This window comes from Bradyrhizobium oligotrophicum, assembly GCF_051168495.1.
Lineage (GTDB): Bacteria > Pseudomonadota > Alphaproteobacteria > Rhizobiales > Xanthobacteraceae > Bradyrhizobium > Bradyrhizobium oligotrophicum_A.
On sequence record NZ_JBNPVB010000008.1, the window covers coordinates 168854 to 226524 of the forward strand.

The window sequence follows — 57671 nt, forward strand, 5'->3', positions numbered from 1 at the left end:
CGCTCCTCACCATGAGGAGCAAAAGCCGAGGTGGCACTTCATACCAGGCCATGAACACGCCGAGAGGCGTATTCATGGAGAGGGTTTGGCGCCGAGGGCCGCGCTGCACATCGACCATGAGCGGCCTGCTCATGGAGCAGGATCAAGCTTCGCGGCCGAAGTCTAAACCCTCATGGTGAGGAGCGCCGCGCACGAAGGCCGATCATGCACTCAGTGTTCGTGGCGGCGCGTCTCGAACCATGAGGCCGTGATATCAGCTCTTCTTCGGCGACTTCTTCGCCGTCTTCTTGGTAGTCTTCTTCGTACTCCTCTTGCTCGACGTCTTCGACGCCTTCTTGGCCGTCTTCTTCGCAGCAGACTTCGCGCTCTTCTTCGGCGACGCCCTCTTGCCTTCGCGGCGGGCCTCCGACAGGCCGATCGCGATCGCCTGCTTGCGACTGGTCACCTTGCGGCCGGAGCCGCCGCTGCGCAGCGTGCCGGCCTTGCGCTTCTTCATCGCGCGTCCGACCTTGGCCGACGCGCCCTTCGAGAATTTGCGTGCTGTTCTCGCCATGAAGCTGATCTCCCTGTGATACGACAGAAATCACGAGGGACAGCGAATGTTCCGCCTCGACGAAACAGCCGACATGACAAAACGCTAATCCGGCGCGCGCAGCCGATAGCCGATGCCGGTCTCGGTCAGCACGAATTGCGGCCGCTCGGGATCGGTCTCGATCTTCTGCCGGAGCTGGCGCACATAGACGCGCAGATATTGCGCGTCGGTCAGTTCGTCCCACAGCTCCTTGAGCAGGAAGCGATGCGTCAGCACCTTGCCGGCATGCTGCACCAGCACGCGCAGCAGATCATACTCCTTCGGCGACAGCTTGATCTCGCGTTCGCCGACCTTGACGATGCGGCGGACCAGATCGACAGAGAGATCGCCGGTGCGGAACACCGGGCGCTCGCCCTGCACCTGCAGCTGGTGGCGCAGCGCCGCGCGCAGGCGCGCCAGCAGTTCGTCCATGCCGAACGGTTTTGTGATGTAGTCGTCGGCGCCGAGATCGAGCGCCTTCACCTTCCCCGCCTCGTCGCCGCGGCTCGACAGCACCACGATCGGAATGCTCTCGCTGCGCGAACGGATGGTGCGCAGCAGCTCGTGGCCGTCGATGTCGGGCAGCCCGAGATCGAGGATGATCAGCGCCGGATCCTCGGCGAGCTTCTCGAGCGCGACCTTGCCGCTCGGCGCCTCCAGCATTTCATAGCCCTGGGTCGCCAGCCCCATCCGCAGCAGCTTGCGGATCGGCGGCTCGTCGTCGATCACGAGCACCTTGATCGGAGCACCGGTCATGCGGCCGTATCCAGCGGTCTGGCCTGCGCGGGCACCGGCAGGCGGATGGTGAGAACGGCGCCGCTGCGATCGGCACGATTGCCGGCGGTCATGCGGCCATGCATCGCCTCGACGAAGCCGCGCGAGATCGCAAGGCCCAGCCCGGTGCCGGGGCGCACCTGGTCGCCCTTCTGCACGCGATAGAACTTGTCGAACACGTGCTCGACCTCGTCGGGCGGAATGCCGTCGCCCTCGTCGGTGATGTCCAGCACGACCCACGATCCATCGCGCCGCGAGCGCAGCGCGATGGTGGTCTCCGCGGGCGCATATTTGGCGGCATTGTCGAGCAGGTTGAACAGCACCTGCTCGAACAGCACCGCGTCGAGTTCGAGCATCGGCAGATCGGCGGCAAGGTCCAGCGCGATGCGGTGGCCGGACAGGATCTTGCTGGCGCGCCTGAGCGCGCTGCCGACGATCTCACCGAGATCGTGCAGCGCGGTGTTCGGCTTGATCGCGCCGGATTCGAGCTTGGTCATGTCCAAGAGATTGGCGATGAAACGGTTGAGCCGCTCGGACTCGTCGATGACGGTCGCGAGCAGATCGAGCTTCTCCTTGTCCGACAGCCGCGTGGCGAGATCGCGCATCGTCGACGCCGCGCCGAGCACCGACGCCAGCGGCGTCTTGAGGTCGTGCGAGATCGAGGTCAAGAGCGCCGAGCGCAGCCGGTCCTGCTCCATGCTGCGCTTGACCTTGTCCATGTCCTCGACCAGGAGCACGCGCTCGATCGCGAGCGCGCCCTGATCGACCAGCGCGTCGAGCAGCCGGCGCTGGTCCGGCGTCAGCAACGGCCCGCTGCGGTCGTCGTCGATGCCGATGACGCCGATCAGCCCCCGGCCCGTGCGCATCGGCAGGAACAGGCGTTTCGCACCGGGCAAGGTATCGGAGCCGCGGCCGGCGGCGCGGTCGTTGCTCCAGGCCCAGCTCGCCGCGGCGAGATCGGCGTCGTCGAGCTGATCCTCCGGCGGATAGCCGGTCATCACCGTCAGCTTGCCGTCCAGCGGCAGCAGCAGCACGACGCGCACCTTCAGCATCAAGGCGGCCTGATAGGCCGTTGCCCACAGCACGTCGTCCAGGGTCGCGGTGCCGGCGAGCTTGCGGCTGAAGGCATAGAGCTGCTCGGTGGTGCGGATGCGCTGGGTCGCCGAATCCGCCTGCACGCGCACGCGCGCGGCGACATTGGACACCAGGAGCGCGATCAGCATGAAGAAGAAGAATGCCGCAACGTTGGTCGGATCGGTGATCGTGAAGGTGTAGATCGGCGGCAGGAAGAAGAAATTGTAGCACAGCGAGGCCATGAGGCTCGCGAGCAGCGACGGCCACAGGCCGTAGCGCGCGGCGACGCCGACCACGGCGGTGAGGAACACGAGATCGACATTCTCGATGCCGAAGAACGGCTGGATCAATTCGGCAAGGCCGAGGCCGACCGCCGTGATCAGCAGCGCCATCAGATAGGGTTTGGGCTGCAGCGGCTCGCTGCGCGCGCGGGTCTGAACCGATGGGCCCGTCGGCTCCGGCGTCTCATCGCCGGCGATGACGTGGATGCTGATGTTGCCGGCGCGCCTGACCAGGTCATGCACCACCGAGCCCCTGACGATCTCGAACAGCCGCGAGCGGCTGGACTTGCCAATAATGATCTGGGTGACGTTGTTGGCCTGTGCGAAGCTGATCAAATCATCGGCAATCCGGCGACCGGCACCGGGGATCGTCAGCGCCTCGCCACCGAGGGTCTCGGCCAGCCGCAGCGTATCGGCGAGCCGGTCGCGCTGCTTGTCCGAGAGCTGGAGATTGCGCCGGGTCTCGATCGTCACGGCGGTCCATGGCGCATGAACGCGATCGGCGAGCCGCTTGGTGTAGCGCACCAGGCTCGCGGCGCGCGGATCCTCGGAGACGCAGACGAGAATGCGCTCGCCGGCCGCCCAGGGGCCGGCGATGGCGTTGGCCTGCATGTGGGTGAGCAGCTGCTCGTCGACGCGCTCGGCGGTTCGGCGCAGCGCCAGCTCGCGCAGCGCGGTCAGATTGCCGGGCGAGAAATAATGCTCCAGCGCGCGCTCGGCCTGCTTGGGCACATAGACCTTGCCCTCCTTCAGCCGCTGGATCAGATCATCGGGCGTGAGGTCGATCAGCTCGATGGCGTCGGCGCGATCGAAGATCGAATCCGGCACGGTCTCGCGAACGCGAACATGGGTGATCTGCGCGACCACGTCGTTGAGGCTCTCGATGTGCTGGACGTTGACCGCCGTGTAGACATCGATGCCGTGCGACAGCAGCTCTTCGACGTCGAGATAGCGCTTGGGATGGCGGCTCCCGGCAACATTGGTATGCGCGAGCTCGTCGACGATCGCGAGCTTCGGCCGCCGCGCGATCACGGCGTCCAGATCCATCTCCTCGACGACCTGGTCCTTGTAGGTGATGCGCTTGCGCGGGATCACCTCCAAGCCGCGCACTAGCGCCTCGGTCTCGATCCGGCCATGGGTCTCGACAAAGCCGACGACGACGTCGACGCCGGCCTTCATCCTGGCATGCGCGCTCGACAGCATCTCATAGGTCTTGCCGACGCCGGGGGCGGCGCCGACGAAGATCTTGAGCTTGCCGGCAGGACTGTCCTCCCGCCGGGCCGCTTCGAGCAGGGCCTCCGGCGAGGGACGTTGGTCAGGATCGCGGCGTTGACTGGCCATGCGGCATTATAGACGGGGAGACCTCTGCGCCAAGGCCGGAGCGACGCGCACCGTCACTGCGCCTTGGCCGCATCGAGCGCCAGATTGAGGGCGAGCACGTTAACACGGGGTTCGCCGAACAGGCCGATCAGGCGGCCTTGCGTCTGCTGCGCCACTAGGGCGCGGACGCCTGCCTCCGGGAGATTGCGCGCCTTGGCCACCCGCGGCACCTGGAACAGCGCCGCCTCCGGCGAAATGTCCGGATCGAGCCCGCTCGCGGAGGTCGTCACCAGATCAACCGGCACGGCCTGCGCAGGGTTTTCTGCCTTGAGCTTGTCGACGTCCTCCTTGACGCGGTCGGCCAGCGCCTTGCTGGTCGGCCCGAGATTGGAGCCCGATGAGTTGGCCGCGTTGTAGGGCGCCGGGACCGTCTTGGTCGAATCGTTGGGGTCGGCCGCTGTCGTCGCCGAGAGCCGGCCGTGGAAATATTTGTCGTCCTTGAACTCCTGGCCGATCAGCGCCGAGCCGATCACTTGGCCGTTGCGCGTGATCAGGCTGCCTTCGGCCTGCGCAGGAAAGATGGTGCCGGCCACAACAGTCATGGCGAGCGGATAGATCAGGCCGGTGATCAGGGTCAGCGCGAGCAGGACGAAGATGGCGGGACGGATTTCTTTGAGCATGTGAGTCTCCTGTGTCTCTTCCGTCATTGCGAAGCGACGAAGCAATCCAGGGCGGCGTGTGGGACTCTGGATTGCGCCGCTTCGCTCGCAATGACGGCGGTTGGGGTGTCAAGCCAGGTGCAAGGCGGTCACGATCAGGTCGATCGCCTTGATGCCGATGAAGGGAATGATGATGCCGCCGAGGCCGTAGACCAGCAGGTTGCGGCCGAGCAGCGCGCCGGCGCCGATGGCGCGATAGGCCACGCCCTTCAGCGCCAGCGGGATCAGCGCGATGATGATCAGTGCGTTGAAGATGATCGCCGACAGGATCGCACTCTGCGGGCTCGACAGGTTCATGACGTTCAGCACGTTAAGCTGCGGGTAGAACGCCAGGAACATCGCCGGGATGATCGCGAAATACTTGGCGACGTCGTTGGCGATCGAGAACGTGGTCAGTGCGCCGCGCGTCATCAGGAGCTGCTTGCCGATCTCGACGACCTCGATCAGCTTGGTCGGGTTGGAGTCGAGATCGACCATATTGCCGGCCTCGCGGGCGGCCTGCGTGCCGGTGTTCATGGCGACGCCGACATCGGCCTGCGCCAGCGCCGGCGCGTCGTTGGTGCCGTCGCCGCACATCGCCACCAGCTTGCCCTTGGCCTGCTCGTCGCGGATCAGCTTGAGCTTGTCCTCGGGCGTCGCCTGGGCGAGGAAGTCGTCGACGCCGGCTTCGGCCGCGATCGCGGCCGCGGTCATCGGGTTGTCGCCGGTGATCATGACGGTGCGGATGCCCATGCGGCGCAGTTCGGCAAAGCGCTCGCGGATGCCGCCCTTGACGATGTCCTTGAGCTGGATGACGCCGAGCAGCCGGCCGTCCCTGGCCACCGCCAGCGGCGTGCCGCCGGCCTTGGCAATCTCGTCAGCGATGGCGCGGATCTCGCGGGCGAGCTCGCTTTCCATGGGCTGGATCGCGCGCACGGTGTTGCCGGACGCGACCTGCGTCGCGCCGCCGCCGATGTAGCTGAGGATCGCGTCGACCGCGCCCTTGCGCACCGAGGAGCCGCCAGCATCGACGCCGCTCATGCGGGTCTGCGCCGTGAACGGCACGAAGGTGGCGCCGAGCTCGGCCATGTCACGACCGCGGATGCCGTACTTCTCCTTGGCGAGCACCACGATCGAGCGGCCCTCCGGCGTCTCGTCGGCCAGCGAGGCGAGCTGCGCGGCGTCCGCGAGCTCCTGCTCGCTGACGCCGCGGACGGGACGGAACGCGGTGGCCTGGCGGTTGCCGAGCGTGATGGTGCCGGTCTTGTCGAGCAGAAGCGTATCGACGTCGCCGGCGGCCTCCACGGCGCGGCCCGACATCGCCAGCACGTTGAAGCGCACCAGGCGGTCCATGCCGGCGATGCCGATCGCCGACAGCAGCGCGCCGATCGTGGTCGGAATCAAGGTCACGAACAGCGCCACCAGCACCACCACCGAGATCGAGCCGCCGGCATAGGCGGCGTAGCTCGGGATCGTGACCGTCGCGAACACGAAGATGATGGTCAGGCCGGCGAGCAGGATGTTGAGCGCGATCTCGTTCGGCGTCTTCTGCCGCTCGGCGCCCTCGACCAGCCTGATCATGCGGTCGATGAAGGTCGAGCCTTGGGCTGCCGTGATGCGCACGCGGATCCAGTCCGACAGCACCTGCGTGCCGCCGGTCACGGCCGAACGGTCGCCGCCGGATTCGCGGATGACGGGCGCCGACTCGCCGGTGATGGCGGCCTCGTTGACCGAAGCGACGCCTTCGATCACCTCGCCGTCGGAGGGGATCGTATCGCCAGCCTCGACCAGCACGATGTCGCCGACCTTGAGGCTGGTGCCCGCCACGAGCTTGAAGCTGTGATCGGTGGGGCTCGAGCCGGTCAGCAGCTTGGCCTGGCTCTCGGTCCGGGTCTTGCGCAGCGAATCCGCCTGCGCCTTGCCGCGGCCTTCGGCGACGGCCTCGGCGAAGTTGGCGAACAGCACGGTGAACCAGAGCCAGAGGATGATCTGGAAGGTGAAGCCGAGATTGGCGCCGCCGGTCACGATGTCGCGGAGGAAGATCACCGTGGTGAGCGCGGCGACGACTTCGACGACGAACATCACGGGGTTCTTGATCATCAGCCGCGGATCGAGCTTGACGAACGCAGACTTGATGGCGGGCAGCATGATCTTGGCATCGAGCATCGTCGACATCGACGAGCGCTTCGAGAGTTTGACGGTTTCCATGGAGGTTGCTCCGAGATCAGAACACGGTGCCGGCGGTCATCGCGAGATGCTCGACGATCGGACCCAAGGCGAGTGCGGGGAAGAAGGTAAGGCCGCCGATGATGAGAATCACGCCGACGACGAGGCCGACGAACAGGCCGCCGGTGGTCGGCAGGGTGCCGGCCGACGGCGGGATCGACTTCTTCGCGGCCAAGGAGCCTGCGATCGCCATCGCCGGCACGATCATGAAGAAGCGGCCGACGAACATCGAGCTTGCCAGCGTCAAATTGTAGAAGAAGGTGTTGCTGGTGAGGCCGCCGAAGGCCGAGCCGTTGTTGGCGGTCGCCGAGGTGAAGGCATAGAGCACCTCGGTGAAGCCGTGCGGGCCGGCATTGGCCATCGAGGCCACGGCCTGCGGCAGCACGACGGCGACAGCGGTCCAGCCGAGATACATCAGCGGCAGCACCAGGATCGCCAGCATCGCCATCTTGACCTCGCGGGCCTCGATCTTCTTGCCGACATATTCCGGCGTGCGTCCGACCATGAGGCCGGCGACGAAGATCGCGAGCACGACGAACAGCAGCATGCCGTAGAGGCCGGCGCCGACGCCGCCGACGATGATCTCGCCGAGCTGCATGTTGATCAGCGGGATCATGCCGCCGAGCGCGGTGAAGCTGTCATGCATCGCGTTGACCGCGCCGCAGGAGGCGGCGGTCGTGATCACCGCGAACAGCGACGACGCGACGATGCCGAAGCGGACCTCCTTGCCTTCCATGTTGCCGCCGGTCAGCCCCAGCGCGTTCAGCACATTGCTGCCGCTGGCCTCCGCCCAATAGGTGACGGCGACGCCTGAGATGAACAGCACGCCCATCACGGCGAGGATGGCCCAGCCCTGGCGCTGGTTGCCGACCATGCGGCCGAACACGTTGGTGAGGGCGGCGCCGAGCGCGAAGATCGAGATCATCTGGAAGAAGTTCGACAGCGCGGTCGGATTCTCGAACGGATGAGCGGCATTGGCGTTGAAGAAGCCGCCGCCATTGGTGCCGAGCATCTTGATCGCGACCTGCGAGGCCACCGGGCCGACCGCGATGGTCTGCTTGGCGCCCTCCAAGGTCGTGGCCTCGACATACGGCCCGAGCGTCTGCGGGATGCCCTGCCAGACCAGGAACAGCGTGTAGACGATGCACAGCGGCAGCAGCACATAGAGCGTGCATCTGACAACATCCACCCAGAAATTGCCGACCGTGCGGGCCGAGGCACGCGCGAAGCCGCGGATCAGCGCAATCGCGAGCACGATGCCGGTCGCCGCCGACAGGAAGTTCTGGTGCGTCAGGCCGAGCATCTGCACCAGATAGGAGACCGTGCTCTCACCGCCGTAGTTCTGCCAGTTGGTGTTGGTCAGGAAGCTGATCGCGGTGTTGAACGACAGATCCTCGGCAACGGCGGACTGGCCGGCGGGATTGAACGGCAGCACGGCCTGCAGCCGCATGACGCCGTAGATGATCAGGAAGCCGCCGACATGGAACAGCAGCATTGCGACCGTGTAGGTCAGCCAATGCTGCTCGCGGCGCTCGTCGACGCCGCCGATCCGGTAGATCGCGGATTCGACCGGGCGCAACACGGGAGAGAGAAAGGTGCGTTCGCCATTGAAGACGCGCGTCATGTACCAGCCGAGCGGCTTGGCGAGCGCGACGATCATGGCGCAATAAAGCAGGATCTGAATCCAGCCGATCACGGTCATGGGATGATGTCCTTGAGAACGGGTGCGGGCGCTTGGGCGGTCAGAACCGCTCGGGCCGCAGCAGCGCGTAGGTGAGATAGATCAGAAGGCCGAGCGACACGGCGCCGGCGAGCGAATAGTCGAAGATCATGGTCCGTCTCCTAGAGCCGCTCGCAGGCATAGGTGTAGCCGATCGCCAAGGCGAAGAAGCCGGCGGCCAACGCCAGCATCAGAATGTCCAGCATGGTGTGCTCCTCATGCGCGCGGCAGGCGCGCAACCAATGGAGCGGACGGGGCGCCGACGGGGCCACGGTCCGTTCCTCCGTCCCAGATGGCATCGCGCCCCATAGGTTTTCGAGACGGCCCGGCCGGCAGAGTTATAGGAATCTCATAAAGACCGCGGTCTTCCGCGGCGAAAATCGGCCGGCGACGACCGCCGCCGCATAAGCAGCGGCCGCGATGACGCCGTGCGTTTATGCGCCGCTTATTTCTTCCAGGCCCTGCCCCTCTCGTATTCCTACGGCTGCAGCCGCCACATTGGCGGCACGGCCCGCTTCGGCCGGCGCTCAATCACGACGGATCCACACCATGCCCGTTTCAACGTCACTGGGTTTCGCCGATCTGCCGCAGACCCCGCAGGATTGGACCACGCTGTCAGCCGATCTCCTGGGCGCAGACGAGGACGTCTCGCCACTGTCGGCACGCGGACGGCGCCGGGGACGCATCGACCAGCTGATGCAGGCCGAGGCCCGCATCGATGCCGCGCTGGAGCTGATCGCGCTGCAATTGCCGCGCTGGTCGCTGCGCCGCCTCGCCTATGACGACGGCGAATGGCACTGCGCGCTCTCGCAACGGCGCGAATTGCCGGACTGGCTCGACCACTGCGCCGAAGCCAGGCACAGCGATCTCGCGCTCGCCATTCTCCACGCCGCAGCAGAGGCGCGCCGCCTCGAGCCGGGCCAGCCGCGCCCCTCGGGACAACGCTCCGCCGAGCCCGCGCTCACGCAGCTGCTCTGCTGCGATAACTTCTGACGTGACGAAAGCCACCCCTATGATCCTCTCGGCCGACAAATCGGTGGAGCTGTCCACGGCGCGGGTGCTGCTTCGCTTCGGCCTGCGAACCGCGATCCTTGGTCTGTTCGCGACGTTCGGCAGCATCGGCTTCGGACGCAGTCTTGCAGCGCTGCTGTGGATGACCGTCATCCTCTGTGCCGTGCTCGCCACTCTGCGCCGCGAGCGCGTCTTCACCGCCGGCCTCAATCATTGGGACGAGATGATCGGCTATCTCGCGCTCTATTGCGCGGCCATGTCGTTCAACCAGCTCACGGACGCGTAGGCGTCGTCCTTTACGTCGCGCCTATGACGTCACCCGCGGTCCCGCATCGATTTCCTATCCACACATCGCGATATCAGATCCACGGCCGCACCATCATCTCGCACGGATGCGGGCGTAAACAGAAGGACCACGTCCATGAGGCTCGTCGAACCTCCATCGTGTCACAAGGCGGCTGCCGCCCTCGTCGTGATCGGCCAGAACGGCCGCGGCCACTGGGTCGTCCAGGAGCAGAACGGGCTCTATGGCGGCCTGTTCGTCAGCCGCGCCGAAGCGATGAAATATGCGCTGTTCGAGAATGGCCATCATCCGGAGACGATCGTCGAACTGTCGCGCACGATCGAGCTCGACGCCAACGGCCGCTTCGCGCCTGTCGGTCTGTTGTTCGGAAGCAACCGGCGGCCGGTTGCGTGACCGCCTCGCCGGCACAATCGCCGACATTCCAATGGCCGGTGCATGGCTCGGCCGGAACAGGATGAGGGGTCTCATCGTAGGAATGCGAGACGAGCTGACGTCATTTCCTATAGGAAAAGCATAAGTCGCAAAAAAAATGGGACGGCCGAAGCGGCCGTCCCGTGTGTCGCGATATCGGTGGTCGGATCAGAAGATCTTGACCGCGCTTTCCAGCGTCTTCCACACACCCCAGGCGAGCGGAACGCCGACGAAGGCCCAGAACAGCGTTGCCTTCACGTCGAGACCGCCGCGATCGATGCCGAACGAACCATGCTGGATCGCCGCCTCGTTCTTGGCAAGGTTGGCCTGGTAGCGCGCGACCTCATCCGGGCTCATGTTCCACTTGTGGTCGACCGGCTTGATCAGGAAGTTGCAGATCAGGCCCGCCAGCAGCATCGCGCAGAGGATGTACATCGTGGAGTTATACAGCTGGTCGCGCGGCACGCCGGCGGCAAGCTGGAACTCGCGGATGTAGTTGACCACGACCGGGCCGATGATGCCGGCGGTCGCCCAGGCCGTCAGCAGCCGGCCGTGGATGGCCCCCACGAACTGGGTTCCGAACAGGTCCGCCAGATAGGCCGGCACCGTGGCGAAGCCGCCGCCATACATCGACAGGATGATGGCGAAAGCCGCCACGAAGAACAGTTTGGAGCCCATTGCTGCGAAGGTCGGCGCCAGCGCATAGAGCACGATGCCGATCAGGAAGAAGCAGTAATAGGTGTTCTTGCGGCCGATGTGATCCGACAGCGACGCCCAGAAGAAGCGGCCGCCGATGTTGAACAGCGACAACAGGCCGGCGAAGCCTGCCGCGATGCCCGCAATGGCTGCCTTCTGACCGGCGTCGAGCTGGTTGAAGCTGACGTCGGGCAGGCCGATCAGCTTGCCCGCGAAGATCTCCTGCAGCATCGGCGAAGCCATGCCGATGACGCCGATGCCTGCCGACACGTTCAGGCAGAGCACCCACCAGACCAGCCAGAACTGCGGCGTCTTGTGCGCGTTGTCGAGATGAACGTGATGCTCCGAGATCATCGCCTTCTTCACCGCCGGCGGCGTCCAGCCCTCAGGCTGCCAGCCCACCGGGGCCACGCGATAGGCAAAGGCGCCGATCATCATGAAGACGAAGTAGATCACGCCCATCGTGACGAAGGTCTCCCACACGCCGACGGAGGTCGGCGTCTTGAAGTAGTTCATCAGCAGGTTGGCGAGCGGGGCACCGATCATCGCGCCGCCACCGAAGCCCATGATCGCCATGCCCGTCGCCATGCCGCGCCGGTCGGGGAACCATTTCACCAGGGTTGAGACCGGCGAGATGTAGCCGAGGCCGAGACCGATGCCGCCGATGACACCGGCGCCCAGCCACGTGATCCAGAGCTGATGCACATAGATGCCGAAGGCCGCGATCAGCAGGCCGCCGCCCCAGCAGCAGGCAGCCACGGCGCCCGCCTTGCGCGGTCCGGCCCGCTCGAGCCAGCCGCCCCAGATTGCCGCGGACCCGCCGAGCAGCACGAAGAACAGCGTGTACATCCAGCCCAGGCTCGCGACCTTCCAGTCACAAGTCGTCGTGAACAACTCCTGCACCAGGCTCATGTCGGGGCAGGCCTGGCTCTGGGTCACGCCGATCGCGCGCGACAGAGGCAGCCAGAACACCGAGAAGCCATAGGCCATGCCAATGCACAGATGGATGCACAGCGCAGCAGGAGGAACCAGCCAGCGGTTGAACCCCGCTTTCGCGATCGTGTGTTCACGATCGAAGATCCCCGCTTGCGCGTTCGGGAGCGAGCCCGCGCTCTCAATGGTAGCCATGCATTCCTCCCCTACGGACTCCCGTCCAACGCAACGACGTCATGTTCTGTCCCCTTGATCAGAATCAATTCGCTCACTCACCGTGTCCGCTATCGATGAACCAGACGATTTCGCGATGCACAAAAGCTAAAGACTATTCCACGGCACGAGACCCCCACCCGAGCCCCCTGCGTCGTATCAACACCATTGTGCCGCGGCTCCGCCTGGCCCGGTCCAAGCGGGCATGACTCGTCTCCCGCAACCTCCGCGGAAGCATGGCAATTGGTGCAGAACCGAGGCAAATTGTCGATAGTAAAATGGTAATAATCGATCAAACTTGGTGGATTGATCGCACTGCAGCGAGCATGTGTTGCTAACAAACACAAAAAGTCGCGTGTAACCGACGTCACCGCCACTCTCGGCTGCAATCATGTTGCTCGCGATTACTTCCGGACGACGCGCGATAATCCCTGAGAGAATCAACTAATGAGATCACCGCGCGACCATTCACCGGACATCCAAGGACCCGCAGACGCCGAGGTCTCGAAAATTTGAAGCATGAACAACCTGTCCTTGCCTCGCGACAACGTCGCAAGCCTGGACTGAGAACGCGGCATTGTTGTGAGCCTTGGCAGGCACCAATGCGACGATAGGAAGCAGCGCGCCCGCTTGACATCGGAACGACGGGGTTGACCGCACACGAACTACTTAGTTCGAACAACCTGCAGCAGGTGACGGGCCGGCAATCTGTTGGTCCATCATGGTATCGGCTCGGCAGCCTTCTCGATCAGAAACAGAATGGCATGATCGCTGCGATCGACGATCTCGACCCGATCGCCGGTCTCCCGGATCAGATTCGGAATGTCGATCACCGCGAGCGGATCCGTGCAGCGCACTTCGAGGCGCTCGCCCGCCTTGAGTGATCGCAACGCCTTGCGGGTCTTCAGCGCCGGCAACGGGCACTTGAGACCCGTCAAATCCAGCCTCGTCATCGTCATGCGCCGGCACCATGGCGAAGCGGTCCGGACCCGTCAACCCGCCGTGGGAATCGGGAACCGGGTTCCTGGCATGCCACCGTTTTATGAGGCTTCAGTGCTGAGGCTGGTTCCATCAGCGGGCTGCGGACTCGCTTGAAAGCGCCAGCACGTCCGCCAGGGGCATGGCGAGCCGTAGAACCAGCGTCGCGATCGCCGCGATGTCGTCGAGATGAGCCCGCGGCAGCGCTGTTTCGACATTGCCGTCGCTGGCAAGTCCGACGATGCCTGGATCGTCCGGGAACAGCAGCGGCTTGCCGTTGGCTATGCGATGCACCTCGATGCGGCGATGCGGTCCGGCCCTATACCCCTCGATGACGACGAGATCGACAGGAGACAATTTCGCCAGCAGCTCCGCGAGCGAAGGTTCGTTTGCGCCGCGCAGCTCATGCATCAGCGCCCAGCGCGTGCCCGACGCGACGAGCACCTCCTCTGCCCCAGCCTCGCGATGCCGCCAGGAATCCTTGCCCGGCACGTCGACATCAAACTTGTGGTGGGCGTACTTGATGACGGAGACGCGCAGTCCCTGCCCGATGAGAAGAGGAATCAGCCGCGCGAGCAGCGTGGTCTTGCCGGCGCCGCTCCACCCGGCGAGGCCGATGACTTTCATCGCGGTCTCCAGAAAGGCCCCTGATGTTCCGACACGAGGCGGGGCGTGTGATCGATCAATCGCCTGGCGGGCATCCCGCTCCATGGCCGTGACATGGCGCCGTCATGCCAGCGGCCATGCAGACTTCGCAAGGCGGGAACGCCGAACCCGGCGTCTGACCCTCGCAAATGGTGAATCGGGCGGGCCGCGACGCTGACGCCGCGGCAACAGACGTGGTAACTCGAATCGTGATGACAGCCATGACCAGGACTTCGATTCCCGGCCTGCTGCTCGCCGGCGGTCTTGCGCAGCGGATGGGCGGCGGCGACAAGCCGATGCGCATGATCAACGGTCGCACCATCCTGGAGCGGGTGATCGCGCGGCTCGCACCGCAATGCAGCCGGCTGATCCTCAATGCCAATGGCGATCCCGCGCGCTTCGCAAGCTACGGTCTGACCGTCGTGCCGGATGGCGTTGCCGGCTTTCCGGGCCCGCTCGCCGGCATCCTCGCAGGCCTCGACTGGGTTGCGGCGCACATGCCGGGGACGCAGTGGATGCTGAGCGCCGCCGCCGACTGCCCATTCCTGCCGCGCGATCTTGCGACGCAGCTTGTCGATGCCCGGGAAACGGAACAGGCCGAACTCGTGCTGGCCGCCTCCGGCGGACAGACGCACCCGGTGATCGGTCTGTGGCCGGTCGGGTTGCGCGAGGACCTTCGCCACGCGCTGGTCTCGGAGGATGTCCGAAAAGTCACGCGCTTCACGGAACGCTATGGGGTCGCGACCGTGACCTGGCCGGTGCTGCCGCGCGATCCCTTCTTCAATGCCAACACCGCCGAGGATCTCGCCGAGGCCGAGCGGCTCGCGGTGCTGGATGATTGAGGACGCCTGATGGATGCGACAGCTCCCGTCCGCCGCGCCGTGCTGGCCGTGGCCGCGCTCAATCTCGGCTATTTCGGCATCGAGTTCGCCGTCGCACTGGCGATCGGCTCGGTGGCGCTGTTTGCCGACAGCGTCGACTTCCTCGAGGATGCCTCGGTCAACATCCTGATCGCGCTGGCGCTGCGCTGGAGTCCGGCGAAGCGCGCGCAGCTCGGCAAGGTGCTGGCGCTGATTTTGCTCGCGCCTGCGCTCGCCGGCTTGTGGACCGCGGGCGAGAAGTTCTTCACACCCGCCGTGCCCGCACCGCTGCCGCTGACCGTCACCGGCCTCGGCGCGCTCATCGTCAATCTCGGCTGCGCGCTGATCCTGGCGCGGGTCCGTCATGATCAAGGCAGCCTCACCAAGGCGGCCTTCCTGTCGGCACGCAACGACGCCTTCGCCAACGTGGCGATCATCGCGGCCGGTCTTGTCACCGGCTTTGTATGGCCCTCGATCTGGCCCGACCTGATCGTCGGCGTCGGCATCGCGCTGATGAACGCGGACGCCGCGCGAGAGGTGTGGGAGGCCGCGCATGAGGAGCACAAGGCGGCCAAGGCTTGAACCGCTGTCGGACTTGCGTCCATCGCCAGTTGCAATGCAGCCTGCGGCACACTGCAGTGCAGTGCAACGAAAGCTTCAGGACAGGGCATCCCTGTGCGATTGACGGCCCCCCGGGATTGATTGCAGATAGACGGATCGGCCGGCAGAGCCGCGACAAACAACGGCATCATGCCGACATCGGTGGAGGACGAATTGCAACTCAGCACTTTGAGGCGGGCGGCGTGGGCCGCCGCGGCGCTGCTGATCACGACGGCCGCGCAGGCCGAGATCTCCGACAACGTCGTCAAGATCGGCGTGCTCAGCGACATGAACGGCCCGGCGTCGACGCCGACCGGACAGGGCTCGGTGACCGCGGCGCAAATGGCGGTGGATGATTTCGGCGGCAAGGTGCTGGACAAGCCGATCAGCGTCATCGTCGGCGACCATCAGCTCAAGCCCGACATTGGCGCGGCGATCGCGCGGCGCTGGTACGACACCGAGCAGGTCGACCTCATCGTCGACGTGCCGGTCTCGGCTGTGGGCCTGGCGGTGCAGACCATCGCCACCGAGAAGAAGCGGCTGTTCATCACCCAGTCGACGGGCGCTGCCGATTTCCACGGCAAGTTCTGCTCGCCCTACGCCATGCAATGGGTGTTCGACACCCGTGCACTCGCCACTGGCACGGCGAAGGAGGTCGTCAAGCGCGGCGGCGACAGCTGGTTCTTCATCACCGACGATTACGCCTTCGGCCACTCGCTGGAGCGCGACGCGTCGAGTGTCGTGACCGCCAATGGCGGCAAGGTGGTCGGCGCCGTCAGGCCGCCATTCGCGACGCCGGATCTCTCCTCCTTCATCCTGCAGGCGCAGGCCTCCAAGGCCAAGATCATCGGCATCGCCGCAGGTCCACCCAACAACATGAGCGAGATCAAGACCGCGGCCGAGTTCGGCCTGCTCAAGGGCGGCCAGCAGATGGCGGCGCTGCTGGCGCTGATCACCGACATCCATTCGCTCGGCCTGCCGGCGGCGCAGGGGTTGCTGCTCACCACGTCGTTCTACTGGGATATGGACGACAAGACGCGTGAGTGGTCGAAGCGCTATTTCGCCAAGATGAACCGGATGCCGACGATGTGGCAGGCCGGCGTCTACTCCGCCGTCACGCATTATCTCAACGCGGTCAAGGCCGCCGGCAGCGACGCGCCGCTCGCGGTGGCCGCGAAGATGCGCGAGACACCGGTCGAGGACTTCTTCGCGCGCAACGGCAGGCTGCGCGCCGACAATCTGATGGTGCACGATCTCGTGCTGGCGCAGGTCAAGTCGCCGGAGGAGAGCAAATATCCGTGGGACTACTACAAGATTCTCGCGACCATCAAAGGCGATGACGCGTTCGGCCCGCCCGATCCGGCATGTCCGATGAAATAGGCGAGGTGCGAGTAGCGAGTAGCGAGTAGCGAGCGATTGATTTTGATTCTCGCCATTCGCTATTCGCTGCTCCCTATTCGCCATTCGCCGCTGTCATTTCACCACCCCGATCTCCCGGAAATATCTCATCACGCCGGGATGAACGAGATCGAGGCTGGGCGCGGCCGCGACAGTGTTGGCGGCGGTGGTCTCGCAGGCTTGCGCCAGCGTCTTGCACAGCGCGGCTTCCGCGCCATGCAGCGTCTTTGCCAGCCGATAGGCGACGTCGTCGGGCAGGCTCTCGCGCACCAGAACGTAGCTCCAGGACCCGATCGAATGGATCGCAGCATCCTGCCCGGCATAGCTGCCGGCGGGCACCGTCAGGGCTTTGAGGAAACCGTGCTTCGCCCTGACCTGCGCGATCTCCTCGGCTGATGGCGCGATGAAGCGGGCGCCGCCCGGCGTCTTGGCCATCGCCGCGAAGCCGGGCCAGCCGATGCCGGCGCCCCACAGTGCCGCGGCGCGGCCGTCCTGCACCATGGCCGGACCGTCGCCGGCACGGTCGAGATAGACCGCCTTGAAATCCTGGTCCTGCTGCAGGCCGAGCCCGTCGAGCATGTAGCGCGACATGATCGGCAGGCCCGAGCCCTTGGCGCCGAACACCACCGTCTGGCCGACGAGATCGCGAATGCTGCGATAGGAACTATCGGCGCGCACCACGAACAGGCCCGGGCTGGAGAAAATCGCGGTCAGGATGTTCAACCTCGTCTTCGGACGGTCGAGCCCCACGAACGCCTGATAGGCCGGCTCGCCCGCGACGAGACCGAGATCGAGCTCCCCGCTCTCGAGCAGCGGAATGTTCTCGTTGCTGCCCTTGGTGTTGTGCGGGACGATCGCAAGCCCGGCATCGGCGTCGTTCATGACCGTGGCGAAGGCATCGCCATAGAGCGGGAAGCCGCCGCCCGGCGTCGCCGTTCCCAGAGTGATCGTGAGCTTGCTGATGGCGTTCGCTCCCTGCTGCGCTGCGGCCGGGCCGAACATCAGCGCAACGGCAAGGCCGAGAATTCGCAACGACGTCATGGGCTCGTCCTTCCGTGCCTGCGCGTCCGACACAAGCTTGTATGCAAGCATGCCAATCTATGGAAGCATGCCGGCAAAGACGACGACAAGAGCTTCGGGAGGACGAGATGACGTGGGCGCGTGCGTTCCTGGCCAGTGTTGTGGTCGCAGTCTGCCTCGCCGTACAGCCGGCTGCGGCGGCCTATCCGGACCGTCCGATCCGCTGGCTGATCGGTTTTGCGCCGGGCGGGCCGGTCGACATCGTCGCGCGCATCATGGCGCAGTGGCTGTCCGATCGGTTCGGCCAGCAGGTCGTGGTCGAGAACCGCACCGGCTCCGGCGGCAACATCGCCGCAGCCGCCGCGATCAATGCCGCACCTGACGGCTATACGCTGCTGTTCGTGGCGCCGAACAACGCGATCAGCACCTCGCTCTACAAGAAGCTGCCTTACGACTTCATCCGAGACACCGTGCCGGTCGCCAGCATCATGCAACTCACCAACATGCTGGTGGTCAGCAACGACGTGCCGGTGAAGACGGTGCAGGAGTTCATCGCCTACTGCCAGGCCAACCCCGGCAAGATCGCCTTCGCCTCCTCGGGCAACGGCACCTCGGTGCACATGGCGGCCGAGCTGTTCAAGGTGATGACCAAATGCGACATGCTGCACGTGCCCTATCGCGGCTCGGCGCTGGCGTTTCCCGACATCATCTCCAACAAGGTGCAGCTGATCTTCGACAATCTGCCGACGGCGCTGGAGCAGGCGCGCGGCGGCAGCGTCCGCGCGCTCGGCGTCACCTCGCCGCAGCGCTGGCAGACCGTGCCGGACGTGCCCGCGATCGCCGAGACCGTGCCGGGCTACGAATCGGTCGGCTTCTACGGCATCTCGGCGCCGAAGGGCACCCCGCCCGAGATCGTCGAGACCCTCAACAAGGCGGTCGGCGAGGCGCTGAAGGACCCCAAGCTGGTGGCGCGACTGACCGAGACCGGCGGCATTCCGAAGGCGATGACCCCGGCCGAGTTCGGCAAGCTGGTCGCCGACGAGACCGAGAAATGGCGCAAGGTGGTGGAATTCGCCGGAGTCTCGGTGGATTAGCGCGGCACCGGCCGCGGCCGGTCGAAGCGGCGACCGCGGCCTGGCAAAACGCTCCGGCCGCGGCATTGCCGGATCGCCATCGAGGCTGTAAACGGAGCCCGCACCGTCGCCGGGCGCTTCGTGCCACGCCGGACAGGCCCCTCCCTGCCCGCCACCGCCAAGCCCTCCGCGCCGCGGGGCCTGTAGCTCAATGGTTAGAGCCGGCCGCTCATAACGGTCTGGTTGCAGGTTCGAGTCCTGCCGGGCCCACCAGCAAAGTCAACGACTTGCTGACTTTCATTTCGGCGCTTCTGCGTCTCCGCACCAGATACCGCACCAGATACGTCCACTCTTCGTTCGGTTGGAAGGCGCACGGCTCAGCATCCGCTGGCACACGCCAGCAGCGCGAAGGTTCGACGATGTAGGAGACACTTGGCCGCAGGGACGCTGCCCAGCGACAGTATCGCTCACCCAGTAGATGAACCACGATCAGGCAAGCCACGCCGCCCAGGCCGCATGGCCAGAATCACATCGCAAATGTCCACGCGAAATCAGCGCTTCGCGGCGCTGTGGACCCCGAGGCGTTCATTCCGACTTCGGCCGTTGCAACGCGATCACCTTTCCAGCCGCCGTCACCGTTTGCCTCGGCGCGGAATCACGCTTCGCGATCTTCTCGACAGCATCGGACAGATAGTCCGGATGATGGTGACCATAGGTATTCAGCAGGACCTCGAGTGACATGCCGAGATAGCCCGCGGCCTGCCATGGGTCCGCACCGCGCTGCATCAGCCAGGTTGCTGCCGTGTGCCTGAGCGTGTGGGGCGATATTCCGGAACCGAGCTCGGCGAGCTTTACAGCGCTCTTGAAGGCGGTTTTGACAGAAGCCACCGGCTTACCATTGAACTCGACGAAATGCTTGGCCTCCGGATCGATCCGGTGCCAGCGGCGCAAGTGAGCAAGGAGGCGCGAAGGAATCGGAACCGTCGGCTGCCGCTTGTTCGTCTTTGCTGTGCCCTGCTTCTGGCGATAGTATCGTCCGCGCTCCAGGTCCACAAAAGAGCGCCCTACCGCCGGCATTGGGGACGCTGACGCGATGGCTCCTGCGCGCGTCCCGCTGTAGATCCCAATCAGAATGAAGCGAGACAGATGTCTCAGCGGACGTTTCGCCGTCGGAGCCTTGACGTCGTCCTCGGGGCGACGCGACGCCTTCTGCCTTTCGCGATAACGCCAGCACGTCCAGATCAGCTTGGCAGCCTCGCTGCGCGTGAGCCACCGGTCTCGGGGCTGCCCCTTCTCGGGCAACGAGACCTTGACGATCTCACGATGAAATCCCTCAGATGCATGATGGCCAATGGCGGCGCGCCGATCCTCCAGATCGCGCCGGGCGCCGCCTCGATTGCAACGCTTCTTCCTGTACGCGCGACATTCCTCGCCGTTGACCTCGCCAAGAGTTTTAGCGCCCCACCAATCGTTCAATCGTTCGATGCGCCTCTTGAACTTCCGGCTCGCGGGCACGGTGTCCTCAGCCTCACCGTCCACCGCGAAGCGATCCCGAAGCTTTTGGAGCTGCGCATCGATGTAGATCGAGAGGACGTCTGCGATCGGGATATCGTCGATATGCCGCACGCGTCGCTTCGGCGTATATTTGGACGCTATGTACTCCTCGAGCTTCTTCTCGGCTGCAGCAACCTCATCCGCAGCGCAGCCTGTGCCGACATCTCGACCGTTGTCTCTGATGATCCAGGTCGCACGATGGGTGATCTTTCCGCGCTTGTCGCGGCGGGCGGCCTTGAGCTGGAGTCGAGCTCCCTTGCTTCGTCGCGGCATAGCTCTCGCATCCGTTCAATGTGAGCCAGCGTCGTAAATTCCTTGCCGGCAATTCTCTCGATGACCAGGCGCTTCCGGTCGCGCTCACGTCGCAAGCCAGCAACGGTCATACCACCCATAGGAAACGCAATCCTCACGGCGTCAGCAAGGCGAAGCGGCGTATCCCGTGTAATGGCGGGCTGCATTTGAGCTGTCATCGATGAATTCACGTCTCTCGACTCTTGTGCGACGTGCGATGATTGAATTAATCATCATCCAACAACAGTCTCTCGCCCACCTGTAGGACGAATGCGTAAGATTGCGTACAATCGCGTAGAATGGGTAGGCGATCAACGAGGAAAAACGGCTTCGCCTGCTCCAAGCGTCCGAAGCTTCTCAGCGATTTCCCAACCGTGCCGATCACTTACGGCGACTGCCACGCAGCAAGTGTCGGAATCTGTTCCGTAGCTCCATCATCGTCAATCGATCGAGCTCACCCTGCTTGTAGCGCTGGCGCAGCTCGTCCCGAGCTTGATCCGGGATCGCGACAATCAACTCCCAACCTTCAGCAGCATCGTCGAAAAGCTCGACAATCCTCGGATCGAGGCAGGCGTCATCCTGGAGCTCGGCCATCTCATCCCGCGCCATGCCGGCGACGTCCGGCGAACCATCGAAAGCGCGTGCTCCCAGCAGATCAGGTCTGTTTTTATATAGTTCTTTATAGGCAGATCCCTCAGGGCCCCGCGGTGAGTCTTTATACGCAGGTCCCTTTTGGACCCGCGGAGCCGCAGGTCCCTTTCGACCCCGCGGACGCGCCGACTTTTCCACAGGCGCCGGCACGTCACGGACGACGCAATCAATCTCACCGAACCGATGTCCGTCGACAATTCGTTGCGCCTCGCGTGTGACGTAGCCGGCGGCGATCAACTCTCGGAAGATGCGCTGCAGCTTCTTGCGGCCGACCAGGAGGGTTCGCCCGATATGATCGAGGCGGACGTGCCACTTGTGAGGACGCGACAAGAGATAGCCGAGGACACCCTTGGCCTCGACAGAGAGGCGGGTATCCGCGAAGACCGCGTTCGGGACGATGGTGAACTGCGCCCTGTGCTCGCGACGGACGATCGTCACTGGCGGGTGACCGTCCAGGTGACCCCATGCAGACCGTTGGGAACTTCAGCCGGCCGACGGCCCAATTGCCCTAGGCGAAAGCGCGCGAGGCTCTCACGAGCATACGCGCGGTTCGGGCGCTTGCAGGACCTCGCGTTCGTCGGAGCGCGCAACTCGCTCTGGCAATGGCTGCACGGCGACATAGATCGATTGTGCCACAGCAACTCCGGGCTCGCATATCGCCGAGTCTTCGCTGTGCTACGCCGCCATGCGATCGACAGGCCGCGGAGGTCTAGGCAACGCGAGAGGCGTCAACCAAGATGAGCGTCGCCAGTGCAAGGCTCGCCGCGGACCACATGCTGTCCCCAAACCGGCCGCCCTGCTCAGCCGACTGTCCTTCACAGAGACCGGCTCCCCTCCTCTTCCAGGCCTTCTCCCATCCGATCAGTGCCGATCGTGATGTGATAGGACAGACTCCAGGCCGCGTTCTGGATCGCTAGAGTTAACAATGCGGGGCTCGCCGCTCTCGGCCGCCTGCGCCGCCTTGACGAGACGCCTGACCTGCCGTGCCGTGCCGGCCAGGGCACGTCCCTGGATCTCGCCGAGTTCTTCGTCAGTCGCCGCAATGACGTCATCGCTGAGCGCCTGGAGCAGGCGCGCGAGTTCGAGACGGGGGTGCCAGCGTGTCATGGCGAGCTCCAATTCCGTTGGTGGCGGAGCAGCGCGCGCCGCATTCGCCGCCGCGCAGTATCGTAATCGATATCCGAGATGCCATACGCCCGGCAGATGTCCCTGGCCGTCAGGCCATTGGCCAGCCCGTCGATGATCTGCAACACGACCGGATCTCCTGCAAACAGCCGGAACACCTCGGCGAGCCCAGCGACCGCCACGGCCACGCGTTCGGGATCGGCCAATTCGTCGACAGGATCGCTCGGGACGCCGTGCTGGCCGGGATCGTCGCGGCTGACCAGCAGCCGCTGCTCGCTCCGAACGCGCCGCCAATAATCGTCGCAGAGGCTGCGCATGACGCCGGACAGGAAAGCCAGGATCGGCACCCCCAACGGCCAGACCCGCGATCCGTCGAGAACGCGGAGGATGGCCTCATGCAGCACGTCGGTCCAGCCGATCCCCCCGGGCAGCCCGCGGCTCCACAATTGCGCCAGAGCCTTCAGCCGCACCAGATCAGTCTCAGACAAGGCCTCGATCGCCGCCGCCGCGTCGGCGACGGTGCGACCGGCGTTCGAGCCAACTCCGGGGGTGCCAATCGATCGTTCCATCACCCCTATTATGCGGCCGAGCAGATCCGTTGCGGACAGCCTCGGGAAAAATTTTGCGCCGTGTCCGCGCGACCGATCCGAGATCCGCATCCTCTCCAAGCTGAGAGGAGAGAACCATGGATCAGATCGCAAATGCACGCCGCTGGTATGCCGAAGACCTACGCTGCAAGACGCCTATTCTGCGCAACCCACACATCGTCGAGGCCTTCGGCGCCGTTCCTCGAGAGGCGTTCATCGGCCCAGGTCCTTGGTGGATCATACCCTACCCCTACCGGGAGCCGTTCATCACCCCGGACGACGATCCGCGTTGGCTCTATCACGACGTCCTGGTCTCGATCGACCCGAGCCGGAAGCTCAACAATGGGATGCCGAGCTTCTGGGCGCGTAATTTCGAGCACCTCGATATCGCCCGAGGTGAACGGGTGCTGCAGATCGGAGCGGGCAGCGGCTACTATTCAGCCGTCCTCGCCGAAATCGTCGGGCCCGCCGGGCGGGTGACGGCGGTCGAAGTCGACCCGGCTCTGGCCGCTCGAGCCCGCACCAATCTGGAGAGGTGGCCGCAGGTCCAGGTGATCTCGGGCGATGGCCGAAATGTCGAGGCTACCGCGAGCGACCATGACGTCGTGATCGTGTTCGCAGGCTGCACTCATCCCGCTCCGCAATGGCTCGACGGCCTCGCCGACAACGGCCGGCTGTTGCTCCCGCTGACCAGCCAGGATTGGTCCGGCTTCCTGCTGCGCGTGGTCCGCCGGGGCGCCTCCTTTGAGGCCTCTTCGATCGGAGGGGTCAGCATCTATCCCTGCACAAGCGGCCGCGATGAGGACGCCAGCCGCAGGCTGAAGAGCGCCCTCGCGAACTCGCCGATGATGAATGTTCCGATCCAAGCACTCCACCGCGGCATTCCATCCTCCTATGAGTCCGAACGGATCTGGTATCAGGCGCCCGGCTTCTGGCTGGAGCGACAAGGGTCCGAGGTCGATGGGACCACACAGCAGGTCTAAGGTGGCAGCAGCGACGCTGCCTGACCAGCGAACCGACGAGTTGGACTCTCCCGCCTGGGCGGAACGCCTCAGCGCCCCCCTGAGGCAGGACGGCCGCGATAGGACGTCATCTTCCGGCGCGGACACCGCGGAGCGGACGCGTCGACACGCGCCGCGTTCGGGTTGATGCAAGCATCGGGCGCAGCTCTGGCAACGTCACGTCGCAAGTGAGCCGCGGACAGCAGCTCCCTTGTCAACCGAGACAAGGACCGTACGGCGCCCTCCCGGCAGCGGACATGGCTCGGCGGAAGATCGTTCATCGAAGGCCGCGGCGCTCGCTACAAACGGTCGATCCAAAGGCGGAATTCGCTTCTTCCTTGATCGGAAGAGACGGATGGCGCTCGGGTGATTGATTTGCCGCGCCTTTTCACGAGAACAGCCAGCCAGCGTCTTCTCTATCGCGACTGAAAATCGAGTCGAACCAACGACATGCACCCGACAGCCATCGGTGCTTTTATCTCGCCATCAGACCCTGCCCTCGTAAGCGTCCGGTCTCTGCACACCTCCCCGTCGCGTGTTGTCGTTCCATTTCGAGTTCTCTGCTGCTGTGGAGAATCTCCGGTGCGATCCAAACATTTCGAGAACAGAGCGCGTCGCGAATGGTGGTCGCCGCACATCGAAGCGTGGCGTCGCAGCGGTCTCGGAATCCGCAAATACTGCCAGCAACAACGTCTGACCGAGAACACTCTGCGGCGTTGGCTGAAGCGGATGGCCGGCAACGAGACTGCGCTTAAGCTGGAAAAATCTAGACGGAATTGCGACGCGAGCGCGCCCGGGGAGAGCGAGAAAAGGCGCTCCGAAAGCAGAAGCAGCGCAGGTTCACGGTCACCTGGGATGTGCGCGATCGGGCATCCCAGGCGTTCTGGGCGATGCATGTCGAGGCGCTGAACTGGAGCGGGATGGAGCTCCGCGCCTACGCCGCGGCGATGCAGCTGTCGCCGCACTCGCTGCGCAAATGGCGTGACAAACTGGACACCGGCGAGATCACGATCAACTCAGGCGCCCCCATCTTCCTCCCTCCGCCCGAGCCACAGTTAGCGCGCCCGCCGCACGATCCGGCCTCCTGTGCGTGTCGCCGCGGGTGCTGGTCGAGCCGCGCCCTCGACGAATTGCCCCGGTTGCGGCATCGGCAAAGTCATCACGTCCAACTCCCGCCGCAGGGTCACCTCGCGCGGCTTCACGGCATCGAGCAGCCATCCCTCATGCCACGTGCCAACGCGCCAGCGCAGTGATTTCTGCGAAGCGGAATCGACGAAGATCCCAAAGCTCTCCTCGTCACCGATCACCGTGCCCACGAGTTTCAGGGTCGGACGTTCCGGCCCCTTCGGTGGGGGCGGAGGCGCGCGCCACGGTGACGGGCGCCACGATCGGCTGCGGCCGGCGGGACGCTGAGAAGAGTGGACGGTCGCGCGTCGCCGACAATGCAGCGAGGGGAACGTCCGACAGAGGGTTTGCGCTGCTCGCCGTCGTCCCTGCGGCAACCGTCCGCGCCAACGTCAGCGCAATGACGAGTGGATCGCCATCACGGCTCGTTGGCGCGGCCGGCTCACGCACGTCGCCTTGATCACCAAAGGCCTGCCCCAGGAAGCTGACAAGCACAAATGCCACGATGAGCGAAACCGCGCGTGAGAGGACCCATGATCGCATCACTTCTGTCCTTGCCAGGGCTCGGAGACGGCGAACAGCGCCGTCACCGCGGCTCCTCTGGTCTTTGTCTGCCTTGCCCGAGATGTCACAAATCTGTAACATGAATCCGTTTCGGAGCCGCCCGCGTCTTGGTCCCCAATGGAGTGAACTCTCATGGAGTCTCATCAGAACCCCGCCGGCGAACGCGAACGCTTCCTCAGGGCATTGCGTGACGAATTGCTCCAATTCGAGCGGCGGGAACTGGAATTCCGCAAGCAGGATCGCAAGCAAAGAGCAGCTGAGATAGGCCTGCCGTTCGCGGACGTCAGCAACATCCGGGCGAGTTGAAGCGCCTTCGAAATCACGAGGAGAACACGCGATCATGTCCATCTGCCGACGTCGTCAGCGTCGGCCAAGGCCGGAAGGAAACACTGCGGTGGGACGAAAGGGCACGACTGAGCGCCCGAAATTGCTCCCATATTGTTGTTGGACGGCCGGCACGTTCACTGTCCCGACCTTGAGATCGGATGATCGTGCATCGATCGGCGCCTGATTGATCGACGGATTGACTGTGTCGACGTTGCGCCGAAGTCTGGCGTTGATGCAGTCCAACGATCCGTCCTGGGCGACGGCATCGTCTGCGCAGCGTCCGCGTTTGTCGCTCCCCGGTTCACCCCGTCCGCCCAGCATGGGAGCCGCCGCCGATTCACCATGCGTCGGCTGGAGGGGGCTAGACGGAGGACGCTCTGGCACGTCCACGATCACGGGCGGAAGCTGTTGCGGCTCGGCAGCGTCGGCCTGCCCCATCAGCAGAAACGACAGCCTCGCAGCTACTGCAAGCGTCGTTGCCGAGGATGAGCATGGGCGTCTCGAGCTTGAAGCCACGGCTCACCTTCCCGCCCTTGCCTGGATGACGAGCGTGCTGAGCCTGGCGTTGAGGGATGCGAGATCAACGCGTGCCCCCGTCATGATACACTTGCGGCAGGCTGCGCCGAAGCGCGCAGCAAGGCTCATGGCAGGGCCGGGAGCGCCGAAGGTCGGCGTCGGGACGTCGCCGGTCACGGCAAAGCCGCGGGCGGCGAGCTTGCTGCGAACCGACAGGCAATAATTGACGGACAGATGCGAGAAGCGCGTCTCGCCGTGCCCGGCGCGGTACTTCATCGTGGCGGTGCAGAGATCACCACCGGCCAGACGCCAGGCCTGTGCCAGATAGCGCACGCCATAGTGGATGTTGGTCTCGGGCAGCGCGAGCTCGGCGGTGCTGCCGTTGAAGCCCAGCATGCGCGCCGTCGACGGTAGGATCTGCATCAGTCCGATCTCGCCGGAGCCGCCGACGGCGTCCGGATTATAGCTGCTCTCGGTTGCCATGACGGCCTCGGCGATCTCGGGCGCGAGCCCCAGTCTCCCGGCCTCCTTGGCGATCAGGTCACGATACGTCCCGATCCGCTCGGCTAATGAGGACTTTGCCTCGACGGCGACGATCGACGATGACACCGGCTTTGCCGGCTGCACCGCGGCTGCAGCCGGAAGGGCGCTTGGTGCCGTCGCCGCAGCCGTCCTGGGATCGACATCCGCACGATGCTCTGCGGCCGGCTCCGCTCGTGCCTGGACGACATGACCTGCAGAGACCAACGCAGTCGTGACGGCGAGCACGATCAGGCCGCGACGCATCATCGGAGACCCATCAGCTGCGGACCACATCGACGCTGACGATGCATGCCCAACCTTCCTATCAGATCGAGTGCACTGTGTTGGCTTCGGTCATGCGGCCGCCGTCGCAGCTGACGCCTGCGGGCCGGATTGAGCGTGCTTCGGACCGGCCAGCGCCGCGAGCTCTTCGCGCAGAAACGTCACGAGCTGCTGCACCAGCTGATCCCAGATCTCGATCTGACCGCGCACATGGGCTGGCGTCACGCCGCCTGCCACCGACATGTCGGACGTCAGCACGAGGAACGGCGCGCTGAAATGCAGCCGTGCGAAGCGGCGAGTCGCGTTCCAGCGATTGACCAGATCCAGCGGCATCTCGCCCTGCACATGCAGCACCGCGATCAGCGCGACATCGACGAACGCCGGCTCTTCGCCCGGCACGGCATTTCCCGGGCGAATGTCGAATGCGATTCCGTTGGTGGCGGAGCGCAGATAGGCAGAGCCGGCGGCGGGATCCATCAGCGTCTCCACCCGGTAGCCGGCGAGCTGAAACAGCTCGCGCAGACGATCGAGAGACAGTTTGTCGATCATGGTCTCGGACATTGGTCGAAAGCTCCGTGAGAACGGGACGTGAGTGGCGGCTTGGCAGGTCCGGCGCGTGCGGGCTATCTCGCCGCCGACACCTGCTCGCTGAGCAGGTTCGACAGCGCCAGCTCGTTGATGACAGGCGGATGCTGCTTGACGATCTCAGCCAGATAGGCGCGGCGCAGAGCTGCCGCACGCTCGCTCCGCATCTGCTGCACCAGGGCGTCACGGACTTCCGGGAGGGTCCTTGTATAAGCGGCCTTGGTATCCACCAGCTTGATGATGTGCCAGCCGTCGTCGAGCCTGACCGGCTCCGTCGCCGCGCCCTTGGCAAGCTCCATCACCGCGGTGCGGATCTCGGGCCGGATCTGGCTTTCGACGATCCAACCGAGATCGCCGCCGTTCTTGACGTCGCTGGTGTCGTTGGCGATGGCCGCGAAATCAGCGCCGGGCGCCTTCAGCCGGCGCTGAACATCGTCAACGGCCTTCTTGGCCTTCTCCTCGGACGCCTTGTCCGCATCCTTCGAGAGCGGCACGAAGACCTGCGCCAGCTGGAATTGGCGCGGCATCAGGAAGGCCGTGCGATTAGCGTCATAGACCTTCTGCAGCTCATCATCGCCCGGAAAGCCGGCCGGTGGCATCGAGACCGACTGAAGATACAGCTCCACCACCGCGCTCTCCCGCACGCGATCGAGCTGCTCGGCGATGGCCGGCTGCTGGTCCCACTTCCTGGCGACGACCTCCTGCAGCACGATGCGGTTGGCAAGCATCATGCGGACGGCCTGGCTGAGCAGATTGGGATCCTGTCCGAACGCGGCCCGCTCGCGCGGCCCCAGCGCTGCGACATAGCTGCGGATCTCATCGGCCGACACGTTGGTGCCGCCGACGCGCGCAATCACCTCGTTGCTGCCACCCTTTCCTTGCGCGACGCTTTGCACCGGGACTGCCGGCACAGGCTGCGTCGCCGCCGCAGCAACCGGGGCTGCGGGCTTGGGCTTTGCGGCCGCAGGCGCCGGGCTGCGCGGCGGCGGCGCCGTCTGAGCAGACACGGCGAGGGGGATGCAGGCCAGCGCCATGGCGAGCGCGGAAGCCTGGAAGGATCGCATGCCGGCTGAGCGGCCGAACGATGACGGGTTCATGGTGCTGCCTTCTGGTCGAGGATCTTGTCCTGGAGGTCTTGGATCGCGTTCTGGATCTCGACGCGGCGCAGACCGAGGACGGGCTCACGCGCGACGATTGTGTCGCCGACGGTGACACTTTGATAACGCTGCAGCAGGTCCTGCCCATGCTTGATCAACTGCGTGTTCTTGGCGACACAGCTATCGGCCGAGGCCTTGTATGTCTTCGCTTCGGCCTCGAACTTCGCACGGGCCGCGTCACGATCGCGGGCGACGCCGGCCGCCTCTTCATAGGCGGCCTTCCATTTCTCCAGCGTCTCGTCGCGCTCCGCAAGGCGGCGGTTGAATTCCTCCGTCGTCTCGCGCTCTCGTTTTTCGATCCTGCGGGTCTCGGCCTTGGCGGCCTCGATCTGTGCCTTGGCGGCGGCCTTGTCCTTCTCGGCGTCGGCGAGCTTGGCCTGCAGCGCGGCGCGCTGGTCCTCCAATTGCCGCGTCTGCAGGGTCGCCGCGCGCAGCGCCTCGCGTAGCTTATCGGCGTCGCTGTCAGCCGCATGAGACGGCCCGATCGGACTGCAAACGGCCGCAGCAATGACGAGCATCAATGATCGCGTGCGCATCGGTCAGAACTTCGCGTTGAGATCGACGAGCACGACGTCGACGGCATAGGGCACGCCGCCAATATTGTTGGCGCTCATCCAGCGCAGCGAGGCCCAGACGTTGTCGCTGATGCCGACATTGCCGCCGATGAAGTAGCCCTTAAGGTTGGTTCCGCCGAGGCCGAAATCGGCGTCGGCGAAGGCGTCCAGGGTGGCGTCGGATTCGAGATATTTGTAGCCGACATGCGCGTTCCAGTCGCCGAAATGCTTGATCTCCTTGTTCCCGACGGTGACCCGGGCCATCCATCCCTTATCACCACCATTGAACGGATAGGCCGTGCCGCCAGAACTCGGACCATAATTGTTGTAGATATAGCCGCCGACGTTTCCAGGCAGGGTGCCAGCCGGTCCACCCACCGCGAGAGCACGGTTGAACGCCGTATTCCAGACGAACTCGCCATCGAGCACGATGTGGTAGGGATGGAAGTCGCCAAAGTCCAACGATGCACCCGCGACGACAGGCCGGAACTTCTGCACGAGCCCGAAATACTGATAGAGGTTGCTCTGCCCGAGATTATTCCAGGACCCAAAACCAAGGTTCCGGAGGCTCATATAGGTGTTGCCCTTTTGCGCGAACAGCGGGCGCGACAGGTCGGACGGACAGCCGTCTGCGCTCGTCTGCGGCGTACAGTCCGATATCTGTCCTTGGACGTTCTCGAAATCGTAATAGGCAGCGGCGACGCGGATCTCACGCACCGGATCGAAGCGATAGGCAAAGCCACCCTGGGCGCCGAACAGCCACTTGTCGTGACTCGCGTATTTGGAAAACCCTATGTTGCCGTTATTGGATGCCGCATTCAGATTGGCATTGTTCATGCCCGCATTGAAGTCCGTGTTGAAGATCGGGAAGGCACCGAGCACACCGAACGGCGTGAACGCTTCCGACACCTGATACTTCGCTTGAACGGCCAAGCCGTCGAAGCCGAGCTCGCGGTACCACATGACGTCGGTCGGCGACCAGAACGGATTGTCGAACCGTCCGATCGACGCAACGAGGTTCTGCTCCGGGGTCTGATACTTCAGGTAGCCGCGGTCGAGCCAAAGTGAATACTTCGAGAAGTTCGAACCACTGCCGCCGAGCGTCTGATTGGTCGAGACCGGGGAATTGCTTTCACCGGTCGCGATCCGCAGGCCCGCCAGGAATCCGTTGGTCAGATCGGCGTCCATCCCGAGCCGAGCCCGGAACCGGACCTGATTGCGGTTTTGGCTGGCATTATAGGTTGGAAAATTCGACGAGCTCGCAATGTCGTACGGAGATCCCGAGTTGATCGCGTTGAAATTGATGGCATTGAACTGATCGTTGCCGGTCGGAAAGAAGCTGCCCTGATAGCGGGCGCGGACATCTCCATAGAAGCGGATCCGCTGCGCCCATTCGGGATATTTGCCGGGCGAGGCCCAGTTCTCCTGCTCCGCCTTGGCCATCACCTCGCGCTTGATGTCCTCGCGCAGCTGCCGCTTGACGATCTCGGGCACATAGGTGACGTGCCGTGTCCCCTTCGGCTCGGCCGCCGCCGCCGCCGCAGTCGCGGCCTTGGCCGCTTCGTCGGCCTTGGTGGATGCGTTCTTCGCTGCCTGACGCGCGATGTAGGCTTCGTCATCGGCCTGCTTGATCAGTCCGGCCGCCTGCTCTTCTGTCAGAACGCCCTGTTTGACGAGCAGGTGAACGAGATTGATCGTCGCATTCGGCGACGCCGGCTTTGCGTCCGACAATTTTGGCCTGGCTGAACCGGCCTTGCTGTCCGGCATGGCGGCTTGACCTGCGGCCTGGCCAAATGCCGGGGCGGCACATCCGGTCGCCGCGATGGAGGCAGCGATCAGGAGCGCACACCGGCGTGCATTTGGAAGAGTCTCGAACATCGTCCCCAGTCCCCTCAGTTCACAGTCCATGACGGAAATCAGCTCGGCCGGCTCGCCGTGACACGCGTCACGATCGGCATCGGCATGTCCTTGGGCGGCGGCTGACGGAGCGTCAGATTGCCCAGGACATCGTCGCGGAGCGCCTGATCAAGCTCGGCATCCCCGGTCGACGACAGCAATTGCACGCGGCTGACACGGCCTGAGCTATCCGCCCAGAGGCTGATCTGCAGGCGGATGACGGCCTTCTTGGTCTTCTCATTGGCGCGCAGCGCCGCCTCGATCTGTTGCTGGATGATCGAGGCGTACCAGCCCCAGCGGCTGCCGCCGCCACCGCCCCCACCATAGGGACTGCCGCCGGGCTTGCCGCCGAGACCGAACAGATCGCCGGGACCCGTCGCCTTGGCATCGAGCGACAGCGGGCCCGGCGGCTGATCGTTCTTGGCATCCTTGATCGGCTTGTCCTGTGGCTTGTCGACCGGTCGCTCCTCCTTGAACTCCGGCTCCGCCATCTTCGGCTGCTCGACCATCTTCTGCTCGAGCGGCGGCGTCACCTTCGGCGGCGGTGGCGGAGGTGGCGGCGGCGGCACCGCGAGCAGGGTGATCTCGTGAACCTGGCGCGGCGGAGGCGGCTGATCGCGTTGTGTCAGCACCCAATAAGCGACGCTGCCCAACGGGATGACGATGCCTGCGATCACGACGATGATGCGCAGCGTCGATCGCAACCGGCTCGACGGCGTGCCTGCTGCTGCGACGTCGGCAGACACCGGGCGGCTGGTCTCGGGCTTGCTCACGATGAGCTCCCGCTCTGGCGCAGGTCGCCGTGCCGCTCGGCCAGGTATTGCAGCACGAATTTCACCAGCATGGCGAAATCGGGGGTTTCGAACGTGATCTTCGAATCCGGCGCGGCGGCAATCTTCAGCAGGAACGTGTCCGGCTGATGCCGGATCTCGACATAAGCGTCGCGGTCGATCGACAGGCGCGGACACGGACCATGTGACATCGTGATCAGGAACGGATCGCTTTCATCCTCCGCGCCGAGATAGAGACCCCGCAGCGTCGGCACGAGACTGGCCAGCAGAGCCTCGCTGCTGGCCGGAAACGGAAGCACCGCCGCGGATGGCTGGCTATCGGCCACTGCCTCCGATCTCCCCTCGGATCGCGTAGACAACGGCATGCCGGTGCGCCGGACGAGCTCACGCATCTGCACGAGCACACCCTCCGGGGAATGCGAGCCAGGCGGTTGGGTGGGAGGCAATTTGCGCATGTGATCAGATCCGCATCGATCACTTCACCAGCGGCTTGGTCGCGAGCCCGACCTGCGTCAGACCGATGCGGCCCAGCAGGTCGAGAACGTCCATCACGCTCTGGTATTGCGCCTGCGCGTCGCCGCGCAGCACCACCGGGAATTCGGGCGTCAGCGCCTTCTGCTGGATCAGGCGCTGCTCCAGCTCCGGCAAGGTCACCGGGATGGTGTCGAGGAAGATCTTGCCGTCATTGGCGACCGTGATCGCCTTCGTCGTCTGCGTGGCGAGGCTCGGCGCGGCCGAGGCCTTCGGCAGGTTGACCTTCTGTCCCTGCACGGTGGCCGTCGTCATGATGATGAAGATGACCAGCAGCACATAAGCGAGATCCAACATCGGCGTGATGTTGATGTCGTCATAGGGCTTGGAGTCGGCATTGACCTGCATGACGGCTACTCCGCCGCCATGCGACGATCGGGCTCCTCCGCGGAATAGAGCTCCGCGAGCCGCGTCACCAATTCGTCGACGAAGACCTGGATGTCGCCGGTGAGATCCTTGATCCGCGAGATCAGATAGTTGTAGCCGAACAGCGCCGGGATCGCGACGCCGAGGCCGGCCACGGTCGCAACCAGCGCCGCCGCGATGCCTGGTGCGATCGCATTGACGTTGACGTCGCCGCTCGCCGCGATGGCCGCGAAGGTGATCATCACGCCGACGACGGTGCCGAGCAGCCCGAGGAACGGCCCGCCGGAAATCGCGATGGTCAGGATCACCATCAGCCTGTTCAGGCGCTGGATCTCCCTGACGACGCCGCCGTCGAGGGCCGCGCGGATCGCTGCGATCGACGTGGCGGAAAGATAGGGCAAGGCGCTTCGTGCCGAACGGCGCTGAATCTCATCGGCCGCAATACGGTAGATCCGATACAGCGAGGACGAGCGCATGACGATCGCATCACGCTTGCCGATGCCGCCCGACAGCGACGCCACCGCCTCCGCGTTGCCGCTGGAGAAGACCGCGAGATCGAAGTTCGGGTCACGATACACACGCAGGAAGCGCGCATTGGCCTTGGCTTGCCGGCGAAGATAGGAGGCGCGGTCGAACATCACCATCCAGCTCACCACCGCCATCACCAGCAGCACGCCGATCACCACCCAGCCGTCGAGCGTGACCGATTTCAGGATCACTGCGAAATAGCCCGACAGCCAGCTCGCCGTTTCCTCGTCCACGCTGAAGGCGATCAGCTTGCCTTGGTCGAGCCCCTGGCCGATCGCCGCAATGCGGATGAAGCCTGGCGGTCGCGCAACCTTGCTGATCTGGAGCTCGTCGATGTCGCCGACGAAGCCCGTCGCCGTCGCGCCTGCTACCGCGGCGTCGTTGGCGGGAGACGGCGCGGCAGCCGCATCGCCGGCCGCCGAAGAGGCCGGCTGCGCCGGAGCTGGACTCGCGCCGGCGTCGGAGCCACCGATCTGCGCCGTCGTATCGAGGGCCGGCAGACCGGCGTCGAGAACGGCATAGGGATTGCCGTCGAGATAGAGCGTGGTCTTTCCGGATGCCGCGACGACCGCCAGATGATGCCAGCTCGCAGCAGTGATCGGCGCTGACGCCGCGCTGCGCTGCGATCCGCCGGCAGCCGAAACCTCCACGAACGGCACACCATTGTCGAGGCCGACGAGGATGCCGTCGCCGCCGTTGCGGCGACTGTACAGGACGGCGTTCGGTTGCAGCGCGGCCGGCTTGAGCCACAGCGACAACGTCCAGCCGGCGTCGGCAACCGTTGCCAGCGATGACGCCGACGGCAGCACCAGAGGCGCGCGTCCGTCGAGGCGCAGGCCGGTGCCGATCAGCGCGCCCTCGGCGGGCTGTCCGACGCTTTGCGCATTGTTGCCCCAGACCGTGGAATCCAGCGACGGCGTGCCACGTTCGTTGAAATGATACACGACCGCGAAATCGGGATCGTAGCTGCCCTTGGCATCCGCGGTCGGTACGGCTTTCTTGTTGCCGTAATAGAGCCAGATCTCGGTCTTGGCGCCGGAGGCGAGGCTCGGCACCGACACCCAGACCAGCGCCTCGCCGAGCAGCGCGTCGTATTTTTCGATGTGATGCTTCAGCGGCGTCTTGTCGTCGCCGGCGACGAAGCGCAGGTCGCTGCCATCCTCCTTGGTTGCACTGAACCGGAAATTGCCGGGGTGCAGCCGGACCAGCACGGGGATGGTGCCGATCGGATCGGTGATGTTGGCGCCGGACGCGCTGGCATCGATGCTGATCTTCTTGCGCAGCTGCCACTCGTCGTTCCACCAAGCGCTGGCCGGAGACGACAGGATCGCCAGCGCGGCGATGGCGCCGAACAGTCGCGCGGCAAGCTTCACGACAGCGCGCGAGCTGCCCGCATCCCGGTTCTTGTGTCCCGTCATCATCAGAATTCGCCCCAGAGCCGGACATTGAGGCGCGGATGCCCCGCGCTCGTATAGGTTTCGTTGGTCATCGGCACCGACAGCGCAAACAGCCCGTTGAACGCGCTGAACATCCTGAAGCGGGCGCCGATCCCATAGCTCCAGAGATTTGACTGCGATGTCTGGTCGGGCAGCGCGCGCTGCACGTGCACGAGACCGGCATCTGCGAACAGGAACAGCCGTGTCTCGTTGAAGGTCGTGAAACGCGGCGCGCCTCGCCCGGTCTCATCCTTCATCTGCTTCTGCAGCATGGCGCCGATATCGGGGCTGCGCAGCTCGAAGCTGCCGGCGACGCCGTCGTCGCCGAGAGTCTCCGATTCCAGATAGCCGCGCACCGTGTCGAGACCGCCGGCGCTGAACTGCTCGCTGGAGACCAGCGGGCCATCCGCCTTCTGCGCCTGCAGCCGGCCCCACAGCTGATAGCCTTCGGGCAGCTCCTGCGTATGCGTGAGGTCGACGTTGACATGCGTAAAGCTGGCTGACGCGGAGAAGCGTTTGTTCTCGAACGCCTGATGATCGCTCGACAGCGGGCGCAGATTCGACGTCAGCGACGCATTGAACTGCGTCATGAAGGTCTCGCCCTGGAACGTTCCCGTATAGCTCGCAACCGCAGGAAAATACGTTACGGGAGACGTAAACCCGCTGCCGTTCAGCGAGACAAGCTGGAAGAAGTGCTTGTAGTCCACACCGGCCGACAGCGTCTGCGTGAAGCCGTCGCGTCCAGGCAGCGTCATGACCGCACGGGTGCCGACGATCTGGCCGGGGCCGACGATGTTGGTGCCGCCGACGGTCGCCACATCGCTGTCCGACTTGACGGCATAGGCGAGCACGGCGAGCCAATCGACGGGCAAGCGGGCGAGGTAGGACACCGACACGACCTCGGCATCGCTGCGCCGCTGCGGCGCCACCTGATAGCTGAGTGTCAGCGAGTGTCCGAGTTGCCAGAGATTGTCGTAGCGAACGGTGCCGATCGCCCTGGTCGCGGTGGTACCACCCGAGCGCCGATTGTTGACCTCGAGACTGCCGTGGAAGGGCGCCTTGTCCTCGACGTTGAGATCGACGTCGACCGTTCCCGGCGTCACGCCCGCCCGCAGCGCCGGCGTGACCCGCCGGTCCGGCCATTGATTCAGGCCGTAGATGTCCTTGGTGAGATCGTTGAAGTTGGGCACCGAGCCCTCCTTCAGCGAGGGCGCCCCTTCCTTGATCTTGTCCGTATCGAAATAGCGCGAATTCCTGACGCGAAGGCGGCCGACCTTCAGCTCTCTCACGTTGAGCACGACCACCTTGTTGGTCGGATTCTGCGGCGGCACCTCGACCGAGACGGTCTGAAATCCCTTGTCGTGATAGGCCTTCTCCAGCGCAGCGCGCGCCTTCTCGACGTCATCGGCGGTCTTGTTCGGACCGAGGAAAGGGTAGATTGCCTCTTCGAGGTCGACCTGCGCGAGCTTCTCCGCTCCCCGAATGGCGAAATCATCGATATCGAAGCGCAATGCGGGGCCGGCAGCAGGCTTGGCCGGAGCGGCGCCCGCAGCGGCTTGCGACGCTCCCGCCGCCTGGGCTCGCACCGGCGCGAGGCAATTGCCGATCAGGACAGCAGCCACCAGCAGCATGACTTCCGCGCCGAACGAATTCGGCCGCGCGGAGCATGGCCCGCCCCTCTCCTCTTCCATTCTGACCCGCACCGACGTCCGCTCACCATCCGACACGCACATGACGTCGCGGCAGGAAGCCGCGACCATGGTGCCTCGGTCGGAAAGACGATCGAACCCGCGCGGGACTGAATCATTTTTTAAGGTTTGCTTCGACCAAGCGGAACGATTCGCCGGTCGTGCGTCGGCGTTCGTACAACGGCCGGATAGGGGCAGTTATCCACGGCCGCGGTCATCCGCCTGCCCTACGCGATACGCCCTGCGGATTTCGTGGACTCGCGAAGACGCAATCTTCATCCAGCGACACGCGTCAGCTCAGCAGGACGAGCCCGCCGGGCAGAGGCCGCGCCTTGGCGCCGAACAGACTCTCGGCCTGACTGATGAAGTCATCCAGGCGATCAAGACGGAACGTTCCCGAGATCATGCGCCGTCCGAGCTGCTCGTCCATCACCACGATCTTGCCCGGGCGATAGCGGTTGATCTCGGCAACCAGGCGATTCACCGGCCAGTCACGGACGATCAGCAGACCGTTCTGCCAGGCCTTGACCGCGTCGACGTCCAGCCGGGAGGTCGACCCCAATCCTTGATCGACCGAGTATGAGACCTGCTGGGCTTTGACGATCTTGGCCCCTCGCCCACCACAGGCGACATCGACGCTGCCGTCGAGGCAAGAGACGGTCACCACACCGCCCAGGCACTTCATATTGAAATCGGCATGCAATGCCGTGACGCGCCCGCCCGCCGCATCGATGATTACAGGATCCTGCGCTGTCGGCGCGCACTGCACGGCGGCCTCTCCCGAGAGCAGTTCGAACCGTCGCGGTCCGTCGGCCGTCCGCAACGCGATGCTGGTCTGGGTGTTCAGCACGATCGAGGCGTCGCTAGCCAGCGCAACGCTGCGCCGCTCGCCCTTGGCGGTCCGCATGTCCGCCGACAGTTCCTGCAGGGACGGCCAGAGCTCCAAGGGCGGCCGCACCACCAGATATCCGGCAGCCAAGGAGGCTGCGGTCGCCATGGCGCCTCCGATCAGCGCGCGGCGACCGATCGCGGCACGTGACGGGGGCGCGCGCCGAACATCGGCATGGGCAAAAGCCGGGTCGGCAGCGAGCTTGCGGGTCGCATCACCGAACCGGCGCCACAGCGTGACGGCCTCGCGAAATGCAGCTTCATGCTCCGGGCTTCGTTCTCGCCACAACCTCAAGGCGGCGGCGTCATCCGAGTTCGCCTCCCCGGAATGCAGACGGATCACCCATGCCAGGCCCTGACGCAGGGTCTGATCCATTTCCGTGCTGTCGTCGTCGCCTGCGATCAAGATCAGGTCGCTCGCTTGTTTCGGTAGCCGGAGAGCGGCTCCCTCATGGCGACGCCCCGCGGTCATTCGATAGACGACCGGCATCGCGCCGGACCGAAATGGAAAATCGAATAATTTGCACGGTGAATTCCGAGATGGACGGCGGCTCGAGTTGCATCTCAGCCGCGTTGGGTCGTTGCATAGCGCATCTGCCCGGAATGCGGCAAGGCTGCCTCTGGCTGGAGACGCGCGTTGTCAGCCCGGCTCGTTGGATCGTGACGACGCACGAGGACCAAATCGACGCACGACCTTGCGTCCGAGCCGCCGGCTGAGATGCTCCATCGCATGCTGCAGATCGAATTCGACCGTCCGCACATTGACGCCGAAGCGCACGGCGATCTCACGATGCGGGACGAGCTCGATGTGCGCGCAGATGAAGACCTCGCGCTTTCGCTGCGGCAGTTCCGCCAGCGCTTTCTCAAACTGCTCGAATTCGAGGCGCGACTCGAACGCGGCGGCAGGCCCCGGACGGTCGTCCGGCAAAGCCATGATCGCTTCGATTTCCGAAGCATTCAGCAGGCGGCGCTCGCCCTTGCGATGGTCCTTTGCCAAATTGAGCGCCATCCGAAACAGATAGTCGACTGGACTGCGCAGCGGGACAGCGTCCGACACCCGGTCCGCCCGTACGAACGCCTCATGGAGCGCCTCGCGGGCGACGTCCGGTGAGCCGAGGCAACGCGTCAGGCGCCGGGCCAAACTCTCGTAATCAGCCGCAAGCACGTCGCGCAGCGATTTGCTGTTCGAGTAAGACACAACGCCGCCCCGTCACATCAGCCGTTTTTCCGGCCGATTTCAGCCCCACCAATGTACCTACCGAGGGAGAATGACAGGCACGTGACGACCTGAGATGGCGCGACCGTTGCTCGGCTACTGTGGCAGGTCGAACGCGATCGTGTAGTCGAGATTGAGCTGTCCGGGCAACTCGACGGGAATGCTCGGCAACGGCTGAGCCCTCTTCACCATGTCGACGGCGGCAGCATCCAGCAACGCGAACCCTGAGCTCAAGGCGACACGGACATTCGTGACCGCGCCATTGCGCTGCAGAGTGAGGACGAGGCCGACGGTGCCCTGGATGCGCTCGCGCTCAGCGCGCTCCGGATAGTATTGAAATCTCGCAATGTGGGACTTCACCGTCCGGACGAACGTCATAGTCTTTTGATCGGGGGTCGCGAGAGCGAAAGCCAGATGCGAACCGGGTATCGGCGCGTCCCATGCAGGCGAGCGCGGCACATCCGCTGTAACGGACGACGACGTTGGCTCCGACAATGGAGCGTTGCCGGGAGCCTCATCGACTGGCGAAGCGGATACCGGGGACTCGGACCTCGAAGCGCTCGTCAAAGCCAGCTTAGACCCGGTAGCCACAACATCCCGATGCGGTGTCTCGGCGGTCTGCGCCGCGACGAGACGGATCTGCATCACATTGTCGCCGGGACCGAGATCATTGCCAACCGGGGTGTGACGCAACCAATAGACACCAAACGCCAAGAGAGCCGGAACGGTCATTGCAACGGCTGCGAGCGAACGCAGCCCGAGCGCCGGGGCTGCCGCATGCCAATCCTGCAACGGCATATCGTCCATCTGCCCGGATCGCCACGAGTCCTGTCCCATCGAATACAACCCATCCAATCGCTCAGACGGACATCATGAATTCAGCGGCCGAAACGCATTGAGCTCAATCCGATCATTCACCGCCAGCCTCGTCGGAATGAGCAAGGTGGTATCTCGTTATTCGATGCTTGTCGAGGTGCGAATGCAGGGGTCTTAGGCTTTCCATAGAAAATGATCTCCCATGACATGACGTCGGCGCAATCGATCGAAAACGAGAGGCCGGGCGCGATCAGTGCGCCCGGCCTCGAGAGAAGATTCAGCGTTCAACGTGCGATAGGCGGCTCAATCACCGCTTACTGCGCACCCGCGCCGACGGCCACCGAGCTACAGCCATCGACCTGGGTCGAGCTGCCGGAGATCGCGACGCCGCTGCCGGCCGTCAGATAGGACGCGTTGATCGCCGTGGCGAAGTTTCCGTTCAGCGCGTTGAACCCGTTGTTCTGAAGCACGTTCGCCGCATCCTGGCTCGCATAGAACCACGACAGGAAGTTGGTGATGTCGGTCACGCGGGTCGGGGCCGACGACGTGTTGTAGCAGCTATAGAGATAGGCGAAGGTCGTGCCCGTGACCGGATAGGCGCCTGCCGTGATCGGCAGACCGAGCTGCGACTTGCCGTCAACCGTGACGCCGCCAAACTGGCCCACGCCCGCATAGGTCTGATTGTAGAGGTTCCAGGCCTGATAGTTGGTCGTGGTCGGCACCGTCACGCTCTGGAACGCGAGATCGGCCGACGCCGGGGTCGGAGCAATGAAGCTCTCCTGATCCGGGTGATAGATGCCGCGGCTGCGCTGCTCGTCGTTCTGGATGCTGGCCGAGACCGGAGCACCATCGGCCGGATTGTACGGCTTGGCGAAGTCGTTGCTGACATAGCCGATGCGGCCGCCCAGGTAGTTGCCGTTGGCATCCTGCGCATTGCTGTTGACGGTGGTGGCGACATCGCCGGTGCCGTTGCCGGCGAGCCAGCCGCCCGTACCGGTCGAAACGTCGACGCTCTTCACGGCCTTGATGTTGGCGATCAGGTTGGCGAACGTCGTCGACGGCAGATTGGCGGCCGAAGCGTTGGTCTTGGCGGCGACGGTCGTGGTCGTGGTGGTGCCCGACACTTGGTTGTTGAGCGTCACCGCGGTGTTCGGGAAGGTGACACCGACGCCGGTGAAAATCTTCGCGTAGTTGTGCGAACCGTCCACGTCGAGCTGCGGGCAGCTGTTGGCCAGGAAGTTCGTCAGAATATAGCTGGTTCCGGAGCCGTCGGAGCGGAACGCGACCTGGATCGGCAGCGAGTTCGACACATAGGCCTGGGCGGCGGCACCGTTACCGGTGTTGTCGTCCATGAAGGTCTGCACGCGAGCTTGGCCGGCATTGTCGAGCGCGGCGATCGCAGCGGTCGAGCTCCAGTCGCGGACCTCGCCTGAGAAGATGGCGCAGAGCTGAGCGGTCGAGAGCTGGATCGCCGAGCCCGGCGCGCCCGTCTCACCGGCCGAGTTGACGGTCCAGATCGCCACCGGCGTGTTGCTGGTGTTGACGACGATGGCGACCGGCGCCTCGATTAGAGGCAGCTGGATCGCCGGGCCGAACGCAGCAAGGTTGTAGGCGGTCGCCGAGGTCGCATTGCTGGCGGCGATCGCGTTCCGATCCTGCCAGTTGCTGGCCGGAATGAAGTTGGTCAGCGCGGTCGCGGTCAGCGTGTTCGGAAGCGGCGAGTCACCGGCACCGAAGTCGACGCGTGCGTAGGGATAGGTCGCGAACGCCGGAACGCTGCCCTCGAGAAAGACCGGCGGAACGGCCGGCAGCGACAGCGATGGCGCGCTGCCGCGTAGCAGTTGCTTGGGATCGTTGGTGATGAAGGCGCGCTGGCCGGCATCGGAGCCGACAGCCGCATAGAGGCCGACCATTCCGAGCGCGCCGACCTGACCGCAAATGGCACCGTCCCAGGACTCGGGCAGCAGGCCGGGCGTGGGAAGCGTCGCATCGAAGCTGGAGGAGAAGCTGTAGCCGTCGTTTGTCAGGGTCTGGGCGTTGTAGCAGTCCATGACCTGGCGCATGACGAGCGACACCTGCGTGCTGCCGCCGCCATATATTGCGGTCTGGGCGACGGCCGGCTGAGTTTCAGCGCCGAAGAGCGCGATAGCAGAGAGCGCAAGAAGTGAAACGCTGCCGCGCATGCGGCCGATCGAGGAACGAATCATCGAAATCTCCGTGAGGCTGCAGTCGGACTTCGAACTATCCGATGCAATTTCTGGCTGGCATGGGAGAGACAATCGCCTAGGGGCCGCGGCGAATCTCTTTCTTTGAAAAAATCACGTGCCGTTATTCGACGATCGCTCAGCATCCAGCTCCCCGACTGAACCGCGGGACGAAAGAACGCGACGTTGCAGGCGCACCCTCGTGGAGCGACAGGCTCAAGGCTGCGGCCGACACTCCCTTGCATCGCCCTTGCAATCGTCCGGCTTGGAACGGCGCTGGGCTGGCATCGCACTGTTATCCGTCGTGTCGCTCTGGCCCGCGCCGTTGCGCACGGGTGCGTCGGTCGGGCCACCGCTTCCCTGCCCGCTACCACCATAGCCGAGCACTTCGACGATGATGACAGAGGCCCGTCCGTCTGCGGACGGCTGTTGCGAGGGCGCGAGCTTCTGCGGGGCTGCCACGGTGTTGTTGCCGAGCGTCAGTGCCGCCACCGGCGGCGGGGCCACCGTGGGAATGCCCGTCGCAGATCCCTGCACGTTGATATTGAAGGCGTTGACGATGCGGGCCGCACCCAGGCTGAGATTGCCGGCGACGCGGATGCCGGCCGAGCCTGCGTCGATCGTGCCGGTCGGCGCGTAGAGGTTGACGTCGCTCTTGGCCGGGTCCTGCCCGTTCAACGTGATCAGCGCTGCGATGCCGGCACCGGTCACGAGCCCCGTCGGGTTCAGGTAGCAATAGCCGTTGGCGTCGCAGATGGTCTGCTGCGGCGCGCTCGCCGCATAGGTCTTGGAGCCCTGCCCGGCGTTGATGTCGCCATTGGCGGAGAACAGGTCGATGTCGCCGCCCTGCATCGTCATGACCCGGCTCTGGGCGAGTTGGATCGTGCCGTCGCTGTAGCCGCGGATCGTGCCGCCGGCCAGCGTGAGAATTCCTTCCTGGATCGGAGACAGCAGGTCGCGTCCGTTGCGGCCGACATTGATGTTGCCGCCGGGCACCAGGATGTCGATGTCGCTGCCCATCTGTGTCTCGAGCACCGAGCCGCCGAGCGAGATCGTGCCGGTGACGACGCGATTGGCGGCGCCGTTGACGCCTTTGACGGGGCGGTTATCGGTGTAGCCGAGCGCCGCCGGGAACAGCGTCGCGATCGCCGCATAGGCGCGGCCATACTCCCCGGCATGGGCGCTGGCCGGATCGTTGCGATCCTTGCCGACCCGGATGAGGAAATCGCTGAAGCTGCCGTCGATGGCGAGCTTCTCGCGCAAGCTCAGCGTATCGCCTCCCGCGGCGATCGTAGCGAATCTCGCGCTCGCCACCTCACGGCTGACTCCGAGCACGCCGGCGATGTCTGCGAGGAAATCGAAACCGACCTCCTGCGGGGAACGCACGACGTACTGGGTGACGAAGGCCACGTAGTTCGCCCGCGCGCCGGTTCCGAAATAGCTGGCCAAGGCCTGATCGACGAGCGCGTTCCGCCTGTCGACCGCGAGTGCGTTGAAGTCGCGCCATGCCTGAGCGCGAGCGTTGGCGTCCCAGCTCTTGGCCGGATCGAGCCCATCATTCAGCTTGGCAGCGATGAGCCGGAGCAGATCGATTCCGCTGGTGGCGGAGCGAGCGGGGTCGACATATTCGGCGATCACCGCCGCATAATCCGTGCGCGCCGGCTTCACACCGGCCAGAACGTAGATGTCGGCGCTCTGGTTCGGCAGGTACTTGAGAAGCTTCGCCGTCGTCTGGTCCGCATTGGTACCGGAGTTGCTGCCGTTGCCCGCCGCGATCAATCCCGCGTAGCCGTTGAGACTCTGGCGGAGCGGACCGATGTTGCGCCCGGCCTGGACCAGCCACGATCCCGGACCATAGAGCGTATAGGTGCCGCCGATGATCGAGTTCCCCGCCACCATCGACGTGACATCGTCGGCATTGTTGTTCTGGAAGGTTATCGTGGCCGAGCCGGCATTGCTCTGCGGAACGCCGTCGACCACGGATGTCAGCGCGAGCTGCGAGAGGATGTTGTTTCCAGCGGTTACGTCGGCCGGCTTGATCAGCGTCACGACAGCTGTGCTCGCGAAGGTGATGTCCTGCCCCGCAGCGATGATGACGGGCGCGGAATCATTGGCGTGCAAGGCTTCGGTCAGATCCGCAAGCGGTTGCCCAAGCGGGTTGATGTAGTTCGTAGCGGAGGTCGCTACGCTGTGCACGTACCTGCCGGATGCTCCCGTCGCGAGATCCAGCATGACGAGCCCCGAACCGGAGCCGAAATTGATCGACCGGGCCGCGATCAGCTCCAACGTTCCCGAGGACGTCCCGTCGTAGCTCGGAAGCGGAATGATGTTGACGGTCTGGTTGGCGCCGCCAACCACGATGGACCCACTCAGCGCCGAGACGTCCAACGTGGAGGGATAGATCAGCGCCCCGGTCACGGTGGGGCCGTAGACCGTGCCCTTGGACACGACGGTGTTCGCCGCCGCGGTTGCGATCGCGATGTCGCCGGACACGGCGGTCAGGCCAACCCCGCTTTGGGCCCCGTAGCTGGTGAACGGCGTTCCCATCCACGACAGAGTGGAGGTGGTCGACGCAATCGGAAGAACGCCCGTGAAAGCGCCAGGAACGAGCGTCACCACGGGGAGCTGCGCAGGGTCGTAGACCGAGAGCAGGCTGATGCTACCGCCGGAAACGACGCCGATGAAGCCATTCTGCACGCCCAGGATCAGATCGAGCGATTTGCCGGTCGGCGACGTGTTCTTGCCCTTCGCCGTGGCATTCGAATTTCCGGTCTGAACCGTCGCCGAGAGCGACGTGTTCGGATCCGCGCTGATCGCGCCTGCGACCTTGATCCGCCCGCTCCCAAGACCGACCAGCACATTGCCGCTCTGCAGGTTGCCGCCGGCCTGAATCACCAGGTTGCCGCCGCCATAGGTCACGATGTGAGCCGGATCGGCGGTCGTGATGCCTCCCGCGACGACGAGCGTTTCAGGGAGCGAGACCGCAGTCTGCCTGATGTCGGCGCCAGCCATCAGCGTCGCGTTGCCGCCGCCGAGCGCGCCGATTCCCTGGAAGAACGTAGCGTAGTTGATCCAGGCGGCCGTCTGGCAGCTCGTCAGGAAGTTGCAGTTGGCGAATGGCGTCGCTGTTCCGTTGCCCCAGCCACCGTGGAAGTACCAATTGCTCCAAAGTTGCATCGTCGACTGATAGGCCGTGCCGGTCTGCAATCCCGACGCGTCGTCGATCGGCGTCTGCAGACCGATGATCGACTGTCCTACCGCGATCGACACCGAGCCGCCACCGGCTGCCCATGTTGGCGTGCTCACATAGCCGTTCGCGCAGAGGAGTCCGGCGCAATTGTCGCTGGTCGGAAGCGTCAAGGCGGTGAAGTCGGCAGGCGTGGACGTCGCCGCGCCCGCCGTGTAGACCGCGCCCGGCGCGGATTTGTCGAGCAGCTGGAAGTTGCCAGCCGCAGCAATATTGATGCTACCCGTTCCGGTGCGCACCAGCGTCGGGAGCATCTTGAGCGCCGTTACGGCGCTCGTGCCAGACGTCGTCGTGACCGGTGTGTAGAGGTGACCGTCGATCGTGACATTTCCAGTGCGGCTTGCCGTGAGCGCCGACACGGGCGCCACCGCGTAAGGATTCACCGTCGTGTCGCGCGCGGAGGTGAACGCTGCGCCGGCGACGAGATTGATCGAGAACGAGCCGTTGTTGACGCCCAGCACTCGCGTCATCAGGTCCGCTGCCGCCGTCGTGTTGTAGTCCGCCACATTGCCCGACCGCGCGGGATTGTTGGCAATCAGGTCGGCCACGGCCACCGAGCCGCCGAAATAGTCGCGTGTCTCGAAGAAGCCGTCGCTGATGGTTGCCTTGACGGCGACGTCGTTGACGGCCCGCAGGGTCAGAGATCCCGGCTCGCCGGCCGCGGTGCGATAGGCCAGCGGCGTCTGTGCCGTCGCGACCAGTTGCCCCGTATAGTTCGTATAGTTGGCAAGGAGCTTGCCGGCGGCATCGGTGATGACGGTGTTGGCACTAACGAGCGTGCCGTTGACCGCGGTGAAGGCCGTGGCGTTCACCAGGCCTTTCACACCGCCGAGATTCCAGTTGCTGGCCACGGTGATGTTGCCGCCATTGGCCGAGGTCGACGGGTTCGATAGCACGATTTCGGGGCGCACGTGCAGGATGGCGCCGAGACCGCTGGCAAAGTCGAACGCATCGCCGTTCCCAGCGGCGACCGAACTCGCCAGCGACTTCTGGACGAAGCCGGTCAGCGTGCTCTGGTAGAAATTGACGTGATTGGCATTGGCAGTCGTCGGCACGAAGATGCCGATGCCCTGGGCGACGCTGGTCGTCTGCGACAGCGAATAGGGCTGGTTGACCGTATACTTGGCCGTCAGGCTCACGCCATTGGCCGTGACCGCCGGGGCGGTGGCATAGGTCGTGTTCGGATTGGCGGCGACGAGACCGGCAATCAGCAGGTTCGCCGTGACGGTCGCCGCCGTCGTGCCGCCCGTCACCGTCAGCGTGACCGGGCTGGTGTAGCCGATGGCCGCGGTGTTGCTCACGGTGACCGCGGTCACCGTCCCGGCGCTGACCGTCACACCGGTGACGATCAATCCGCTTCCTCCGGCACCGCCCGTCAACGTGACGGTGACGGCATTGAGCGTCATCGCCGTATCCGAATAGCAGGTGAAGGTCGCACCGCCGCCTTTGCAGTTGTTGCGGGGCGCCGTGCCGAAGCCCGCCCCTCGGCTCGCCGTCGGAACCGGCAGCGCTCCGGTCTGAGTCGTCATGATCGCGGTGGCGACGCCGCTCGCGCCTCCGACGAGGATCGTCGGCACCGCCGTGTAGGTCGTGGTCGTGCTGTAGCTGATGGTGTCGCCGGAAATGACGGTGCCGGCGACGCGCGTGCCGGTGCCGTCGAACCAGCCGGCGGGGTCGATGATGCCGTCGAAATGAGTGCCGGCTATGGTGGTGTCGGTGGTGCTCCAGGTCGCATAGGCGTTCAGGGCCAGCCCGCCGCCGGCCGTCGAGCCATTGGTCACGACGCTGCCTTTGAAGCGCACATTGACCGTGTAGTCGCTGAGCAGCGGCGCGCGCACGATCACCTGCCCGGCCGGCGCGGTCGGGCCGCCGCTGACATCCAGCAGCGCGCCCGCATCGACCTTGATCCAGCCCGAATTGGCGCTGGTCACCTGCTGGAAGCCGTAGGTCGGATCATAAGCCCCTACGGTCGGCGTTCCGGTCGTTGCCAGCGTGATGGTGCCGCCGCTGGGATTGGTCGCCCCATTGTCGACCGAGGAATAGCGGCCGAACGTGGCGTCGCCCTGGTTGACGGCGCTTGCCAGCAGCCGCGCCGATGGTTGGAGCCACACGCCACAGGAGGTCGTGCAGCCCGACGCCGAGGTCAGACTTCCCGTACCGAACAGCGAGATCTGCCCGCCGCTCAGGCCGCGCGCGTCGATGGTGCCGCCGACATTGACGCTGCCGCCATTGGCGGTCAGCTGGACGTTGCGCGAGGTCAGGCTGGTGCCCGCAGCAAGCTCGATGTTGCCGGTTTGCAGCGTCACCGTGAAGCTGCCGGAGAAGTTCGGGCTCGTGCCGTCGAGCGGCAGCGCGCCGGCCAGACTGCCGGCGAGCAGGCTGAAATTGCCGCCGAGATCGTTGAAGCGGGCCGATCCGTTCAGGGTGCCCGCCAGTGTGGCGATCCCGGTCGCGCCGTTGTTGCCGGTCTGGATCGCAAGCGAACCTGCGTAGCCCGCATAGGGGTTGGAGACGTCGACGCTGGCCCCGACGATGCTGACATTGCCGAGATTGGACGTCAGCTGCACGCTGCCCGCCGGCGTGTCCACGAACTGATTGTTCACAGTCAGGCGCAGCCCCGGCGCCTTGATCGCGGCGCCCGACGCGAGGACGACGTCGCCAGTTGCCGCCGTCAGGCTGACCTTGCCGCCGGCGGCATCGATCTGCACGCCATTCCGCGCCGTGACTGAGGCCCCCGTCAGCGCCAGACTGCCGCTGATGCTGCCGTCGCCCGCAAATGCGCTGCTGCCATTACCCTGCATCACGAGATTGCCGCGCGCAGTGACGGTCTGGCTCGCGCCGGCCTTCACCACCACGTCGGGAGCCGACAGAGTGAGATCGGTGCCGCCCCAGATCGAGATGGTCGGTGCACTGGTGTAGCCGGTGCCGCCATTGGTCAAGCTCAGTCCTGTGACCGCGGAGCCGCCGAGCGTGGCAGTCGCCGTTGCACCGCTGCCGCCGCCGCCAGCGATGGTGACGATCGGCGCGCTCGTAAAGCCGGCGCCGCCATTGGCGACGGTCAGCGAGCTCAACGTCGTGACAGCCTGTGCTACCGCGCCGGAGCCACCGCCGCCGGAGATCGTGACCGTCGGAATTCCGGTGAAGCCCGCGCCGCCCAGCACGTTCACGCCGACGACGCCGAACTGCGGCTGCAGTCCGACCGTCGGCGCGGCGGCGGTGCCGATCGCGGCACTGGAACCGCCGGTCGTGACCGTCAAAGTCAGATTGGCGAGCACGCCGCTGAATCCGGAGCCGCCCGAAATGATGTTGACGCCGGTGATCGCGCCGGTCGAACTGACCACGGCCGTTCCGGTCGCCGTGGCGCCAGTGACCGAGTCCTTGATGGTGACCAGATCACCTTGGCGATAGCCCGATCCGGTGCCGGAGGCCGACACGTTGAAGGACACGATGCCGAGCAGCGCCGTGCCGGTCGCCGTCGTTCCCCCGTGGCCGGAGATCGTGACCGTCGGCACGCTGGTATAGCCGGTGCCGGCGCTGCTGATCGCGACCGAGCTGAGATTGAACTTGGCGGTCGCCGTCGCGGCAGCGGCATCGATGCTGCCCGTCCCGGTGAAGGCGATGCTCTCGGCTGCCGTCCAATTGACCTTGCTGAACCCGCCGAAGCTCTTGGCGCCGGCGTCGGCCGTGATCACCTTGGTCGCATTGAGATTCAGCGTGCCGCCCGCCCCCGCGGTGACGGTGGCGTCGGAGCTGACGCCGGACGCGCCGCGGCTGTTGACGAGGGTGATGTTGGTGGCCGCGATGGTGACGCAGGAGGCCGAGCAATCCGTGGCCCCTGTCCCTGCCGTGTTGTTGCCGATGCTGTAGAAGCCGGATCCATCGAAAGTCAGCGTCCCGATCGGATTGGCGGCATCGCCGAGCGTGAGGCCCGTCTGGGCGTAGAAATCGAACCCGGCGTTGCTGCGCAAGGTCACCGACGAGGCACCTGCAAACAGGCTGTTGAACTGAGCCGATGTCAGGTTCAGGCCGCTCGCCGCCAATCCCTCGGGGCCGAAATTGAACGTGTTTGCTGCAACCGACAGGTTCGACGCCTTGAGCGTCACGCCAGTTGCAACCGTGCCGCTGCCGTTCACGCGATCAGGCGCAAATGCTCCGGCCCCGCTGGTGTCGATCATCAGCGAGTTGCCGGCCGTGATCACGACGCCGGCGCCGGCTACCAGTTGCGACGTTCCGACGTTCGTGCCGATCGCAAAGCTGCCGGTCCCAATGGCGCCGCTGCGCGTGACCGAGACCATGTTGCCGTTCGAGACCCGCAGCAGCGCGCCGTCGCCGCTCAAGGCGATGTTGCGGCTCGTCCCGGAGACGGTGCCCTTCGTGCTCACGACGCTGCCGGCGTCGACGGTGAGGCCTCTACCGCCGCCGGCCTGGGTGACCAGGATCAGCTCGGGGCCGCTCAGCGCATGCGCCGCATCAGTGGCGACCTCGAGATTGAGCGCGACGGCCGTGACAGCCCCCGGAGAGCTGACGGACGCCGTGCCGCCGATCAGGACGCTGCCCGCGCCAAAGTTGCTGAGCTGGTCGGCGTCGAGGAAAAGGTAGTTGGCGAACGCCGAGCTGGCCGTGAAGCCGCCATTGGCGGCGACGGTTCCGAACTGGCCCAGTCGATCGCTGGCGACGACGGCAATGTTCGCGGCGGCAATGTCGATCTGTCCCGTCGCGCCCTGGACCGTCGGTGCGAGATCGCTGCTGCCGGCTGCGAAATTATTGCTGCCGCCGAGGGTCAGCCTGCTGGTGGCGCCGATCACGAGCAGACCGCCATCGACCGGCAAGGCGGTCGGAGCAAGCCCGTTATTGGCCGTATAGTTCGAGAAATAGCTGGTGCCGCTGGTGATGTTGATCTTGGAGTATTGGCCCCAGACCGCCTGAGATTGCAGCTGGAACAGCATGGTTTGTGACGAGCGGGAGCCGGTGATCGCATTGCCCAGCGAGCCGGTCATGTAGACCGAGCCGTCGGCGCCGGTGAAGCTGCCCGGCGATGTGCCGTTGCTGGTCGTGTATTGGACCACGCGGTAGGCGCCGGGCAGTGTCGCGTACATGCCCGGGAGCAGCACGTAGGTGCCTGCCGCGATTCCATTGCCGCCGCTCAGGGTGACGGAGGTCCCCGGCAGGATGCCGGAGGCGTTGTTCATCGCAGTAGCCGGAAAGCTGGCCAGCTTGCTGCCGCTCGTCGCCAGGCCAGCGGAGGTCATGCTCCGTCCTGAATAATAGGGATAGGAGTTGAAGACCGGGTCGTAGGCAGCGACCTGGGCCTCGTAGGCCGGCACCAGCGCATAGACCTGGCGCCCATCGGCATATGTCGGTGCAAAGCTGGTGGTCGTGCCGCTCGAGGTGACCGTGGAGACCGGTTGGTAATTCCGAAGGACGTCGCGCGTCCCGCCCGTGCCCGCGACAAACTCGACGGCATAGACGTCCCCGCCCCCGCTGGCATCGATGCTGCCGCCGAGCGCGACCGACGCACCGAAGATGCTGATCGACTTCGCCGGCGCCGCCGTCTGCTGCGTGACCGGATTTGTCGAGGCGATGGTCGCGTTCGCGTTGAGGTCGAGGCCATAGTACCAGGTGGCGCCATCGACCGTGTAGCCATAGGGGATGTCGAGGCCGCCGGTCGAGACCGCGGTCAGGCTGCCGGCTCCGAGCGTGACCGATTGGGTCTGGACCAGCGCTCCCGAATAGGTCGTGGCGGATGAGGACACCGCCGCTCGCGTCACCGCCACCGGCATGTCGGCCGACGAGCGCAGGCCGACGACGATGCTGCCGAGCGGCGCCCACAACGTACCGTCCTGCTCGATGTTCTGCGCGTCCAGCACCAGCGTTCCACCCGCCGAAAGCGGAGCGGTCGGCGAGCTGCCGGCATATTGCTTGATCGTGAGCGTCGGAGAGGAGTCGCTGACGGCCATCGTCGACATCAGCAGAAAGGCCGTGCTCGTTGCGGGAAAGATCTCCGCCGCTGTGATGGTGAGCCGGCCCGGCGTGACGAAGGAACCGCCGAGTGCCGAGCCGGTGGGCAACAACGTTTCGCTCCCATAGCGACCAGGCAGCAGCCGTACCGAGCCGGCCGTGGTCAGCGTGGCATTGGCCACGTTCACCAGCGACAGATTGCCCTGGAGATCGATCCATTGCGTGACGAAGCGGCCATGCGAGGCGCCGTCGGAGCCGACATAGAGCGTGCCGTCCGCGGTGTTGCGCACAGCCGGGGACGAAGGCAGTTGTTCGGCGGTCGTTCCCGCCAACCGGATGTAGCCGGCGTCGAGGCTGACGGTCGCGCCGCCGACGCTCGCGGGCGTGCTGGACAGACTTGCGAGCGTTGAGCCCGCCGGAAGGATGCTGATGAGATTGCCGCCGCTGTGGAGCACCAGCGCCCCGGGTACGTGGATATCCGTCGAACCGGAGAAGCCGATGGTTGCAGGCTTTGCGATCCCTTGTAGATAGCCGCCCGATGACAGGGTGACAGAATCGAGCCCGCTGCCGTTGATCATGTCGGCGATCAGCGTTACCGACGTCGAGGGCGTCGCCGATCCGCTCTGGGCGACGAGAATGCCAGACCTGATCCCCATCACCGACTGCGTGTCGGAGTTGTAGATCGCGCTTGCGAAGACCCCCGCGTAGGGCGCAAGCGTCCCGGGCAGGACGAAATCGCCGAGCGACAGCGATCCGCCTGCGGCAAGCGCCGCACCTCCCGCCGCGGACAGGCTGCCGCCGAGATAGACGGTGAAGCCTCCGACCTGCAGCGCGCCGCCATTGCTCCACACCGCTCTGCTCTCGACGCTGCGACCGGTGGGAACCTCGATTACACCCGCCGCCCCGGCGATGTTGATCACCGCGCCCGGCTGCACCTCGACCGTGTTGTTGCTGAGCAGCGTCACCGTGCCGCCGTCATAGACCGTGCCCGTCTGATAGCGGGTCACCGTCGGGTCCGGCACGAACACGCCGCTGGCGTCGATGATGCTCCCGGCCGCGATGGTGAGATTTCCCGGGCTCGCGATGCTGATGGTCCCGCCCTGCGCCCGGACGCTACCGGCCACGGTCATGGACGATTTGTTCGAGACCATCGTGACCGAGGCGCCTGCGCCGGCCGCGATGCTGCCTTTGAAGCTGATCGCCTGATCGGCGATGATGTTGACCGATGCGCCGGGATCGGTCGTGATCGTGGCACCCGTCCCGACGACGATGCCGCCGGTGACGTTGGCAAATCCGGACTGCGACAGATCGATGCCGGATTGCGTGAGCGACAGATTGACCGGCTTGCGCAGGCCGTCGATGACGGTCCCGGCCTGGGCGAGATCGCTCGCCTTCGCAGCGTTCGTCGCGATGCCTGCCAGCGATCCGGAAGCCGGGGTCAGGAGGTTCGACTGTTGGAGCGTCAGCGTGGTGTTCGCGGCGACATTGGCTTCCGCCAGCCCGATCAGCGCGTAGCTGCCGAACCCGCTATTGTTGAAGAAGGAGGTCGGTAGATTGATCTGGCCGACGCCACTGCTCTGGGTTTCACCCGGAGTGTAGGAGACGGTACTGGTGCCGCCGATCTGAACATAGGGCGCCTGCAAGGTGAACGTGCCACCGCCTGCGAAGCCCTGGGCGAAGATGCTGCCCTCGAGATAGGTGTTGGCGCGACTGCTGAGCGGAGCGATGAGCGCTCCGCTGCCATCGTCTGCATAGTAATAGAATCCTGTCCCCGCCGCGACCACGACCCCGGCGGGACCTCCGATCGCGGTCGCCGCGACGTCGTAGATGGGCGTGACGAACGACGCTCCAGCATAAGTCTTGAGGGTCACGCTGCCGCCCTTCCCGAGCGGCAGTCCGTCAGCCCCCTTCTTCATCGTTCCGGTGCGATCGACATAGCCGCCGCCGGATGCATCAATCACGCTTCCTTTCGCCAACCTGATGCTGCGCGTGGAATCCGTGATCGACGTGACGGCGAAGTAATTGAGGCCCGTGCTGAAATCCTTTTGTGCGGTGGTCGTGCCGCTGTTGATGAACTGCTTTTCGGGAATGTCGCTCGCGATCGTGGTGATCGTGACCGAGCCGCCATTGACATAGGCCGCCCCCGTCAGCGAGCCGGTGTCGGCGCCGCTATCGTTGACCCACAGCCCGCTGACGTCGAGTGTTCCGGTAATAAGAAGATCCTGAAGCGCGACGGACTGCGGAAGGCCGCTTGCGATCGTCGAGCCGGTCAGCGAGATACTGCCGCTGCGGGCCGTGATCGTTCCATCGATCCGCGCGACATTGCCGAGCGTCACGCTGCCGCCGGGCCGCACGGAGAGGGCCGCATCCGCGGTCAGTTGCAGCATGGCATTGCTGCCGGTGTCGATGCTGATGCTGCCGAAGGCGGAGCCCGTCAGGAGATCGCTGAAGATCGGGAAGGCCAGTGTGCCGTCGGCCAGCCGATCCAGCGTCGGCGTCCAGGATGAGCCCAGCTTGAACGTCGACAGGCCGAACGGATCCAGTCCGGCGTCGGCCATGGGCTCCAGTAGCACGGTGTAAGTGGCGGCGTTGGTTCCCGACAGAGCGACGCTGAGACCCGCGCCAGTCGGCATGACCTCGAGCCCGGCGCGCTGGCGTTCGCCGGCGACGATCGCCGAGCCGAACGAGCCCTCTAGCATCGGTGCCGCGGCGGTGAAGCCAACGCTGCCGGCAGAGCGTCCGGAGATGTAACCCGGATCATAATATCCGCGCGCCAGAGAGCTGGCGTAGATCTCGCTGACGCCCCAGCGCGAATGATCGACGCTGAAGCCGCCGAGAGCGATATAGCTGAGATCCGATGGCGCGCTGCCGATGTTGTAGATGCGCCCGTTGGATCCGATCACTTGGGTCGTGCCGACGAACCCGGGAGCATACTGGACGTAGCCGCCAGACAGATTGATCGACGATCCCGGCAAGCTGATCGCGTTCTGTCCCGCCAAGATCGAGAGCTTTCCGCCCGTGGTCAACAGCTCGTCGATGGTCTTCGGAATGAGACCCGTATAGCCCTGGGCATTGAGCAGCGGCGAGCCGACCCAGGACGAGCCGTCGGCCCGGGTCCCGCTCAGCCTGGAATCGATGGTGACGGTGCTGCCGATCAGACCGCGGGCCAACGGCGTGTCCGCGACCTCTGCGGCGGTCACCTTGAAGGTCAGGAGATAGTTGGAGGTCGGCAGCAGCACTCCGGCCAGACCTGACAGGTCGATGCTGCTCCCCGATTCCAGCAACACCGTGCCGGTCGTCCCGCCAACGGGGCTCCCGCTATTGTTCGTCACTCCGGCGCTCAGCTCGACCGCCGCAGCGGGCGCCTTGAGAAGGGCGCCTGTCGCGCCATCCGAACTGCCCTGTACATCGATGTCGCCGCTCGCCTTGATGGAGATCTGCGGCTGGACGTAGGCGGCGACATAGGTCGACGTGGCCGTGCTGGTCGGGATGGTGCTGCTGCTCTCATCCGGCAGGATCGTGGTCAGGCTGCCCTGTCCCAGCACGATGCTGCCGATCGCGCCATTGGCGGTCGAGGTCGTGTAGTATGTGCTCAGACGGATGGAGCCCGGCCGATTGACGCTCGTCGTGGCTTCGATCACGCCCAATTGGCGGATGCTGTCGGCCACCACGCTGACGGCGCCGTCGTTCGACACGATCAGCCCATCGTTCGTCGCGAGAGCTCCGTTGGGCAGCGCGGCTGGAAGCGATTTGGTGGCCACCGCGGACGACAGCGAGATGGAGTCGCCATTGCTGTTGAGATAGACTTGAGTCGTGCTCGGCGAGAACGACGATGCCGTCAGAGCCTGCGCCACGCCCGTTGCGCTCGACGACGGCTCGGTGAGCACGATGCCGCTTCCGGCCGCCAGGATGATCTGGCCATTGTTGGCGGTCAGCGTGCCGGAATTGGTGACCGTCGGCCCGATCAGCGCCAGAAAACCGTTGCGGGTCGTCGAAGCCCCGGCGTTGACGGCGATATTCGCTCCCGGCTGCACCAGGATGGCGCCGCCGCCGACCGATCCCAGCGTCTGGTCGCCCATCACGAAGACGGCGGATTTTCCGATGGTGACCGAGGTGCCGGAGTTCGAGGGCGGGGTGACGAAGAGACCGTTCTGCGCGAAGTAGTCGTTGGCACTGCTCTCGTTGGCGGGCGCGGCGAACGAATAGGACGTGCCGTTCGCGCTGACGCTCTGCGGAGTGTAGTTCGGGCTCGTGCCGGAGAAGGTCGAGGCCGCCGCGGCAACCGACGTCCCGGCGATATCGTTGGTGGTCGCGATCAGCGAGCCGACATTCACCTGGCTGCCGCCGCCGAAGATGATGCCGTTCGGATTGATCAGCAGGACGGTGCCATCGGCCTTGATGTTGCCGAGGATCTGGCTCGGCCGGCCGGTCGCATCGACGCGGTTCAGCGCGATCCAGCCAGGATTGCCCTGCTGGTTGTAGACCAGCGTGGTGTTTTTCCCGACGTTGAACTGATACCAGGTCATGATGGCCTGGGGCGCGGTCTGGTTGATCGTGACCGTCGTCTGCCCGTTGTTCGCGCCCGTCTGGACCGGCTGATCGGCGCCGGCCCACAAATTGGTCGCCGCTCCGGCTTGCGAGGCATTGACGACGCGCGGATCGACGACGAGCCCGCCCGGCGACAGGCCATCGGTCACCGCCGGCAGGCCGTTGCCGAGGCTGGTCGACACACCGGCCATCGCGGCGTTGCGCGCGGCCGCCTGGGCCGCCTGCATCGCCTTGAGCATCGCCGCCGCCCTGGTCATGGCATCCTGCGACTGCTTGGCGATGGTGGCCGCCTGCTGAGAGGCCGCTGATGCCGCAGCACTCGCCGCCGCGGCTGCGGACGCCGCCCCGGACGCTCCGAGCGGGCGGGCCTGGACGACCGCGCCGGTCACGAGCAGCGCGACGGCGCTCACGCAGCCGAGCCACAGCAGCCGGCGGAAACGGGACGGCGCCGCTCGCACGGCTTGCATCGGAGCGGGCCGTGCCTGCTCGATCTCGATCGGCGAACGCGCGGCACGCCGCCGACGCAGCGCCGCGGTTGCAGCGCGCTTCGCCTGCGTTGACCTGCCCTGCGCCATCGTCCGCTCCTGACTTGCACCGTGTCCGCCGCGCTCGCCCGCCGGTCGTGGCTGGGCTCACTGCTGAACAGACGATCGATCGGGGCCAGGACTGAAAGAGTTTTGGCAGGCGGTTGATCCCGCTCAGTGTGTCCTCACGCTGACGCCGACCCGCACCGGCTGCGCCATGCCCGGCGGCTGGGGACGGCTGATGGTGAGGCCGCGCAGCGCCGCGACCAGGGCCGTGTCGCGCCCGGGATCCCCCGTCGTGCTCGCCACCATGACCTGGTCGACGGTGCGCTCGGAATTGATCCACAGTTTCACGACGGCGCGATAATTGCCGTCCCGCGTCCTGGGGTTGTTGCGCAGCGCGTTGTGGACGTCGATCCGCACGGAGTCGCTGAACTCCTGCGACGGCGCCGATCGCGACGTTGCGCCCTGGACGTGCATCGTGCCCAGCGACAGGTCCGAGCCGAAGCGCGGCGCGGCGCCCTCGACACGCGCGGGCGCGTCGAGCGTGAGCGTCATCGCGCCGGGACGGCTGTACTGCACCTTCAGGTCGGTCCCCTCCAGCAGCCTGATCAACGCATCATGCGCGGTATAACGGCCCTCGACCGCGGCGGATTGCCGTCCTTCGGCGGACTTGCTTTCATACAGCAACTGAACCCCGGCCAATTGGCCGAAGGCCTGCAACGCCGTCGCCAATGGCTGCGCCGGGATCGAGAACAGGCGCGGCTGCTCATCTCCCGGGGCGTCACCGGCACGGCTTGCGGCGCCGGCGAGGAGAACGAACGCAGCGACAACGATATGCCACGCAGCGGCACGACGCATCGCGCTCATCCTGCCCCCTCGTCAACGTCACGCGGCCGGCGCGACACCTGCAACCCCGATGGCGTGCAGCGAGCGCCATGTCGACAGCTCAGCAAGCTCGGCGTCCGGCCGCCGCGCGACGATCTCGCCGCGCCCCAGATACACGGAGCCGGCATTGCCGTCGATCGTGATCCAGTCGCCCGGTGCAATCACGGCATCGCCGATCCGCGCCAAAGGCACTTCGCCATCGATCCGGATCGCAGCACATCCGACCACGCAGGGCTTGCCCATCTGGCGCGCGACCAGAGAGGCATGCGCGGTGCGAGCCCCGACCGCCGTGACTATGCCCGCTGCCGCGGCGAAGCCTGCGATGTCGGCGGTGCTGATGTCGTGACGGATCAGGATGACCGTATCACCGGCTGCCGCGAGCCGTTCCGCGGACGCACTGTCGAACACCGCCCGCCCGGCTGCGACGCCGCCGGAGGCCGCGACCCCGACCGCGACCGGCTCTCCGGGCGCGACCAACGAGGTCTCCGTCAATGCATCG

44 protein-coding genes, 1 tRNA gene and 1 pseudogene (1 of these 46 cut by a window edge) are annotated in these 57671 nt (G+C 65.2%); 11 read left to right on the top strand and 35 right to left on the bottom strand.

The genetic code is table 11. The features are described 5' to 3' along the window. Positions 1 to 253 precede the first annotated feature (253 nt). The 8 genes from ACQR1B_RS17535 to ACQR1B_RS17570 form a co-directional block, all read right to left on the bottom strand. Entirely contained in the window at positions 254 to 553 is a 300-nt protein-coding gene (locus tag ACQR1B_RS17535) for a DUF6496 domain-containing protein (protein ID WP_434834483.1), read from the bottom strand. Between the two features lie 84 nt (positions 554 to 637). Continuing rightward, positions 638 to 1327 (bottom strand): response regulator, encoded by a 690-nt coding sequence (locus ACQR1B_RS17540; RefSeq protein WP_434834482.1) that lies wholly within the window; start codon positions 1325 to 1327, stop codon positions 638 to 640. After that, complete coding sequence (locus ACQR1B_RS17545) at positions 1324 to 4041, bottom strand: DUF4118 domain-containing protein (protein WP_434834481.1); 2718 nt, start codon at positions 4039 to 4041, stop codon at positions 1324 to 1326. The genes ACQR1B_RS17540 and ACQR1B_RS17545 overlap by 4 nt, the downstream gene beginning before the upstream one ends. A gap of 53 nt (positions 4042 to 4094) precedes the next feature. Beyond that, positions 4095 to 4700, bottom strand: coding sequence for a K(+)-transporting ATPase subunit C (locus ACQR1B_RS17550; RefSeq protein ID WP_434834480.1), 606 nt, complete (start codon positions 4698 to 4700; stop codon positions 4095 to 4097). Positions 4701 to 4808: 108 nt separating this feature from the next. Continuing rightward, on the bottom strand, positions 4809 to 6926 hold the full coding sequence (gene kdpB / locus ACQR1B_RS17555; protein ID WP_434834479.1) for a potassium-transporting ATPase subunit KdpB: 2118 nt from the start codon (positions 6924 to 6926) through the stop codon (positions 4809 to 4811). 16 nt (positions 6927 to 6942) lie between these two features. Continuing rightward, entirely contained in the window at positions 6943 to 8646 is a 1704-nt protein-coding gene (kdpA, locus tag ACQR1B_RS17560; protein WP_434834478.1) for a potassium-transporting ATPase subunit KdpA, read from the bottom strand. Positions 8647 to 8686: 40 nt separating this feature from the next. Beyond that, entirely contained in the window at positions 8687 to 8776 is a 90-nt protein-coding gene (locus ACQR1B_RS17565) for a K(+)-transporting ATPase subunit F (protein WP_042340291.1), read from the bottom strand. Positions 8777 to 8786: 10 nt separating this feature from the next. Beyond that, entirely contained in the window at positions 8787 to 8936 is a 150-nt protein-coding gene (locus ACQR1B_RS17570; protein ID WP_434834477.1) for a hypothetical protein, read from the bottom strand. Between the two features lie 277 nt (positions 8937 to 9213). On the opposite strand from ACQR1B_RS17570, the gene ACQR1B_RS17575 reads away from it, so the two are divergent. The 3 genes from ACQR1B_RS17575 (at position 9214) to ACQR1B_RS17585 (ending at position 10372) form a co-directional block, all read left to right on the top strand. Continuing rightward, positions 9214 to 9657: a hypothetical protein gene (locus ACQR1B_RS17575; RefSeq protein ID WP_434834476.1), complete on the top strand. Its 444-nt coding sequence runs from the start codon at positions 9214 to 9216 to the stop codon at positions 9655 to 9657. 19 nt (positions 9658 to 9676) lie between these two features. Next, on the top strand, positions 9677 to 9961 hold the full coding sequence (locus tag ACQR1B_RS17580) for a hypothetical protein (RefSeq protein ID WP_434834624.1): 285 nt from the start codon (positions 9677 to 9679) through the stop codon (positions 9959 to 9961). A 135-nt stretch (positions 9962 to 10096) separates the two neighbouring features. Next, positions 10097 to 10372, top strand: coding sequence for a hypothetical protein (locus ACQR1B_RS17585; RefSeq protein WP_434834475.1), 276 nt, complete (start codon positions 10097 to 10099; stop codon positions 10370 to 10372). Positions 10373 to 10558: 186 nt separating this feature from the next. Here ACQR1B_RS17585 and ACQR1B_RS17590 read toward each other — a convergent pair whose 3' ends face one another. From ACQR1B_RS17590 to mobB, 3 genes are all read right to left on the bottom strand, one after another. Next, positions 10559 to 12214 carry an OFA family MFS transporter gene (locus ACQR1B_RS17590; RefSeq protein ID WP_434834474.1) on the bottom strand — a complete coding sequence of 552 codons (1656 nt, stop codon included), beginning with the start codon at positions 12212 to 12214 and terminating at the stop codon, positions 10559 to 10561. A 737-nt stretch (positions 12215 to 12951) separates the two neighbouring features. Then, positions 12952 to 13191, bottom strand: coding sequence for a sulfurtransferase TusA family protein (locus tag ACQR1B_RS17595; RefSeq protein WP_434834473.1), 240 nt, complete (start codon positions 13189 to 13191; stop codon positions 12952 to 12954). Positions 13192 to 13303: 112 nt separating this feature from the next. Further along, complete coding sequence (gene mobB, locus ACQR1B_RS17600) at positions 13304 to 13837, bottom strand: molybdopterin-guanine dinucleotide biosynthesis protein B (protein WP_434834623.1); 534 nt, start codon at positions 13835 to 13837, stop codon at positions 13304 to 13306. Positions 13838 to 14067: 230 nt separating this feature from the next. Between mobB and mobA the strand changes: the two genes are divergently transcribed. From mobA to ACQR1B_RS17615, 3 genes are all read left to right on the top strand, one after another. After that, entirely contained in the window at positions 14068 to 14697 is a 630-nt protein-coding gene (gene mobA, locus ACQR1B_RS17605) for a molybdenum cofactor guanylyltransferase MobA (protein ID WP_434834472.1), read from the top strand. 9 nt (positions 14698 to 14706) lie between these two features. Then, the gene (locus ACQR1B_RS17610) at positions 14707 to 15297 is read left to right on the top strand and encodes a cation transporter (RefSeq protein ID WP_434834471.1); all 591 of its coding nucleotides are present in this window, start codon (positions 14707 to 14709) and stop codon (positions 15295 to 15297) included. Positions 15298 to 15465: 168 nt separating this feature from the next. Then, positions 15466 to 16695: an ABC transporter substrate-binding protein gene (locus tag ACQR1B_RS17615; RefSeq protein WP_434834470.1), complete on the top strand. Its 1230-nt coding sequence runs from the start codon at positions 15466 to 15468 to the stop codon at positions 16693 to 16695. Between the two features lie 93 nt (positions 16696 to 16788). Here ACQR1B_RS17615 and ACQR1B_RS17620 read toward each other — a convergent pair whose 3' ends face one another. Continuing rightward, positions 16789 to 17754 carry a TAXI family TRAP transporter solute-binding subunit gene (locus tag ACQR1B_RS17620; RefSeq protein WP_434834469.1) on the bottom strand — a complete coding sequence of 322 codons (966 nt, stop codon included), beginning with the start codon at positions 17752 to 17754 and terminating at the stop codon, positions 16789 to 16791. A gap of 107 nt (positions 17755 to 17861) precedes the next feature. Between ACQR1B_RS17620 and ACQR1B_RS17625 the strand changes: the two genes are divergently transcribed. Together ACQR1B_RS17625 and ACQR1B_RS17630 are read left to right on the top strand one after the other, a co-directional pair. Further along, a complete protein-coding gene (locus tag ACQR1B_RS17625) occupies positions 17862 to 18827 on the top strand; it encodes a Bug family tripartite tricarboxylate transporter substrate binding protein (RefSeq protein ID WP_434834468.1) in 966 nt (321 codons plus the stop codon). A 176-nt stretch (positions 18828 to 19003) separates the two neighbouring features. Beyond that, positions 19004 to 19079: transfer RNA gene (locus ACQR1B_RS17630), tRNA-Ile, on the top strand. A gap of 312 nt (positions 19080 to 19391) precedes the next feature. Here the strand turns inward: ACQR1B_RS17630 and ACQR1B_RS17635 are convergent. The 4 genes from ACQR1B_RS17635 to ACQR1B_RS17650 form a co-directional block, all read right to left on the bottom strand. After that, on the bottom strand, positions 19392 to 20633 hold the full coding sequence (locus ACQR1B_RS17635) for a tyrosine-type recombinase/integrase (protein ID WP_434834467.1): 1242 nt from the start codon (positions 20631 to 20633) through the stop codon (positions 19392 to 19394). A 399-nt stretch (positions 20634 to 21032) separates the two neighbouring features. Continuing rightward, positions 21033 to 21740 carry a hypothetical protein gene (locus ACQR1B_RS17640; RefSeq protein ID WP_434834466.1) on the bottom strand — a complete coding sequence of 236 codons (708 nt, stop codon included), beginning with the start codon at positions 21738 to 21740 and terminating at the stop codon, positions 21033 to 21035. Between the two features lie 423 nt (positions 21741 to 22163). After that, the gene (locus tag ACQR1B_RS17645; RefSeq protein ID WP_434834465.1) at positions 22164 to 22409 is read right to left on the bottom strand and encodes a hypothetical protein; all 246 of its coding nucleotides are present in this window, start codon (positions 22407 to 22409) and stop codon (positions 22164 to 22166) included. Further along, on the bottom strand, positions 22406 to 23086 hold the full coding sequence (locus ACQR1B_RS17650; protein WP_434834464.1) for an RNA polymerase sigma factor: 681 nt from the start codon (positions 23084 to 23086) through the stop codon (positions 22406 to 22408). Before ACQR1B_RS17650 ends, ACQR1B_RS17645 begins: the two co-directional genes overlap by 4 nt. Before the next feature lie 26 nt (positions 23087 to 23112). Here ACQR1B_RS17650 and ACQR1B_RS17655 point away from each other — a divergent pair, with 26 nt between their 5' ends. The 3 genes and pseudogenes from ACQR1B_RS17655 to ACQR1B_RS17665 form a co-directional block, all read left to right on the top strand. Further along, entirely contained in the window at positions 23113 to 23997 is an 885-nt protein-coding gene (locus ACQR1B_RS17655) for a protein-L-isoaspartate O-methyltransferase family protein (RefSeq protein ID WP_434834463.1), read from the top strand. Positions 23998 to 24465: 468 nt separating this feature from the next. Then, positions 24466 to 24924 carry an IS66 family insertion sequence element accessory protein TnpA gene (tnpA, locus tag ACQR1B_RS17660; RefSeq protein ID WP_434834462.1) on the top strand — a complete coding sequence of 153 codons (459 nt, stop codon included), beginning with the start codon at positions 24466 to 24468 and terminating at the stop codon, positions 24922 to 24924. 11 nt (positions 24925 to 24935) lie between these two features. Then, positions 24936 to 24989 (top strand): annotated as a pseudogene (locus ACQR1B_RS17665) (hypothetical protein); the annotation flags it as partial. An 81-nt stretch (positions 24990 to 25070) separates the two neighbouring features. Here ACQR1B_RS17665 and ACQR1B_RS17670 read toward each other — a convergent pair. The 19 genes from ACQR1B_RS17670 to ACQR1B_RS17760 all read right to left on the bottom strand — a co-directional run. Further along, positions 25071 to 25331: a hypothetical protein gene (locus ACQR1B_RS17670; RefSeq protein WP_434834631.1), complete on the bottom strand. Its 261-nt coding sequence runs from the start codon at positions 25329 to 25331 to the stop codon at positions 25071 to 25073. Next, entirely contained in the window at positions 25312 to 26052 is a 741-nt protein-coding gene (locus ACQR1B_RS17675) for a hypothetical protein (protein ID WP_434834461.1), read from the bottom strand. The genes ACQR1B_RS17670 and ACQR1B_RS17675 overlap by 20 nt, the downstream gene beginning before the upstream one ends. A 498-nt stretch (positions 26053 to 26550) precedes the next feature. Continuing rightward, a complete protein-coding gene (locus ACQR1B_RS17680) occupies positions 26551 to 27336 on the bottom strand; it encodes a lytic transglycosylase domain-containing protein (protein ID WP_434834460.1) in 786 nt (261 codons plus the stop codon). Between the two features lie 87 nt (positions 27337 to 27423). Further along, positions 27424 to 27912: a YbjN domain-containing protein gene (locus tag ACQR1B_RS17685; RefSeq protein ID WP_434834459.1), complete on the bottom strand. Its 489-nt coding sequence runs from the start codon at positions 27910 to 27912 to the stop codon at positions 27424 to 27426. A 62-nt stretch (positions 27913 to 27974) separates the two neighbouring features. Then, the gene (locus ACQR1B_RS17690) at positions 27975 to 29033 is read right to left on the bottom strand and encodes a peptidylprolyl isomerase (RefSeq protein ID WP_434834458.1); all 1059 of its coding nucleotides are present in this window, start codon (positions 29031 to 29033) and stop codon (positions 27975 to 27977) included. Then, complete coding sequence (locus ACQR1B_RS17695) at positions 29030 to 29611, bottom strand: hypothetical protein (RefSeq protein WP_434834457.1); 582 nt, start codon at positions 29609 to 29611, stop codon at positions 29030 to 29032. The genes ACQR1B_RS17690 and ACQR1B_RS17695 overlap by 4 nt, the downstream gene beginning before the upstream one ends. 21 nt (positions 29612 to 29632) lie before the next feature. Further along, the gene (locus tag ACQR1B_RS17700; protein ID WP_434834456.1) at positions 29633 to 31525 is read right to left on the bottom strand and encodes a putative porin; all 1893 of its coding nucleotides are present in this window, start codon (positions 31523 to 31525) and stop codon (positions 29633 to 29635) included. Positions 31526 to 31563: 38 nt separating this feature from the next. Continuing rightward, on the bottom strand, positions 31564 to 32220 hold the full coding sequence (locus ACQR1B_RS17705; RefSeq protein WP_434834622.1) for a TonB C-terminal domain-containing protein: 657 nt from the start codon (positions 32218 to 32220) through the stop codon (positions 31564 to 31566). 92 nt (positions 32221 to 32312) lie between these two features. Continuing rightward, on the bottom strand, positions 32313 to 32660 hold the full coding sequence (locus tag ACQR1B_RS17710; RefSeq protein ID WP_434834455.1) for a hypothetical protein: 348 nt from the start codon (positions 32658 to 32660) through the stop codon (positions 32313 to 32315). Positions 32661 to 32808: 148 nt separating this feature from the next. After that, on the bottom strand, positions 32809 to 33213 hold the full coding sequence (locus tag ACQR1B_RS17715; RefSeq protein WP_434834454.1) for an ExbD/TolR family protein: 405 nt from the start codon (positions 33211 to 33213) through the stop codon (positions 32809 to 32811). Positions 33214 to 33218: 5 nt separating this feature from the next. Continuing rightward, positions 33219 to 35180, bottom strand: a complete 1962-nt coding sequence (locus tag ACQR1B_RS17720) for a DUF2341 domain-containing protein (protein ID WP_434834453.1) — start codon at positions 35178 to 35180, stop codon at positions 33219 to 33221. Beyond that, on the bottom strand, positions 35180 to 36826 hold the full coding sequence (locus tag ACQR1B_RS17725; protein ID WP_434834621.1) for a ShlB/FhaC/HecB family hemolysin secretion/activation protein: 1647 nt from the start codon (positions 36824 to 36826) through the stop codon (positions 35180 to 35182). Before ACQR1B_RS17725 ends, ACQR1B_RS17720 begins: the two co-directional genes overlap by 1 nt. 349 nt (positions 36827 to 37175) lie before the next feature. After that, a complete protein-coding gene (locus tag ACQR1B_RS17730) occupies positions 37176 to 38261 on the bottom strand; it encodes a FecR family protein (protein WP_434834452.1) in 1086 nt (361 codons plus the stop codon). 150 nt (positions 38262 to 38411) lie between these two features. Beyond that, positions 38412 to 38969, bottom strand: a complete 558-nt coding sequence (locus tag ACQR1B_RS17735) for an RNA polymerase sigma factor (protein WP_434875131.1) — start codon at positions 38967 to 38969, stop codon at positions 38412 to 38414. 114 nt (positions 38970 to 39083) lie between these two features. Next, on the bottom strand, positions 39084 to 39794 hold the full coding sequence (locus ACQR1B_RS17740) for an energy transducer TonB (protein WP_434834451.1): 711 nt from the start codon (positions 39792 to 39794) through the stop codon (positions 39084 to 39086). Positions 39795 to 40117: 323 nt separating this feature from the next. Further along, positions 40118 to 42010 (bottom strand): substrate-binding domain-containing protein, encoded by a 1893-nt coding sequence (locus tag ACQR1B_RS17745; RefSeq protein ID WP_434871356.1) that lies wholly within the window; start codon positions 42008 to 42010, stop codon positions 40118 to 40120. Between the two features lie 213 nt (positions 42011 to 42223). Continuing rightward, positions 42224 to 56335 carry a filamentous haemagglutinin family protein gene (locus ACQR1B_RS17750; protein ID WP_434834633.1) on the bottom strand — a complete coding sequence of 4704 codons (14112 nt, stop codon included), beginning with the start codon at positions 56333 to 56335 and terminating at the stop codon, positions 42224 to 42226. Between the two features lie 123 nt (positions 56336 to 56458). After that, positions 56459 to 57145, bottom strand: a complete 687-nt coding sequence (locus ACQR1B_RS17755; protein ID WP_434834634.1) for a secretin and TonB N-terminal domain-containing protein — start codon at positions 57143 to 57145, stop codon at positions 56459 to 56461. A gap of 27 nt (positions 57146 to 57172) precedes the next feature. Further along, positions 57173 to 57671, bottom strand: the 3' end of a protein-coding gene (locus ACQR1B_RS17760) for a PEP/pyruvate-binding domain-containing protein (protein ID WP_434834635.1). Its footprint extends 1115 nt past the window's final position; only the last 499 of its 1614 coding nucleotides appear in the window; its start codon lies off the right edge, out of view; it ends in the stop codon at positions 57173 to 57175.

What these genes read in the sequence shown, in the direction of transcription:
- ACQR1B_RS17535 (WP_434834483.1), bottom strand. Translation starts at nt 553, where the DNA reads ATGGCGAGAACAGCACGCAAATTCTCGAAGGGCGCGTCGGCCAAGGTC.
- ACQR1B_RS17540 (WP_434834482.1), bottom strand. Translation starts at nt 1,327, where the DNA reads ATGACCGGTGCTCCGATCAAGGTGCTCGTGATCGACGACGAGCCGCCG.
- ACQR1B_RS17545 (WP_434834481.1), bottom strand. Translation starts at nt 4,041, where the DNA reads ATGGCCAGTCAACGCCGCGATCCTGACCAACGTCCCTCGCCGGAGGCC.
- ACQR1B_RS17550 (WP_434834480.1), bottom strand. Translation starts at nt 4,700, where the DNA reads ATGCTCAAAGAAATCCGTCCCGCCATCTTCGTCCTGCTCGCGCTGACC.
- kdpB (WP_434834479.1), bottom strand. Translation starts at nt 6,926, where the DNA reads ATGGAAACCGTCAAACTCTCGAAGCGCTCGTCGATGTCGACGATGCTC.
- kdpA (WP_434834478.1), bottom strand. Translation starts at nt 8,646, where the DNA reads ATGACCGTGATCGGCTGGATTCAGATCCTGCTTTATTGCGCCATGATC.
- ACQR1B_RS17565 (WP_042340291.1), bottom strand. Translation starts at nt 8,776, where the DNA reads ATGATCTTCGACTATTCGCTCGCCGGCGCCGTGTCGCTCGGCCTTCTG.
- ACQR1B_RS17575 (WP_434834476.1), top strand. Translation starts at nt 9,214, where the DNA reads ATGCCCGTTTCAACGTCACTGGGTTTCGCCGATCTGCCGCAGACCCCG.
- ACQR1B_RS17580 (WP_434834624.1), top strand. Translation starts at nt 9,677, where the DNA reads ATGATCCTCTCGGCCGACAAATCGGTGGAGCTGTCCACGGCGCGGGTG.
- ACQR1B_RS17585 (WP_434834475.1), top strand. Translation starts at nt 10,097, where the DNA reads ATGAGGCTCGTCGAACCTCCATCGTGTCACAAGGCGGCTGCCGCCCTC.
- ACQR1B_RS17590 (WP_434834474.1), bottom strand. Translation starts at nt 12,214, where the DNA reads ATGGCTACCATTGAGAGCGCGGGCTCGCTCCCGAACGCGCAAGCGGGG.
- ACQR1B_RS17595 (WP_434834473.1), bottom strand. Translation starts at nt 13,191, where the DNA reads ATGACGATGACGAGGCTGGATTTGACGGGTCTCAAGTGCCCGTTGCCG.
- mobB (WP_434834623.1), bottom strand. Translation starts at nt 13,837, where the DNA reads ATGAAAGTCATCGGCCTCGCCGGGTGGAGCGGCGCCGGCAAGACCACG.
- mobA (WP_434834472.1), top strand. Translation starts at nt 14,068, where the DNA reads ATGACAGCCATGACCAGGACTTCGATTCCCGGCCTGCTGCTCGCCGGC.
- ACQR1B_RS17610 (WP_434834471.1), top strand. Translation starts at nt 14,707, where the DNA reads ATGGATGCGACAGCTCCCGTCCGCCGCGCCGTGCTGGCCGTGGCCGCG.
- ACQR1B_RS17615 (WP_434834470.1), top strand. Translation starts at nt 15,466, where the DNA reads ATGCCGACATCGGTGGAGGACGAATTGCAACTCAGCACTTTGAGGCGG.
- ACQR1B_RS17620 (WP_434834469.1), bottom strand. Translation starts at nt 17,754, where the DNA reads ATGACGTCGTTGCGAATTCTCGGCCTTGCCGTTGCGCTGATGTTCGGC.
- ACQR1B_RS17625 (WP_434834468.1), top strand. Translation starts at nt 17,862, where the DNA reads ATGACGTGGGCGCGTGCGTTCCTGGCCAGTGTTGTGGTCGCAGTCTGC.
- ACQR1B_RS17635 (WP_434834467.1), bottom strand. Translation starts at nt 20,633, where the DNA reads ATGCCGCGACGAAGCAAGGGAGCTCGACTCCAGCTCAAGGCCGCCCGC.
- ACQR1B_RS17645 (WP_434834465.1), bottom strand. Translation starts at nt 22,409, where the DNA reads ATGACACGCTGGCACCCCCGTCTCGAACTCGCGCGCCTGCTCCAGGCG.
- ACQR1B_RS17650 (WP_434834464.1), bottom strand. Translation starts at nt 23,086, where the DNA reads ATGCGGATCTCGGATCGGTCGCGCGGACACGGCGCAAAATTTTTCCCG.
- ACQR1B_RS17655 (WP_434834463.1), top strand. Translation starts at nt 23,113, where the DNA reads ATGGATCAGATCGCAAATGCACGCCGCTGGTATGCCGAAGACCTACGC.
- tnpA (WP_434834462.1), top strand. Translation starts at nt 24,466, where the DNA reads ATGCACCCGACAGCCATCGGTGCTTTTATCTCGCCATCAGACCCTGCC.
- ACQR1B_RS17675 (WP_434834461.1), bottom strand. Translation starts at nt 26,052, where the DNA reads ATGGACATGATCGCGTGTTCTCCTCGTGATTTCGAAGGCGCTTCAACT.
- ACQR1B_RS17680 (WP_434834460.1), bottom strand. Translation starts at nt 27,336, where the DNA reads ATGATGCGTCGCGGCCTGATCGTGCTCGCCGTCACGACTGCGTTGGTC.
- ACQR1B_RS17685 (WP_434834459.1), bottom strand. Translation starts at nt 27,912, where the DNA reads ATGTCCGAGACCATGATCGACAAACTGTCTCTCGATCGTCTGCGCGAG.
- ACQR1B_RS17690 (WP_434834458.1), bottom strand. Translation starts at nt 29,033, where the DNA reads ATGAACCCGTCATCGTTCGGCCGCTCAGCCGGCATGCGATCCTTCCAG.
- ACQR1B_RS17695 (WP_434834457.1), bottom strand. Translation starts at nt 29,611, where the DNA reads ATGCTCGTCATTGCTGCGGCCGTTTGCAGTCCGATCGGGCCGTCTCAT.
- ACQR1B_RS17700 (WP_434834456.1), bottom strand. Translation starts at nt 31,525, where the DNA reads ATGTTCGAGACTCTTCCAAATGCACGCCGGTGTGCGCTCCTGATCGCT.
- ACQR1B_RS17715 (WP_434834454.1), bottom strand. Translation starts at nt 33,213, where the DNA reads ATGCAGGTCAATGCCGACTCCAAGCCCTATGACGACATCAACATCACG.
- ACQR1B_RS17720 (WP_434834453.1), bottom strand. Translation starts at nt 35,180, where the DNA reads ATGATGACGGGACACAAGAACCGGGATGCGGGCAGCTCGCGCGCTGTC.
- ACQR1B_RS17725 (WP_434834621.1), bottom strand. Translation starts at nt 36,826, where the DNA reads ATGCTGCTGGTGGCTGCTGTCCTGATCGGCAATTGCCTCGCGCCGGTG.
- ACQR1B_RS17730 (WP_434834452.1), bottom strand. Translation starts at nt 38,261, where the DNA reads ATGCCGGTCGTCTATCGAATGACCGCGGGGCGTCGCCATGAGGGAGCC.
- ACQR1B_RS17740 (WP_434834451.1), bottom strand. Translation starts at nt 39,794, where the DNA reads ATGGACGATATGCCGTTGCAGGATTGGCATGCGGCAGCCCCGGCGCTC.
- ACQR1B_RS17745 (WP_434871356.1), bottom strand. Translation starts at nt 42,010, where the DNA reads ATGATTCGTTCCTCGATCGGCCGCATGCGCGGCAGCGTTTCACTTCTT.
- ACQR1B_RS17750 (WP_434834633.1), bottom strand. Translation starts at nt 56,335, where the DNA reads ATGGCGCAGGGCAGGTCAACGCAGGCGAAGCGCGCTGCAACCGCGGCG.
- ACQR1B_RS17755 (WP_434834634.1), bottom strand. Translation starts at nt 57,145, where the DNA reads ATGCGTCGTGCCGCTGCGTGGCATATCGTTGTCGCTGCGTTCGTTCTC.